Source organism: Brachybacterium sp. AOP43-C2-M15, from assembly GCF_052446295.1.
Lineage (GTDB): Bacteria > Actinomycetota > Actinomycetes > Actinomycetales > Dermabacteraceae > Brachybacterium.
On record NZ_JBQSWB010000006.1, the window covers coordinates 224037 to 271070 of the forward strand.

Here is a 47034-nt window from a genome sequence, read left to right on the forward strand (position 1 = left end):
TCGCAAGGCCGTGCGCCCCCGCACCGGGATCATGCTGCAGGAGAGCGGCTTCGCCGCCGACCTGGGCGTGCTGGAGACGCTCTCCCTCATCGGCAGTCTCACCGGCCGGGAGGACCGGCCCGAGCGGGTGCTCGACCTCGTCGGGCTCACCGCGAAGGCCGCTACCCGCGTCGCCGCCCTCTCCGGCGGCGAGAAGCGCCGGCTGGACTTCGCGACGGCCGTCTACGGCTCGCCCGAGCTGATCTTCCTCGACGAGCCCACCACCGGGCTCGACATCCAGTCGCGCGACGACCTGTGGTCCACCGTGGACCGGCTCCGGGAGGACGGGGCGACGATCGTGCTGACCACCCACTACCTCGAGGAGGCCCAGCAGAGGGCCGACCGGATCGGTCTGATGCACGAGGGCACCCTGCGCATGCAGGGCACGGTCGGCGAGCTGACGGCCACCCTCCCCGGCACGATCACGTTCGGCCTCGACGACGCCGCCCTCGCCCACCTGCCGCTCGAGAGCTCGGCGACGGGCGCCGGCACGCGGGTGATCCGCACCCAGGCCCTCCAGCAGGACCTCCGCACGCTGCTGAACTGGGCCGAGACCCACGGCACCGTGCTGCACGAGCTCGCCGCCGGGCCCACCCGGCTCGACGACGTCTTCCGCGCCGTCTCGCGCGACTGATCCCCGCTCACCCACCCGATCGACAGGACACGACCATGTTCGACATCGCTCGCAGCGAACTGAAGCAGATCCTCCGCAACCGTCTCGTGCTCTTCAGCGCGACCATCATCCCCGTGGGCCTCAGCCTGCTGTTCATCGCCCAGCGCGACACCTTCAGCCAGGCCCCCACCGGCATCGGCTTCCTCGCCGGCGTCTTCATGATCATCCTCATCAGCATGGGCCTGTACTCCACCGCGGTCTCCACCCTGGCCGCGCGGCGTCAGACCCTCTTCCTCAAGCGGCTGCGGTCCACCGCGGTGAGCGACGCCGCCGCCCTCGCCGGGATCGTCGGGCCTCCCGCCCTGATCGGGATCGTCCAGGTCTCCGCGGTGCTCACGGTGCTGGCCCTCCTCGCCGGCGCCCCGGCGCAGATCCCGCTGCTCATCGTCTCCGGGCTGGCGCTCGTGGCGATGATGGTGGGACTGGCCCTGGCCACCGCCGGATTCACCACCTCCCTCGAGCATGCCCAGGTCACCACGCTCCCGGTGGTGCTCGCCACCTCCGCGGCGGCGTTCTGGATCGGGTTCACCGGCACCGAGGAGCTCGGCATGCTCAAACGCGCGCTGCCCGGCGGCGCCGCGACCGAGCTGACCATCAACGCCTGGAACGGGGGCACGGACCTGGTCGACAACCTGCTGCTGCTCCCGCCGACCTTCGGCTGGGTCGTGGTCGGGGTCGTGCTCGCCCACCGGTTCTTCCGCTGGGAGCCGCGGCACTGAGCAGGGGCCCGCGACACATCGCCGCATCCCACCGCCCGCTCTCCCGAGGGCGCCGGGTCCTCGCCGCAGCCGCTGCGGGGCCGGCGCCCTCGGGCTGCGCGTCGGTGTCGTGACCGCAGGCGCGAGCGAGCACGCGCGGGGAAGATCCTCTCGACCACGTCACCTCCCACCTCGGCGACCGACTGCGACGCTCTGCTCCCCCGCCCTTACAGTGACTCCATGCCGCATGAGCCCCAGCCCTCGGCCGCCGTCCCCCGCGAGGAGACGGCGGCCGACGCCCCGATCGACGCCGTCATCCCCCACCGCCCCACCGAGGACGTGCTCGGGGTGCTCACCGGGACCTTCCTCGCCTCGCTCGGGCTGTACCTGCTGCAGAGCGCGGGCGCGGTCACCGGCGGCACCGCCGGCCTGGCGCTCCTGCTCACCCATGCCCTCTCCACCCCGTTCGCGGTGCTGTTCGCGGCGGTGAACCTGCCGTTCTTCGTGCTGGCGTGGTGGAAGAAGGGAGCGATGTTCACGGTCAAGACCGCCCTGTGCGTGGGGCTGATCTCCGCATTCAGCCTCCTCCACCCCCGCTACCTGCCGCTCCAGGACGTCCCCCTGCTGTACGCGGTGATCGGCGGCAACCTGCTGGTGGGTGTGGGGCTGCTGATCATCTTCCGCCACGGAGCGAGCCTGGGCGGCTTCAACATCCTCGCCCTGGTCCTGCAGGAGCGGGCGGGGCTGCGGGCCGGCTACGTGCAGATGGCCCTGGACGTCACGGTGATCCTGCTGTCGCTGCTGGTGCTGGACGTGCCCCGGGTGCTGCTCTCCGCGCTGGGCGGCGTGGTGCTGAACGTGGTGCTCGCGCTGAACCATCGGCCGGGGCGGTATCGGGCGTGAGGGTCGAACGTCCCCGGCACCTGCGATGATCAGGCGCTCATCGCCCCTGCCTGGAGAGGACCCCGTGGGACTGCTCGATCGCCGTCGCGGCCGCACGTCGGCGCCGTCCGCGGACCAGCCGCCCGCACCGTCGGGGACCCCGCGCTTCGCGGTGATCGACGTGGAGACGACGGGCCTGGACCCGCAGCGGGATCGGATCCTCGAGCTCGCGATCCTGCGGACCGACGAGCAGGGCCGTCCGCTGGACCAGTGGGTCACGCGATTCCATCCCGGCGGACCGGTGCGCGCCACGCACATCCACGGGATCACCGACGCCGACGTCGCAGGCGCGCCGCGCTTCGCGGACCTCGCGCTCCCGATCGGCACCGCACTGCAGGGCCTCGTGCTCGTGGCGCACAACGCCGAGTTCGACCTCGCCTTCCTGCAGGCGGAGTTCGCGCGGGCCTCCCTGCCGATGCCGCAGGTCACCACCTACTGCACCCTGCAGGGCAGCACGCTCTACCTCCCGCACCTGCGGCGGCGCACGCTCGAGGAGTGCTGCGGCGCGCTCGGCGTCCGGGTCGAGAACGCGCACTCCGCGCTCGGGGACGCCTGCGCGGCGGCAGGGCTGCTGCAGCGGTACCTCGCCCTGGATCGGCAGACCGGCGACGACGCCCCGCTGACCGCGACGCGGGCGCTGCGGGCAGGTGAGCGCACCGCGGCGGTGCCGAGGCCGGTTCCGGTGCCCGAGGAGCCCGCCGTCCCCGCCGGCGCGACCCCGGCCCCAGCCCCGGCTCCGGCCCCGGCCCCCGCCGGGATCACCATCACCGAGGAGTTCCGGGCCGCGCTCGACCACCTCCACGCCGGCCACCCCCTGTTCCTCACCGGCAAGGCGGGCACCGGCAAGTCCACGCTGATCCGCCACTACCTGGAGTCCACCGCGCGGCGCACGATCACGGTCGCGCCCACGGGGATCGCGGCGCTGAACGTGGACGGGTACACGATCCACCGCCTGTTCTCCTTCCCGATCGGCGTGAGCGAGGAGATGGTGCGCGGCGCGAACTACTACCCGCGGCGCTTCGCGCAGGCGCTCAGGGAGCTCGACACCCTCATCGTCGACGAGGCCTCGATGGTGCGGGCGGACCTGTTCGATGCGCTCACCGCGGCGCTCGAGCGGTTCGGTCCGCGGCCGGGCACGCCCTTCGGCGGGGTGCAGCTGGTGCTGGTGGGGGATCTGTACCAGCTGCCGCCGGTGGTCACCGATCACGAGGCGGCATGGATCGAGGAGCGCTTCGGCACCCCGTTCTTCTTCTCCGCCCGCTCCTTCGACGCGGCGACCTTCCCGGTGGTGGAGCTGTCCACCGTGTTCCGCCAGCTCGGGGACGACCACCTGGTGCACCTGCTGAACGCGGTGCGGGAGGGGACGCTGCTCGAGGACGCCCGCGCCGAGCTGAACCGTCGCACCGATGCCGGCTTCGAGCCGGACCTGGACGAGTTCTGGTTGACGCTCGCGACCACGAACCGGATCGTCGGCGCCCGCAACCGGCAGAGGCTCGAACGCCTCCCCGAGGCGCCGCAGACCTTCACCGCGCAGATCAGCGGGGACACCGACGGGTTCGAACAGCCCACCGACCCCTCGCTGTCCCTGGCCGTGGGCGCGCAGGTGATGATGCTGACCAACGACGGCGCGAACCGGTGGGTGAACGGGACCCTCGGCCGGGTCACCGCGATCGGCGCCGACGCGGACGGGCCGGTGGTCACCGTGCTCCTGCGCGAGGGACGCACGGTGCAGGTGCGCCGCCACACCTGGGACATCACCCGCCCCAGCGTGCAGGGCGGCTCGCTCGTGCACGAGGTGGTGGGCGCCTTCACGCAGCTGCCGATGAAGCTCGCCTGGGCGATCACGATCCACAAGTCCCAGGGGCAGACCCTGGACCGGGTGGTCGTGGACCTCACCGGCGGCACCTTCGCCAACGGGCAGCTGTACGTGGCGCTCTCGCGCTGCACGAGCCTCGAGGGCCTGGTGCTGAAGCGGGAGGTGCTCCCTCGGGACCTGAAGACCGATCAGCGGGTGCGCCGCTACCTGGCGAGCGGGGCCTCGGCGGCGGAGACGCTCGGCGAGGCGTACCTCTCGGTGCTCACCGTCGGCACCACCGGGGACCGGTGGCGGCCGCGTCCGGTGGAGATCGCGGTGGTGACCGACGACGGGGACGAGATCAGCACCGTCATCAACCCCACCAGCGACCTGTTCTCCGCGAGCAGCGAGTTCGGGATCACCACGCGGGACGTGCAGCTCGCGCCGCTGCTGGCCGAGGCGTGGCCGGCGCTCAGCTCCCTGCTCGCCGGACGGGTCCCGGTGGGTGTGCTCGTGGATCGGCAGCTCGCGCACGTCGACTTCGAGCTCAAGCGCAACGGGATCGTGGAACCGGTGCCGCTCGGGCTCGACGTGCCGGACAGTCTCCTGAGCGCCGAGGACCGGGCGCGGCTGCGGGCGCCGACGGCGCTCGAGCGGGCCCGGGCCGTGCGCGACGCGGTGCGTCGGGGGCGGGCGGCGGGCGCGGAGCTGCCGGGGGCCGGGATGGCGTTCCGGCAGGTCGTGGCGGGCCACGGCTATCTGCTGGCCCGTACCACCGGGACCGCAGGGACCACGGAGCCGACGGGCTTCGTGGTGGGCGGGAACCTCGGCGCCGAGGACGACTCGGCCGCGGTGCTCGCGCGCATGCTCGAGGGGACCTGGCAGCGGGTGCTCTCCCCCGACCAGGAGGTGGTGGAGCGCCTGCGCGGGGTCGAGCAGCACTATGGGGTGAGCGTGCTGCCGGACGGCTTCGAGGCCGACGGGCCGGTGGACGTCGCCTCGGTGCTGACCCCGGGGGCGCGGGTGTGCTTCTCCGGCACCGTCCACTCGCTCCGGCACGGATGGCTGGAGAAGGAGGAGCTGCACCGCATGGCCGAGGCCCGCGGGCTGGTGGCGGTGCCGACGCTCACCAAGACGCGGACCGATGTGCTCGTGGTCGCCGAGGCCGGGTCGCAGTCCAGCAAGGCGAAGAACGCGGCGCGGTGGGAGAAGCCGGTGCTCACCGCGGAGGAGTTCCTGGCGTGGGTGGGGTGACGCCGGTACAGCCGTCAGGGCCTCGCGACTGCTGCCCGGTCCGCGGGCGCAGTGCCCGCCGTGCCGGTCAGTACGACCCGGTGCCGTCGAACAGCTCCCCGATCCGGTCCCCCATCGACGGGGGCTGGGTGCGGCCCACGGCCGTGGAGGTGAAGGTCTCGACGTACTCGTCGTAGGTCATGGTGACGCTCTCGTTGCCGAACCAGGGGTTGACCACGGTGACGGTCCCCGCCTCGACGTCGACCTCGGAGACCTTGTAGGCGTGCTGGCCGGCGATCTCCGGATGGGCGGGCTCGTTCTGGCCTCCGGTGCCGGCGGTGACCGGACGATCGTTCCCGAGCAGCTGGTGGAGGTCCTCGATCGGCGGGGTGTCCTCACCGCTGTACGAGCTGGCCTCCTGCCCGGTGATCGTCTGCAGCGCGTCGACACGGTTGCCGAAGTTCAGGGGGTCGTCCTCGCCGAGCGATTCGAGGTGCATCTGGTACGCGCGCTCGTAGATGCTGTAGACGGAGTGCCCGCCGGCCTCGCCGTCCTCGTCGAGTCGCGCCCCGTTCTCGGGAGTGCTCTCGACGATGTAGTGGATCTCGTTCCCGTCCTCGTCGTACAGGGTCACCCGGTAGACGCCGTCCTCCACCTCCTCGATGTGCTCCTCGAGGAAGTCCGGATCCTGCTGGGCGATGGTCCCGACCGTCGCCAGCAGGAAGCAGTCCGCGATGCCGCCCTGCCCGGTGTTCTCCAGCTGCGTGTCCTCGCCCTCGAGCGGGATGTCCTCCTCGAGCGGCTCCGTGCCCTCCGCGTCGCCGTCGTCGACGACCTTCTTCCCGGAGCCCTCCTCCTCCGCGCCCGGTCCACCGCTGCCGGGACCGTCGCCGGAGGCCTGGTCCTGCTCCTCGGCGTGGGCGCGCAGCTCGTCCGCCCGTGCCCGGAGCGCGTCGCCGGTGCCGGTCGCCTCGTCGAAGGTGACCTGGGCGCGGTCCCGGAAGGACACGGCATCAGGGCCCTCCCAGGTGGTCCGGGCGATCGCGCCGCGCAGCGCGGAGATCAGCTCGTCGAGCCGTCCCGCGCCATCGTTCGTCCTCTCCCCCTGGTCGCGCACCTGATCGGTGTCCGCGCCCAGGAAGGTCATCGCACCTCACCGCCGGGCTCGGCCGCGGCATCGGCGTCGGCGTCGGCGTCGGCGTCGGCATCGGCATCGGCATCGGCGTCGAAGGACACCGCGACGCTCCCGCGCCCGGTCACGTCGGGATCATCGCCGTCACCGGGGTGGTGGAGGTCCAGCGCATGCAGGCTCACCGTGCCGACGCCGTCGACTCGGACGCTCTGTCCGAGCGGCACCCGGACGGTGGTCGATCCGGCGGGGCTCATCACCCGCAGACGGGCGTTCTCCGACCCGGGCTCGTCCGCCGCGGACATCACGCCGATGCGCACGCTCCCCCATCGCTCCATGGCGCCCATGCGCAGCGTCCTGGTGGTGTCCATGCCGTCCCCTGTTCGCTCGGGCCGCGCCGATGCGGCGCGCGCTCGTGGTCGACACAGTAGATTCGTTCTCGCCAACGAGGAATGGGGAGGACTCCCCACGGGGACGGGGGACGGCATGCACGGACATCGACGAGGACGGCGCACCGCCGGAGTGCGCGGGAGATCTGCCGCGGTCCTGCTCGCCGCCGCCGCGCTGACGCTGTCCGGCTGCTCGCTGCTGGACAGCGGCGATCCGGCGCCGCCTCCCACCGATCCCACCTCCGAGGAGGAGGCCACGCCGCGCGAGGGCACCCTGCTGCCGGAGGGGACGACGGAGGCGGAGGTCGGAGTCGGTGAGAGCGTGCAGGTCGCGCTGCCCGAGGGGTCCCTCGGCGTGGGCGACTACTGGGGTGTGGTCTCGGTGGAGGACCCGGGGATCGCCGAGGCGGACGTCGCCATCGGAGAGGACGTCGTGGGAGAGAGGCCCGACGGCTCCGGGGACGGCGAGGGCGGGACGCAGGCGTTCGCGATCGAGATCAGCGGGATCGAGGCGGGCGAGACGACGGTGCGGGTGCTGTACTGCACGCGGACGCGTGAGGTGAGCGAGGACTGCGACCAGTCCCACGGCACGCTCGAACCGCCCGTGGAGCCGGTGGAGATCGTGGTGCGGGTGGGGTGAGGGGCCGGGCGGTCGGACTCGCCGTCACTCGCAGACGGCCGACGGGATCTCGTTCCCGTCGCATGGCGGACCAGGCAGGCAGGGGGGCCGTGCGTCGCGGCACCCGTGCGAAGATCGACCTCATGGCTGACCGCTCCAAGTTCCGCACGCTGCTGGATGATCTGCGCCGACAGATCGAGGCCATGCCCGTGGGGACAGCGGTGCCCAGCGAGCGGGCGCTGGCGGCGGAGGCGGGCGTCTCCCGGATGACGGCCAGGCGCGCTCTGGACGAACTGACCCGAGAAGGCCGCCTGGTGCGCGAGGTGGGTCGCGGCTCCTTCGTGGCGCGGCCGGCGGTGACCCTGCCGCTGCATCTGACCGGGTTCACGGAGGACATGGCCTCTCGGGGGATCACGGCGACCTCGCGAGTGCTGCGACTGGCCGAGGAGCCGGCGGATGCCGCCTCGGCGGAGCACCTCGGCCTCGTCGAGGGCGCTGCCGTGATCCGCCTGGATCGTGTGCGCCTGGCCGATGGCCGCCCGATGGCGATCGAGCGCACCACCTTGGACGCGAGCATGGTCCCTGGTCTGGCCGACGTCGACTTCGCCGACAGGTCCCTCTATCGCGAGCTCGAGCACCGCTACGGCGTGCTGTTCGACGCCGGCGAGCAGACGATCCGGGCCGCGATCGTGCAGCCGGAGGACGTCGCCGCGCTCGGCGTGGACGAAGGCTCGGCGGTGCTCGAGTTCGTGCGCGTCTCGGGGTGCGGTGGCCGGCTGGTCGAGCGGACCGTCTCGACCTATCCGGGAGACCGTTTCGAGCTGTCCGCCCGGATCGCTCCCGTCACAGCTCCGGGATCCGGGGGGCGAAGCGCTCTACGAGCGCGGCGTTGAACTCATCGGTCCCACCGACGTTCGCGCTCTTCCAGCGGGGGACGTCCGGGGCGATCGAGTCGATCCGGCGCAGGATCGCCGCCCACAGAGAGGCCGTGATGATGGTGGACGCGGGAGCGGTGACCGGGGCTTCCGGCGGCCAGGTCACGTCCCCGGCCGGGACGGCCGTGTCCAGCACGATGTCGGAGATCTCGAACAGCCGATCCTCGGATCGCCTCGGAGCGGCGGCGCTCGCGGAGACCGAGGTCATCGAGACGACCCGCGCCCCCACCTCACGGACGTGGCGGGCGATCTCCACGGGATAGGGATTGACCCCGGAGTTGGAGAAGATGAGCACGGTGTCGCCGTCCGTGATCCCGGCGCGCTGCGCGATCTCGGTCCCGAGGCCCACCTGGCGCTCGGCGGCCGTCGAGTCGAGCGCCCCGGCCAGGGGCAGGATGCGCTGGTCCCACAGAGGGCGCACGAACGCGAGCCCACCGGCGCGGAAGAAGGTCTCCATCACGGCGGCCAGGGAGTGCCCGGCGCCCGCGGCGTAGAGCAGTCCGCCGCCGCGGGCCGAGGTGGCGATCGCCTGGGCCGCCTCCCGAAGTGCCTCGTCGTTCTCCCTGACGACGCGGGTGACCAGGGCGGTGAGGTCGTCGATCATCGCCATCCCTCCTTCTCCAGCGCGTCGATGATCCGGCCCTCGACGTGGTCGACATTGATGAAGTTCTCGATGGGGACCATGACCGGGGCGATGTCGCCCAGCTCCTCGAGGTAGGTCTGCTGAGCGATCACCATGTCAGGCTGCTCGCCGCGGGCGGATCCGGCGTCGGTATGGCGCAGGGTCGCGTCGATGCCCATGCGCTCGAACGCCTGCTCCGCCGTGGTGCGCAGGATCAGGCTGGATCCCATCCCGGCCCCGCACACGGCGAGGACGTCCCACGGGGTGGGGCGGGCGCTCGCGCTCAGCGCTGTGCCGTCGGACCCGGTCGAGGCGTCGGCGCCGCCGGCACCGTCGCCGCCGCCGATGCCGACCCCGACCGCAGCCGGGACGCGGTGCTCGGGGACGCGACCCTCGGCGGGGGAAGCCGGAGCCTCCTCGGCGGCGGGCAGACGCCGACCGACGATCACGAGCACCAGGACGGTCACGCCCAGCACGCCGGCGGCGATCACCCAGATCGCCCAGGCGCCGAGCGGCGCGAGGAGCGAGCCGAGACCGATGAGCGCCCAGCCCACGGCATACCAGTCGGCATCGGCGAGGGTGGCGAGCTCCGGGGCGGTCCCGGCGTAGAGGCTCCAGCCGATGGCCTGGCCGACGGCGAGCACGACGCCGTTGAGGACACCGCCGAAGATCGCTCCTCGCCAGCCGGCCACGGCGTTGCCGAACACGCCACCGGCGCCGCCGCCGAAGAACAGCATGATCATCGGGGGCACCAGCACGAACCAGCCGGTGGCCGCGAAGATCCCCATGAGCACGAGGAACACGAGGGTCGAGGCGAGGAAGCCGATCATGACCGAGGTCGGCGCGCGGGTGAAGACGACCGGGAGGTCCAGGGCGGGCTTCGTGCCCGGCAGGGCCTTCTCGGAGAGCCCCTTGAAGGCCGGGACGATCTCCGCGAGGAACATGCGCACGCCGAACAGCAGGATCGCGATGCCGGCGGCGAAGCGAAGGGCCTGCAGGATGGCCCAGACCCAGGGCAGCAGGGCGGCGTCGCCCATCTGCTCCTGGACCACTCCGGAGTCGGCGAAGAGGATCGCGACCAGCATGATCACGCCGATGATGGTGGCGGTGGAGACGTTGATGTCCTTGAAGAAGGAGACCGGCTTGGGCAGGCGCACCTTCTCGGAGTCGTGCGCGGCGGGGTCGCCGAGCTTGAGGGCGCGGGCGCCGTAGCCGGACGCGATGGCGATCAGGGAGTCGGTGTGGGCCAGGCCCACCTCCTCGTCGCCCATCACCTTGCGCATGAGAGGTGCGGTCCACAGCGGCTGCAGCACCCAGTAGCAGCCGATGAGGAGGGAGCCGACGCCGGCCAGCACCCAGCGGTTCACGTCGCCGAAGGCCTCGACGAGGCTCGCGGCGATCACCACGCTCATCCAGTACATGAGGTGGCCGGTGAGGTACACGAACCGGGCCGCCGGGAAGAGGCGGACGAGCGCCAGATGGACGACGAAGCCGCCCGCGATGATCAGCGGCACCACGGAGCCGGACCCAGCGCTGAACTCGGCAAGCGTCGAGGTGGACTCCGGCGGCTCGAGACCCATGGCGCTGGAGACGATGACCTGGAAGCTCGACAGGCCCCCGGTGAAGATCTCGACGCCGATGTTCAGGATGACCACACCGATGGTGGCGCGCAGCGCGCCGGCGACGACCTCGTCGAACGGCTTGCGCTGCAGGACGAGTCCGACAAGGGCGATCAGCCCGATCAGGATCGACACCTGCGCGAACAGGTTGTCGGTGATGACGCGTACGACCTCTTCGAACGTCCCCATGTGCGGCCTCCTCGACGGTACGGCCCGGCATGACCGCCGGGGCTGGACGTAATGGTATAGCCCATTTGGGGTCGGGACAATCGCGCTACGGGATGCACGCGGGTCGCGCGCCGCGACCCCGCGGCCTCTCGCCCCGACAGGGACCCGCGGCGCGTGTGCACATCTTTTACATCACCCCTTGACTGAGGCCCGCCCCTCTGTGAATCTTGTGCACCACGCCACGCTCACCCTGAACGCAACGACGCGTCGGAGGACCGCACATGCAGAGCCGTTCCACTCCCCCACCAAGACGTCACCGGCCAGCTCCCCTCGACCACCCGCTCACCCGCCGCTCCTTCGCCTCACTCGCGGGCGCCGCCGCAGCAGCCGGCCTCGCCGGCTGCGCCACGCAGAGCACCGCGAAGGATCTCGACACCCTGCAGGTCTGGGGAGGTGTCCCGCCCGAGAGCGGCCCGCAGGCTCTCGTCGACCACTTCATGGAGAAGCATCCCGAGCAGAAGGTGGTCTACACCCGGTTCGTCAACGACGATCGCGGAAACCTCAAGGTGAACACGGCCCTGCAGGGCGGCGTGGACATCGACGTGTTCTTCACCTACGACTCGTCGAACCTGGCGATGCGTTCGGAGTCGGGGATGGCCGCGGACATCAGCGAGCTGGTCCGCTCCACCCCGGAGTTCGAGCCCTTCCTCGACACGGCGGAGCCCAAGGCGCTCTTCGACGGCGAGGCGATCACTGCGCTGGCCACGACGAAGGAACCGAACTTCCTGCTGATCAACGAATCGATCCGTGAGGAGGTGGGGATCGACCTGCCGCGGGCCTGGGAGCTCGACGAGTTCCTCGAGGCGGTGCGGGCCTTCGCCACCCCGGACCGCTACGGCACCTACAAGCTGCCGGATCTCCCCCGCATCGAACTGGGCCCGGACCACTGGTACGCGGAGGGCGGCGGATCGAACTTCGAGCATCCCGCGTTCCTGCGCCACTTCGAGCTCACGGCGCAGATGATCCGCGAGGGGACGATCTTCCCGTGGTCCCAGGTGCTGGCCCGCCAGATCGAGGCCTACCAGCAGAACAACTTCATCGCGGAGGACTTCGCGATCTGGGGCACGGCACCGTTCAGCCTGCGCTTCCTCTCCGACCCGGTCGAGTACCCGCACGAGTTCCTGACCTCCTGCGCCCCCATGCCCACGATCGACGGCGCGGACTGGAACAGCGGCATGTACGGCAACTACATCCAGGTCAACGCGAAGAGCCCGAAGCAGGAGGCCGCCCGGGAGTTCGTGAAGTTCTGGCTGCTGGAAGGGGCTGCGGACATGGCGCCGGGCGGCAAGATCCCCACCCTGGACAACGTCGACTCCGAACTGCTGCTGGACGCCGTGCTCGGAGAGGACAAGGAGACCTACTTCGAGGTCGACTCCTTCCGACGCACCCTGTTCGACGACGATCCCCGGCTGTACTCGGACACCGACCTCACGGCGGTCGCGGAGATCACGCACACCTACGAGCAGCAGCGTGACGTCTGCTGGCTGCTCGAGCGCTCCCCCGAGCGGACGATCCGGACGATCCACTCCGATGCTGACGCTCTCATCGAACGCTTCGGGGAGGGCTGAGATGACGACCGCTCCCGCTTCCACCTCTGCTGCCGCCCCCACCGCCTCCGGCGCCGCGTTCCCGCGCCGACGCACAGGGCGCGCCCCGTCCGATCCGAGGCCGATCGTCGGCTGGCTCTTCATCGCTCCGAACCTCGTGGGCGTGCTCCTGTTCACCTTCGTGCCGCTGGTCTCGGTGGTGCTGCTGTCCTTCACCGAGTGGAACCTGGTCTCCGGCATCGAGGGGATCGAGTTCGTCGGGCTCGACAACTTCCTGTTCGTGCTGCAGGACCCGACGTTCTGGCGCAGCCTGCTGATCACCGTGGTCTACGCCGGAGTGGCCGTGCCGCTGACCTTGGCGGTGGGCCTGCTGCTGGCGATCGCGCTGAACCGGGATCTGCCGGGACGCGGCATGCTGCGAGCCTGCTTCTTCATCCCGTACATCGTGAACATCGTGGCGATCGGGATGACCTGGATGATGCTCCTCGACCCGTCGGCCGGGCTGCTGAACCAGTTCCTGGGGTTCTTCGGCGCGGAGTCCCTGCCGGGCTGGTTCGCGAGCTCACGGTGGGCGCTTCCCGCCCTGATCCTCGTGACGATCTGGGCGCAGGCAGGGTATGCGTGCCTGATCTACCTCTCGGCCCTGCAGGACGCCCCGGAGCAGCTCTACGAGGCGGCGCGGATCGACGGCGCAGGCCGCTGGACGATGTTCCGCTCGATCACGTGGCCCTCGCTGCTGCCGGCCTCGGTCTTCCTGCTGATCACCCTGTTCGTGGGCATCTCCCAGAGCTTCGGGATGATCGCGCTGATCACCAACGGCGGCCCGGGCGCGTCGACCACGACGCTCTCGTTCTACATGTACCAGACCAGCTTCCAGTTCTACCGCTTCGGCTATGCCTCCGCGGTGGGCCTGGTGACGTTCCTCGGGATCTTCGTGCTGATGCTCGTGATGTGGCGGGCCCAGCGAGGGAGGGCTCTCCATGACTGACACCCTGCACCCCCGCCACGCCGACCGGGCCGCGCCGGCCTCCACCCCCGCGGTGCGCGACAGCCTCCAGGCGCGTCACGCCCTGCACCAGCGACGTCGACGCCTCCGCCGCTGGGCCTGGGGCATCCCGATGTGGGTGCTGGCCCTGCTGTTCCTGCTGCCCTTCGCCTGGATGATCTCGACCTCGTTGAAGCCGGATGCGGACGCCTTCGCGGTGCCGATGACGTGGATCCCGGAGGACGTCCGCTGGGAGAACTACGTCGAGGTGCTGTTCGGGGAGGGCTCGGTCCTCCCTGCCTTCGGCAACTCGGTGTTCGTCGCGCTGCTGCGCGTGCTCGGCGAGCTCGCCACGGCGACTCTCGCCGGGTACGCCTTCGCGAAGCTGCGCTTCCGCGGCCGCAACGTCGTGTTCATCGCGTACCTCGCGACCTCGCTGATCCCCGCACAGCTGCTGCTCGTGCCCCGCTTCGTGTACTTCCAGAACCTGGGGCTCTACGACTCGCTGTGGGCGCTGATCCTGCCGGGGATGTTCACCGTCCTGGGCACGTTCCTGATGCGTCAGTTCTTCGTCAGCCAGCCCGGCGAGTTCGCCGAGGCCGCGCGCATCGACGGGGCGAACGAGCTGCAGATCTTCTCGCGGATCTATCTCCCCAATGCCATGCCGATGATCAGCGCACTGGCGATCCTCACCTTCGTGTGGTCGTGGAACGACTACGAGACACCGCTGGTGTTCCTCTCCTCGCCCGAGACGTACACGCTGCCGCTGGCCCTGACGAACTTCACCGACGAGACCGGGGCGATCGCCCCGGGGATCGCGATGGCCGCGGCGGTCATCTCGATCATCCCGATCCTCGTCGTGTTCCTGATCTTCCAGCGCCGCTTCGTCCAGGCCATGACCGAGAGCGCGTTGAAGTGAGGGCCGACGGGCCCGCCGCCCCTGCCCGGGAGCCGTCCCGTCCGAGCCCACCCCCTCCGCGCCCACACCCTCCGAACCCACACAGTCCGCGCCCACACCGTCCGAACCCACACCCTCCGAACCCACCCTGACCGACGCCACCCTGCCCGACGCCACCCCGCTCATCACCCCGACCAGGAGTCCTCCTGCGATGTCCGCCCTCTCCACCGTCTCCGGTGTCGCCCCGTCGCTCGCGCAGATCGGGGACTACGGCCCGCCGCGCACCGAGCTCGGCGTCGGCGCGCTCATGCCCTACAACGGCGCCCTCTACGTCCAGAACTACACCTCGCACCGCGCCGAGACCGGCACGGGGGTGAGCCTGCGCCGCATCGAGGGCGACTTCTCGATGGAGAAGGTCCCCGAGGCCCTCGGGGTGGACGGCACGTACACGAACCGCCTCGTGCACTTCGAGACCGGGCTGCTGGTGATCGGCCCGCACGTCATCGAGCCGGACCACACCGTGCACACGGTCGACGAGCTCGCCCGACATCGCCTGTGCGGCACCGCCCGGCACCTCACCCGCCCGGACACCCACGTCTACGTGCTGACGATGGAGGGACTGGTCTACGAGCTCGAGCTCGCCACGCGGCAGGCGAGTCTCGTCTGGGACCTCAACGAGGAGCTCACCACCGAGGGCGAGTGGAAGGTCCACTACAAGGACTGCTACAGCGCGCACGGCCGGCTCGTCGTCTGCTCGAACGAGTACGGCGAGGAGGACTGGGCCGGGACGCAGAGCAGGGGCCGGCTCGCGGAGTACGACGGCACCGCCTGGCGGATCCTGGAGCGCAGGCCCTTCACGGCGATCGGTGGCCGCGGCGACTTCACGGACACGATCTTCGCGACCGGCTGGGACCAGGCCTCGGCGATCCTCGAGGTGTACACGGCCCGCGACGACACCTGGACCCGGTACCGGCTGCCGAAGGCCTCCCACACCTTCGACCACAAGTGGCAGACCGAGTGGCCGCGGATCCGCGAGACCGAGCACGAGCGCCTGCTGGTGGACCACCACGGCCTGTTCTACGAGCTCTCCCCCTGGGCGTACGGCGGCCGGATCTGGGGCCTGCGGCCGATCTCCACCCACCTCTGGGTGCTCGGGGACTTCTGCTCCTGGAAGGGGATGCTGGTGCTCGGCGCGGACAACGCCTCCCCCAGCGGCGGGAAGAACGTGACCACCGCCGAGCCCCAGTCCGGGCTCTGGTTCGGCAAGACGGACGACCTGTGGGGCTTCGGGAAGCCGAGCGGCTGGGGAGGTCCCTGGTGGCGGGAGGAGGTGCGCGCCGGCGAGCCGTCGGACCCGTACCTGATGACGGGCTTCGAGAACAAGTGCCTGCACCTGGAGAACCACGGGGAGCACGCGGCCGGATTCGATCTCGAGGTGGACATCCACGGCGACGGCCGCTTCCGACGCAGCGAGCACTTCACCGTGGGGCCCGGGGAGCTGGTCACCGATGTGTTCCCCAGCGGATTCAGCGCGCATTGGGTCAGAGTGGTCCCCGACGCCGACACCACGGCCTCGGCACAGCTGTTCTACACCTGAGAGCGACCATGACACCGACCACTCCCACTGCCCGCCCCACGCTCCAGACCCTGCGCGAGGCGCTCCCCGACCTGAACCCGACGATGCGCCGCGTGGCCGAGGCGATCCTCGCCGATCCGCTCGCCGCGGGCTCGGCGAGCATCACGGCGCTGGCCGCTCAGGCCGACGCCGCTCCCGCGTCGATCTCCCGCCTGGCCGCGCGGCTCGGCTACGCCGGGTTCCCCGCTCTGCGCTCGGCGATCGCGTTGGAGAACGGGCGCAACGCCCAGTCCGAGTGGGAGCGGGACATCGGCAGCGCGATCACCCCGCACGACTCCCCGGCCGAGGTGCTCGACATCCTCGCCGGCACCGCCGCGCGTGCTCTGCGCGATGCGGTGGAGGGCATCGACATCGCCCGTGTCGAGCAGGCCGCCCGAGCGATCGCCGGGGCGGAGCGCGTGCACCTGTTCGGTGACTGGGGCGACTCCGTCGCGCTGCGGGAGCTGCACATGCGCCTGCAGCGGATCGGGGTGGCCGCCTGGTTCCTGGAGGGCGGGCCCACCACCCTCCACGCCCTCACCAACACGCTGACCGACCGGGACGCCGTGGCGGTGCTGAACCGCTCCGGTGAGGACGAGCTCAGCACCCGCCTGCTCGGCGACGCCCGCGCGCAGGGTGCCACCACGATCGCCGTCCATGGTGCGCCCGGCTCGCCCGTCGACGAGAGGGCGGACATCAGCATCTTCACCGGGATCCGCAACGGCGAGGTGTGGACCCACTACTACTCCGGTCGCGCCAGCGACACCCTCGTCACCAGCCTGCTGTGGGTGCTGGTGGCCCAGTTCCGTTCGGCCGACGGCGCGGAGCGCTTCATCGACGACGGCACCCTCGGGAAGCATCCCTGAGCGTGCCGGGCCGGCCCGCCCCGTCGGCCCCTCCTGATCCACCTGCTCGAAAGGACGATCCTCCGTGATCGAAGAGACCATCCGCACCGACGTCGCCGTGCTGGGCGGAGGCCTGGCCGGGATCTGCGCCGCGATCGGCGCCGCCCGCCAGGGACGGCAGGTGGTGCTCGCCCAGAACCGACCCGTGCTCGGCGGGAACTCCTCGAGCGAGGTGCGGGTCTGGGTGTGCGGGGCGACCGCGCACGGGATCCACCTGTTCGCCCGCGAGACCGGCATCATGGGCGAGCTGTTCGTGGAGAACCAGTTCCGCAACCCCGAGGGCAACCCCTACTACTGGGACCTGCTGCTGCTGGAGACGGTGCAGGCGGAGGAGAACATCACCCTGCTGCTGAACACGGACGTCACCGAGGTCGAGGCCGACGGACCGGCCGAGGCGCGCGTGATCCGCCGCGTGACCGGGTGGATGAGCGGCTCCGAACGACGGATCACGCTCGAGGCGCCGACGTTCATCGACTGCACGGGCGACGGACTGGTGGGCCATCTCGCCGGCGCCGAGCACATGACCGGCCGGGAGCCGCGTGCGCATTTCGACGAGTCCTGGGCGCCGGACGTGCCGGACCAGAACATGCTGGGCAGCACGATCCTGTTCTACTCGAAGGACGTCGGCGAACCCTCGAAGTTCGTCAAGCCCGCGTTCGCCGTCGACGTCGCCGCGACGGGCATCCCGCAGCATCGGGTGATCCGCCAGGACATGCGCGGCTGCGCCTTCTGGTGGATCGAGTGGGGCGGCGAGCTGGACGTGGTGCACGACAACGAGCGGATCCGCGACGAGCTCCAGGCCGTCTGCTACGGGATGTGGGATCACATCAAGAACTCCGGAGAGTTCGACGCGGAGACCCTCACCCTGGAGTGGGTGGGGGCGGTGCCCGGCAAACGCGAGTACCGCCGCTTCGTGGGCGAGCACGTGCTCACCCAGCAGGACTTGCTGGGGCAGACGGAGTTCGAGGACCGCATCGGCTTCGGCGGCTGGTCCATCGACCTGCACCCCTCCGGCGGTGTGTACGCGACCGAGCCCGGTTCGAAGCACTGGCATCCCGACGGCAACTACCATCTGCCGCTGCGCATGCTGTTCTCGAAGAACGTCACGAACCTGTGGATGGCCGGGCGGAACATCTCGGCCAGCCACGTCGCCTTCGGGTCCACGCGCGTGATGGCGACCTGCGCCGTGCTCGGCGAGGCGGCCGGGATCGGGGCGGCTCTCGCACAGCAGCTGGACGTGACGCCGTCCGCACTGGCGAGCGAGCACACGACGGAGCTGCGCCGCGCGATGGTGCGGGCCGACGCCTCGGTGCTGGGCGTGGAGCACGACGATCCCGCGGACCTCGCCCTGCAGGCCGCCGTGCGCGCCTCCTCCACGAAGCAGCAGCTCGCCTCCACGCGCAGCGCCGGGCTGGTGCCGCTCGTCGACGACCTGGGGCTGGTGCTGCCGGTGGATCCGCACCTGGACGGGATCGATGTGCTGGTCGACGCGGAGCGCGCGACCGAGCTGCGGGCCTCGCTGCACGGCACGTCCGCCCCGCAGAACTACCTGCCGGCCGACGAGGTCGCCGCGGTGAACGCGGCGGTGGAGCCCGGGCGCTCCTGGGTGCACCTGCCGCTGGCCTGGAAGCCGGAGACCGCCCGGAACGGCTTCGTGATCCTGCACGCGAACCCCGAGCTGGCCGTGCACCGGGGCTCACAGGTGGAGCCCGGCACCGTGACCATGATCCACCGCGAGATGCCCGAGGACGAGCGGTACACCGAGCAGTGGCGCGCCTGGAAGGAGACCCTGCACGGCCAGGGGATCTGCTTCCGCGCGAGCGCGCCGACCGACGCCTTCCGCCCCGAGCAGGTGCGCGGCGGCTACGCCCGCCCCTACGGCGGCCCGAACATGTGGGTCTCCGCGCCCACCGGCGATGACCCGCAGCCGTGGATCGAGCTGACCTGGCCGGCACCCGTCCCAATCGGCCGCGTCGAGGTGATCTTCGACGACGACGTGAACGAGGACCTCATCAATCTCCACCACCACCGCACCGAGGCCGAGGTGATGCCGACCCTGGTGCGCGACGCACGCGTGGAGGCGCTGGTCGACGGCGCCTGGCGCGAGGTGGCGCGGATCGAGGGGAACCGGGAGCGGCGGGTACCCGTCGAGATCGACGAAGCAGATCAGGTCTCGGCCTTGCGTCTGATCACCATGGATTCCCACGGGGTCGACGGTTCGAGGGTTGTCTCAGTGCGCGCGTATCGCGACTGATCCCAGACTGTCCAGCGCTGTCGATCTCGCCCGGCACCTCACGGTCGACCCCATCACTCGGCAAGGTCCGGGGCGGCCGAGAGAATCCGACGCTCGGCCACGCCTGCCTCGCAGCACGCTCAGGACCTCCGAGGCGGCGCAGCTTCGCCATGTCCCGCGAGCGTCAGACCGAGGACGTAGGCGAGCGAGTCGGCCCCTCGGGGCTCGGCATCATGGGCCCGTCGGATCAACGACTCCTCGCTCGAGCAGGCTCCGCCGGTTGCCTGGTCGATCCAGGGCCGCAGAATCGTCTCCGCCACCGGCGAGAGACCTGTCAGGAACAAGGAGGTCAGGGCGCCTGTGAGTTCTCCGGCGTGCCCCGAGCTCTGGATGTTCACGATCACGGCATCGGGACCGGCGGCGCGAGCATCTGACGCGCTGACAAGTCCGGCATCACCGCTGACCACGTGTCGCGCGATCCGCTGTGCTCGCAGCGCGAGGTCACGATCGAGCACGGCTCCCTCGAGCATCTCCGCCAAGTCCTGCTCGGGAAGCGCCGCCAGATGCTCGAGATCGTCGACCGCGTCGGGATACGAGGAGAAGAACGATTCCGCCCAGACCGGGGCCTGCAGCTGACGCAGATTCCCTTCGGGCGGGATGTCCTCCAGCAGTACGGCAGTGAGCAGGGCGGCAGCCATCCCCCGCCCGGCAGTGGAGAAGTCAGTGCTGAAGTAGTTCTCGGGAATCCGCGAGAGGACTCCGAGCGTGCGGGCGAGGTTCTCGTCACCGTGCTCGAACAGCGCGTCAGCTTCGCCTGCGGCACCGGGCCCGAGCTGAGCTGTTTCCCAGATCCGGAGGAACTCATAGCGATGAGATGCCTCCGGATGCCGGCGGGCATGGGTGCGGAGGGCAACCAGGGCCTCGTCCTCTCGTCCGTCATCAGCCAAGGCGGTCACCAGGTCGCCGATAGCGATATCCCCCCGGAAGGGGTGCTCCAGGAACTCCTCGTGGATGTGATGGATGATTCGTCCCCTGCCACTCGCCAGGCCGTGACAGGGCCACCCCGGTGCCCAGCGCAGACGACCGGCACTCCGGGCCCCTTCGAGAATCGGCATCGGCGAGCGTTGCGCCGGCAGGGCGGAGAAGCGACACGCGAACTCGCCGTACGGCGCATCGGGCCACTCGGCGAGCTCGCGGAGCAGATCTTCGATCTCCCCACGTGCCGCAGCGATCTCGGTGCGAAGCCGGCGCCGAGGAGCAGTTTTCGTACCAGTTCGAGAGCCGGACTCGCTATCGTCCAGGAGTCTCTGCATCTCACCCGCCACTGGCGCGGCGCCGGAGCTCAGACGGTCGAAGATGATCGCGATCCACGGGTAGGAAGTCTCGGGTGCAGCGAGTTCTGCTCGCAGGATCGTCTCGGCGACGTGAAGCGGGTCGGCGTGCCCAGCGGCGACGAGGCCACCGATCGTCGAGCAGGCGAGGTGGAGGGTCCACTCATACCTCATCTCCTCGGCCGTCCCGGCGGCCGTACGTCGCAATGACCCGGCGATAGCGAGAACGGCAGACGCGTTCGCCGCAGGATCAGCGCGATCGAGCGGCTGACACAGAACGTTCATGAGCTGGTCGGCATCGACGATCCCTGGGAGCGACAGTCGCGATTCTCCATCGATTCCCCGCCTGTTCACGAGGCGGAGCAGGTACTTGGACAGTTCGTCGCCCGTCGCTTTGCCGACGAGAGCCCTGGCGACCCGGATCTCGCCCTCGAGCGAATCAACTGCCCACATCAGCTCCGCTTCCTCATCGGGGTCGCCCGAACGTGCGGCGCCGAGCCAGCACTCAGCGAAGCGATCCCACACGACGTCGAGCTGATGCCGCGATGCGAGCAGCTGCTCCCACCGAGCGATCCGCGCGTTGCCGATCCCGCCACGGAGCTGAAGCTCCCGGATCCAGGCGGCGAGGGCATGGATGCAGGGATGTTCCGGGAAGGAGCTCCCGCAGGTGCACGTCGCGCGAGGTGCGTTCCGCGAGCGGATCATCGTCACGACGTGGACGGGATCCGTGCGAACCAGCGCTTCAACGGTGCGGCCGTCTCCGACCAGCACGTCGGTCACGAGGTCCAGCAGCCCCACGCCGTGGAGCAGTCGCGACGGGGAAGCACCGGGAGCGAAGCGGAAGGCTTCCCAGGACAGATCCATACGCGGAGTCTTGCCGTGGGGTGGGACATCTGAATCAACGCGGTCGGGACGAGAACATCGGTTCTCGCGTCGGAAGTCTGCCGTCGCCCCTACGATGCGCTCATGACAACGATCCCTGATTCGCTGACCACGACGTACACGCGGTGGGCAGCACTCGACCGACGCCCACAAGGCACATTCCCGTGGCGGCCGGGCTCCTGGGCCAATCGGTTCTCGAGGGACGACACACCCCAACTCAAGGGCATCAACCTGGGGGCTGCGATCAAGGACATCGTCGGCGCCACCAGGAGGGCCTTCGGAGGGGACGAGGATCGCATCGATCGGACCGTCGTGGAAGGGTTCCATTCCCCGACGATGCTCCGCGACACCGACGGCTCGCCGAGCCCACAGGCGGTGGTCACCGCGTTCATCGCCGCGATGATCTGGGGCTACGGAACCTCCGGCTACGGTCCGTACCGGACTGTGCGAGTCCTGTCGACGGACCCCGACGCCGTGGAGCATCTCGTCGAGATCGCCCGAATCGCCCAGGAACCCACCCAGGGCGGCCATGCGGCGTTCGAGGAGATCGCCGCGCAGCGAGCGACGGGCGATCCCTACCTCAAGTACCTCGGCCCTGCCTTCGGCACGAAGTTCCTGTATTTCCTCACCGCTGCATATGACGAGGTGGAGACGACTCCGGTTCTCGACGCCGTGGTGCGGCGCTGGTTCCGGGACGAGGCCCACGAGACGCTGTACACCGCGTGGTGGGACTCCGACAGCTATGCGAGGTACCTGGGCCTGCTTGACGAATGGCGGAAGGCACTTCCCGCTGCGACCGGATCGAAAGCGCTGGAACGCGCGGATGTCGAGCTGCTCATCTTCGCCTCCGCACGAGGCGACGCCGGCTCATGGCTGACAGGTGACGATCCGGTTCTCCCGGAAGAGCTCGGACTCGACGAGCTTCTGGGTGCGGTCTCGGGTGAGATCGACCAGCTCGCCACGCGGCCCCGCGACGACAGCCAAGAAGGGCCTGAGCTGCTGCGCCAACTGATCGAGTGGGTGGAGCGGGACGATGCGGTGAGCGGGAACGGGGCGCTCTGACGGAGTTCGCCCGCACACGGTGAGGACTCCCCGCTACCAGAAGCTGGCGGTCGAGAGTGGAAACCAGGCCATAGGTCAGGTCACCACGCTGTTGAACATCGCCGCGATGAGGACGTACCAGCACTTCGGTGCCCGTTTCGCGGTACGGCGGCGCGGTCACGACCTACGCGACCCTCTCCCGACTTCTCGAGGAGGGCTCGTTCGAGCGTCTGGACACGCTCGTGGTCGATCATGCGCGCAAGATCAAGAACCCCGCCTCCCGGCGTTCCCGCAGCACTCGCGAGCAGATCCGCCGCGCACGCCACGCGATCCTCATGACGGGAACACCGATCGAGAACCGCCTGGAGGAGTTCCGCACCCTCATCGGCTACCTGGACCCGGAGCTCGCCCGATCCTCGGAAGGTCTGCTGCCGCTGTCGTTCCGGCAGCACATCTCCACCACCTACCTGCGCCGCAACCAGGAGGACGTGCTCAAGGAGCTGCCCGAGCTCAACGAGATCGAGGACTGGATCGAGTACTCCGACGAGGACAGGGCCGCCTACGAGCAGCAGGTGCTGGCCGGCAGCTTCATGGGGATGCGTCGTGCCGCGATGACGAGCGGGACGGCATCGAACAAGGTGGAGCGGCTGAGCGAGATCATCGACGATGCCACCCAGAACGGCCGCAAGGTGATCGTGGACGACTTCACGCAGGCATCCGGTGGTGCCGTGCTGCTCTCACAGATCCAGGCCGGCGGGGAGGGCCTGAACATCCAGGCCGCCTCGATCGTGGTCATCTGCGAACCGCAGCTGAAACCCTCCCTCGAGACGCAGGCCATCGCCCGCGCCTACCGGATGGGGCAGCAGCGCTCCGTGCAGGTCCACCGCCTCCTCTCCGACGAGGGCACCGACCCCCGCATCGTCGAGCTCCTGGCCGAGAAGACCCAGATCTTCGACGACTACGCTCGCGAATCCGCCGCCAAGGACCTCGACGTCGAGGCGATGGAGACGCAGGAGGTCGCGATCGCCAGGCAGGTGGTCGCGGACGAGCGGGAGCGGCGGGAGAGGGGCGTCGAGGCGGGTTGAGACGACTCGGCACCCGCCCTTCGGTCCCGTCTCCAGGGCTCTCCACGGCGCCGATCAGTGCCAGCGGCACGGCGACGCCGTTCCACGTACACCCCCGCTCGTAGCCATCGTCGGCGAGCAGCGCCAGGAGCAGGCAGCCGATCACGACGCCACCCGCAGTTGTGCTGACCTGCGCCTTGTGTCGACGCTCGACTCGTCGTGACGTCGTGATGTCGGCGCCGAGGTCACCGGGCGAACGCGCCGGTCCGTGCTCCGCCCGTCGTCACAGCAGCTCGGCGTCGTCGATGAGGTAGGCCGGTACGGTGGTGCTGCCGCCGATCTGGGTGTCGTAGCTGAGGCTGCCGCCGATCGTCACCCACAGCTTCACCTCGTCGTCGGCGACGAAGGGATCGAGGACCGGGCAGTCGGACTCGCCGTCTCCGGCGAAGCCGACCGAGTTGTGCTCGTAGTCGTACCAGGCGCTCTGCGGGTAGTGGGCGATGGAGACCCGGACGAAGCACTTGCCGGTGGCCGCGTCCAGCTGCGTGATCCTGCCGTAGACGATCACCTGGCGCCCGAGGTGGTCGTCCGGCGCCTTCACGATCTGGGCGAGATCACGCTCATCCAGCTCGTCGTAGGTGCTGAGGTCCGGCGCCTCGGTCTCTTCCGGGTCAGGCTGCTCCGTGGGCTCGGGATCCGCCGTGGTGGCGGAGACGGGTTCCTCCTCCGCGGTCGGCTGTTCGTCCGTCACCGGCTCCGCCTCGGGGGAGTATTCCTCCTCGACCGCCGGGTCCGACGGCTCCGCGTCGACCTCCGCGTCTACCTCCGTGTCGACCTCTGCGCCGTTCTCCGCGTCGATCTCTGCGTCCTGATCGATCTCCTCCGTCTCCCCCGCGGCGACCGTCGGCTCCGGGACGCCACCCCCTGCCGGGATCAGCACGAGGCCGACGAGCGCGACGGACATCGCGATCGACGCCAGGACACCGACGACGGCTGCCAGTCCGCCGGCATAGGTGCGCTTCGTCGCGAGTCCGCGACGAGCCGCGAGGACGACCAGCACGATGCCCACGATCCCGAGCCCGGTGCCGAGGAGCGGTACCGGCCCGAGCGCGAACGCGGCGAGGCAGACGATGAGCGCCGCCATGGCGAGCGACGTCGCCGGCGAACGTCGCCCGGCGAGATCATGCGGGACGCCGGAGGCGACGGAACTGTCGCTCGGCCTCTCGCCGGGAGAACCGTATGGAGGTGTGGTCACGTCATCACCTGCGCCGCCGGCAGCGGCGCACCCTTTCGTCCGGGGACCCGCGCTGCTCGACGGGTCATCAGGGGAAGTCTGCGACGGGGATCCGACATTCGAACTGTCGCCGTCACTTCCGGCTCGACGGAACACGTCGGTACTGCCGCCCACCGCGCTCATGCTCCACTCCTCGGCGGTCACGAGGCCGGCGATGGGACCGATGAAGCGACGGGGAGCGACCGCATGGCTACCATCGGCTCATGGACGAACGATCCGCCTCGGCGAACGACATCGTCACGATGCTCCTCCCCTCACTGTCGCGGAGCCTGGAGGACCAGTTCAATGTGTTCCGGGTGATGCATCACGGGACCCACGAGAAGCAGATCTCCAACGTCTTCGCCTGGCTCCTCGACGCCGATGCGAACCACGAGCTCGGGGATGCGGCACAGCGCGTCCTTCTCCATCGGATCAATGCCGCGCTCCCCCACGTGAACCGACTCCCGTCCTCGGGGTATCGCGTTGCGCAGGAAGTGGTCACGCACGGCCTCGAGGACGCCATCAGCGACACCGGGGCGGACATCGCCGACATCGTCCTCTCCCGCGCCGACGCGGCGGTCGTCGTGGAGAACTTCGGGACGTCCGACGGGCACGGTCACGACTATCACCGGTATCTCGCGCACGGCACCACCGGCGGGCGGGCGGCCGTCGTCGTCCTGCTCTGCCAACGACGCGAGTCCCACCGGCAGCGCGACGGCTGGGAGTCAGCTGTCGTGGTGACGTACGCGGAGGTGCTGCGCGATCTGCAGAACGTTGTCGACGTCGACGGGTCGTGGCGCATGCGTCACCCGAACCAGCACTTCTTCATCCGGCAGATGCTTCAGCATTTCGTGGAAGGACCAGCGGCAGTGAACCTCGACGACACGATCTCGTTCCTCACGACGATGTGCGACACGGGCGAGTCCGAACGCTTCGGCCACCGTCCCCGCGACGCGGCGACCCAGCAGTTCGCCGACCTCGTCGCCGAGCATGCCCGGAGCCAGCTCGAGGTCGGTCGAGCGGCACTCGCCTCGGCGAAGAGCGGATTGCGCGCGTACTCTCGGTCGGTTCTGATGGACCAGGTGAACGCGACGATCACGGAAGGCCGGATCGAGCAGATCGTGACGCGGTTCGTCGGCCGATGGGAGTGGTGTGTGGAGCTGCAACGGGCCGATGCGCACCCGACGATCTTCCTCGAGTTCGGCCCGACCGCCGTGGTCGAACAGCAGCGAGTGCCGCTCCCGGTCGAGAATCCGGACTACTCGCGGGTCTTCATCAGCATCCAGGACGCCGACCGCTCCGGCATTGCGCGGATCGCACAGACCGACGTGCACCTCGCCGAAACCATCAGCGGATTGGCGGGGGACGACTTCCGTCTGCGCGATGCCGTGCTGAGGATGGTCGCCGCAGAGTGACTCGCGCCTCCGCGGCCACGTCGTGCTCCTCCGCGGAGCCCCACTCCCCGTCCCTCTCCTGGATCTGCATGGAGAGCGCGCCGGATCGGGCCCGACCGCTCGGACGCGCAGAACGGTGACACCTCGGAGAAGATGCGGCAAGGTGGGGAGCCTGCCCGTCACCTGATGACCACGCCCCGACCCCGCCCCGATCACCACCCCGGCCACCATCCCGACCGCCGCGCCGGCCACAGTCCCGACCGCCGCGCCGGCCACCGTCCCAGGGGCTCCGCCAGCTCACGAAGGTATCGATCGCATGGAACCGCTCGTCGGACTCTTCACCGACTCCAGCCTCGTCGAGATCGAGCTGCTGGTGGCGACCTTCGTGCTCTGCTCCCTGCTCGGGATCGAGCGCCAGGTCCGGCAGAAGGCCGCCGGCTACCGCACGCACGTGCTGGTGGGCCTCGGGTCCTGCACCTTCACCCTCGTCTCCGCCTACGGCTTCTCCGCCGTGCTGGGGGACGAGGTGATGCTCGACCCCTCGCGCATCGCCGCGCAGATCGTCTCCGGCATCGGCTTCCTCGGCGCGGGCGTGATCTTCAAGGGCCGGAACGTGGTGCGCGGGCTGACCACCGCCGCGACGATCTGGGTCGCCGCCGCCGTCGGCATGGCCTGCGGGGCGGGGATGCTGTCGCTCGCGATCGCGCTCACGGCGATCCACCTGATCACCCTGTTCGTCATGGCCCCGCTGATCCGGAAGCTGCCGGACCCCGACCGCAAACGGCTCACCCGGATCACCTACGCGGACGGCGCCGGCGTGCTGCGCGACATCCTCTCGGTGGCCACCTCCTCGGGGTTCACCAGCTCCATCGAGAGCAGCCGCCGCAAGACCAAGGACGAGCGGACCCTCGTCATCATGGACATCCGCTTCCACGGCCGCTTCCCCGTGCGGGACCTCGTGCCGGAGCTCGTCGAGCTGCGCGGCGTGGAGAGCGTCTACCTCACCGTGTCCTCGGACGATGCGGATGACGGGGTGTACGACTGAGGGTGGGAGGCTCCGCAGGGACGGATCCGTGAACGCGGGCGACGTCGGGGTCCTGACACCGTGCGCATGTCAGTTATAGACTCCATGTCAGTTATTAACTGACTTGGAGCTCGTATGTTGCACACCGCGCCCGCCCTCTCCGCGGACGACGACGCCGTCCTGCGCGCCATCGACGAGATCCGCCGCAGTCTCCGATATGCATTGGCCCGACCGCGTCGATGGAACGGCACGCTGCGCCGACAGGCGAGGGCACGCGCGGTCCGCGGTTCCAACAGCATCGAAGGGATCACGGTCACCGAGGACCAGGCACTTGCGATCGTCGGGAACGAAGAGGATCAGGTGTCGGTGGACGCGACATGGCTCGCGGTCAAGGGCTACTCGGACGCGATGACCTACCTCCAGGTCCTCGCCGAGAGAACGGAAGCGATGAGCGAGGCCGATCTCCTGGCACTGCACTTCATGGTGCAGGGCTACGACCTCGACCGCAGTCCGGGTCGATACCGTCGTGGAGAGGTGTTCGTCCACGACGACGATTCACAGCGCACCGTGTACACGGGCCCCGAGGTCGATGCCGTCCCCGGCCTCATGTCCGATTACCTGGCTTCCCTCGCAGAACTGGGAGCCAGCGATCTCCATCCGATGGTCCAGGGCGCGATGGCGCACCTGAATCTGGTGATGATCCACCCGTTCGCCGACGGCAATGGCCGCATGTCCCGCATCGTGCAGTCCTTCATGCTCTATCGCGAACAGTTCAGCGAAGCGCAGTTCGTGAGCATCGAGGAGTACCTGGGACGGAACACGACCGCGTACTACGACGTCCTCGCACGGACAGGTCGCGGACGATGGTCGCCGGAACGGTCGGCCTCGGAGTGGATCGAGTTCGCCCTCACCGCCCACTATCGACAGGCCCGAACCGTCCAGGGGCGACTGTGGAGCGCGGACCGCGTGGCGGAGCTGGTCGACGACAAGGTCGAAGCCGGACTCGTCCCGCACCGCGCCACGCCGGCGCTCGAGCTGACTTTCTCAGGCTGGTCGCTGCGCAATGCGACGTACCGCGAGCTCGCCGACGTCACCGCGACCACGGCCTCCCGTGATCTCTCCGCTCTGGTCGAAGCCGGCATCCTGCAGAGACACGGAGCGAAGAAGGGCGCCTGGTACAGCCCGGCAGACGTGTACCGCACATGGCTCACCGAGCTGCGCGAGAAGACGAAATCCTCTTTCGACGCCGGAGCCGATCCGTACCGCCTGGCGAGCCGTCGGGAGCACATCCCGGTCAGCTCCGACGTCGGGTGAGCAACGGCGCGGCAGTGAGGCCACGGCTAGGACCGGTGCCGGACGGAGCGAGTGTCCGCGGAGGCGTGTGACCAGCCGGTACTGTCCCCCACTCACAGCAGCTCGGCGTCGTCGACCAGGTAGGCCGGGACCGTGGTGCTGCCGCCGATCTGGGTGTCGTAGCTGAGGCTGCCACCGAGAGTGACCCACAGCTTCACCTCGTCGTCCGCGACGAACGGATCGAGGACCGGGCAATCCGACTCGCCGTCGCCGGCGAAGCCCATGGTGTTGTGCTCGTAGTCGTACCAGTCGTCCTGCGGGGCATGCGAGATGGAGACACGCACGACGCACTTGCCGGTCGCCGCGTCGAGCTGGGTGATCCGGCCGTAGACGATCACCTGGCGGGCGATGTGGTCGTCCGGCGCCTTCACGATCTGGGCGAGGGTGCGCTCGTCGAGTTCCTCGTAGGTGGACAGGTCCGGTGCGACGGTCGGGGCCGGGCTCGGATCGTGGGTGGGCTCCTCGGTGGGCTCCGGATCCGGCGCGGGAGCCGTCGTGGTCTCCTCCTCGCGGGTCACCGTCGGCTCGTCCGCGGAGGTCGTCTCCTCCTCGGCGGCTGGGGTGGAGGTCCCGTCGAGCTCCTCGGGCTCTCCCCCAGCGACGACGGGGTCCGGGTCGGTGCCGCTGCTCGGGATGATCACCGCGCCCACCAGCACGACCGTCATCGCGGCCGAGGCGAGCATGCCGAGCACGGCCGCGGCCGCTGCCCCATAGGTGCGCTTCGTCGCGAGCCCGCGACGCGCCACGATGACGACCAGGACGAGGCCGACGAGCCCGAGCGCGGCGCGGCGCCCTGTCGGACCTCCGCCGTACTCTCGGCGTCATGATCATGATCCTCAGCGAGGAGCCCCCGGAGCCGTATGCGGAGCCGCGCGGCACCTGCCCCGAGTGCGGATCGGCCCGGGTGACGCATCATCTGCTCGGGGGTCCGGATCCGCGCACCGAGGAGTCGGACCCGCCCTGGCTGCAGTGGCACGGGTGCCTCCCGGCCTTCGGCGACCGGTCGTGCGAGGACTGCGAGGCGATCTGGGACGTGGAGGATCGCGGGGAGAACGAGGAGCACCCCGAGCGCTCCGTCTGACGGTCCGGGCTCGCCGTACGAGCCGATGACGCAGCAGCCCGCTCGCCGCTGCGACGAGGACCTGCCCGCCGTGCAGGTCGTGGCCGGCGACGAGCAGGCCGAGGGGTCCTGCTCCGCGGATCCCGAGGGGTGACGTGCATGGCCGAACAGGTCCCGGGTCTACGACGTGACCGGGAACAGCGTGGCACCGATCGTGACGAAGCGCTGAGCCTCGTGCTCTGTGTCCTGTCGCGTCCTCGCCGTGAGGCGTCAGCGTGATCCCGTCAGGCCTCGCGACGCGTTGCGGCGGATTCCGGTCACGACGCTCCAGCGCGATTCTCCGACCGGTCCCGGCCGACGGCCGATGTCGGCTCGCCGAGGAGGGTCGGGCCTCGGAGCGGCAGAGCACGCACGGACGAGCGGGCACGCCCGGCGGCTGCGCTCGATCGCCCGGGTGACGGCTCAGCATCGTCCGAGCACGGTCAGCGGGGAACTGCCGTGGGCCATGGGACGAGTCCCCTCCAGCGAGTTGGCTGTCGAGAGACCACCCATCGTGCCGGTCAGGGACCCGTTCCTCCATCCCCGGCCAACTTCCACAACGTCATGACCCGCAACTACTAGGGCAGCTCCGCGACCTGGAAGACGATCTTGTCGCGGGCGTCGCTGCCCTCGTACAGCAGTCCAGCCCGTTCCAGGTCGAGCATCACCACATCGGAGTAGCCGGAGCGGTTCTTCGTCCTATCCGCCGCGTGCTGCCACGAGGAGCCGCCGTCCTCGGGAACGAACACGCCCAGGTTCTTCCGCAGCGTGCCGTGCTGCGGCGCGACGTAGACCAGCTCGTCCCCGGCGGCGCCCGATCCCTCCGAGGCGTTGACGATCGAGCCGTGCACCTCCGGGGTCGGAGCTGGACCACCCCACCCTGCTCGGGGACTTCCTGGCGCGGATGCGCTCCGGGGGCGTCGGGTCGACTCGCTGACCGAGAGGAAGCGCCACGCCCGGAACCCGCACCTCCCTCAGCTGATGTAGAGCTGCTTCGGGGGATCGAACATCGTCTCCCACATGACCAGCGATGCCGCTCCAGCAGCACCGACGTGCTCGCCGATGGACGTCCCCCGCACCTGGACCACATGGGAGGTTCGGCCGAGGTAGTTCCGGTTCACGAGCGAGGGGAGGACCCGCAGGAAGGCATGACGGAGCGCGGGCCACTGCGGGCCGCCGAGGACGATCGCGTCGAGGTCGAGCAAATTCGCGAGTTGCGCGCAGACGCGCCCGAAGCTCCTCGCGGTGCGCTCGATGATCTCCGCCGCCACCGAGTCGCCGCCCTCCTCCGCCTGACGGCAGAGCTCGGCGAGGGCCTTCTCCACCGCTCCCGCGTCCCCGAGATCCACGACGGGAAGCACCCCACGGGCCGTGGCTTCCCCGACGAGGACCGCGGGCAGGGCGGTCGCAGTGATGCAGCCGCGACCTCCGCACTGGCAGATCGGGCCGTTCGGGTCCCCGCTCATGTGGCCGATGTCGCCGACGTTGATCCCTGCCCCGCGCACGATGCTCCCGTCGAGGACGAGACCGGCGGAGACACCGGAGCCCAGGTAGATGAAGGCGAGGTTCTCGTCCACGGCCGGCGCCTTCCAGACCTCGCCCGCAGCCGCCGCGATGTTGTCCTTCTCGACGGAGACGGGGATCGCGAAGCGGAGCTCGAGCTCTCTCTTGAGCTCGACCACGTCCCAGCCCGGCAATATCGGCGAATCCACCACTCGCCCGTGAGCGGCATCGACCGGCCCCGGCGAGGCGACGCCGATCCCCGCGATCCGCTCCACCGACACCGAGGCGCTCTCCATCAACGAGCGGATCATCGTCTCGACGACGTCGAGCACGCTGTCCGGATCCGGAGTGCGCGGGGCCGGGCGGACCTCCTCGCGCACGACGGTCCCGCCCAGGTCCTGCATGACCGCGGTGAGTCGCGCGGGGTCGATGTGGAGCCCGATGGTGCACCGCGCGCCGGGCACCACCTCGAAGATCGCCCGTCGCGTGCCGCTGCCGCCCTGGACCCGACCGACCTCGCCGATCAACCCCTCCCCGACCAGGCGTCGAATGATGTTCGACATGGTCTGCGCGGTCAGCCCCGTCCGCCCCACCAGCTCGCCACGGCTGATCCCCTCGGAGCGTCGGATCAGGTCGAGCACGAGCATCTGGTTGTAGTCCGCCACGCGCGGCAGATTCGTCCCGCGCTTCGCCCACCGCCCGATCTGGGCGTCTTCGACCCGGGTCTGCTCTGCCATGCGTCGAAGAGTAGCGGCGAATCCGATCGTTGACATCCATCAAATGGATTGCGTAATGTGCGCCACCTCACGACGGGTCATGGCGGCGCACTGGAGCTGCCGCATGCGCGACGACATCACGTCTCGCGTCCGGTGCCCGTCCCCTCCCCCGCCCGACCAAGGAGTCGACGATGACCTCCGACCGGCACCGCTCCCTCCCCCTGCTCGCCCCCTCACGCCGCACGCTGATCGGCGCTGCCGCGCTCTCGCTCGGGGTCGCCGCGCCCGCACGCGCCGACGGCTCCGCCCCCGGCGCACCCGCCACTCCCCCGGCCGCTCCGCCGGGCAGGGCTGTGACCTGGAAGGACCAGCACGTCTTCCCCACCTTCCACGCCACGGGCGCGATCCGGGTCGCGGACATGGACGGGCTCGACGGCTTCGACCGCCTGCTCCTGGTCACCCTGCAGGGCCTGGTCAACCGTGAGCGACCGGAGATCTACCTGATCGCCGACCCGGTCGACGAGACGTGGGTGGCCGACCTGCCCGTCCGTGCCCGGCTCGAGAAGGATCCCCTGGCGCTGATCGAGCGGTACCGCGACCGGATCGGCGGGGCTGTCCTCTATGACATGGATTCCCCGCACACGATCAACCTCGCCACCTCGATCGCCGGGCTGCGCGGTGGCGTCGTGGCCACGGCCGAGCAGGCCGAGCAGCACGACCTGCCGGTCCTCGAGGACCTGCGCGGCCGCTTCGAGGACGATCCCGACGCCCTCCACGACTGGGCGATGACCCACCTGTGGCCCGAGTGCACCCGCGAGGTGCTCGTCGGCCTCCCACCCACGCACAACGTCGAGGTCGAGGACATCTCCTGGACCGAGCTGCTGCGCGAGGAGGAGCGTGTCACGGACTCCTCCAACCACGACACCTACACCATCGACCTCGAGGACCATCTCGACCAGGACGAGCTGTTCGTGCAATTCACCGACGCGTTCACCAACGACGGCTGGGGCCCCGGGGTGTACGCCGTGGAGCTCACCTGCGACGGCGAGATCGTCGCCGCCTTCACGCCGAACACCGACGACGAGGCGCCCTTCCTGTTCGACGGTGCCGCCTCGGGCACCAAGGAGGGGCTCCGGTTCTGCGACGGCGGGGGCTACTTCGTGTACCGCTTCGAGGTGCCCGCCGGCACCACGAGCATGAGCATCGCGATCGAGATGGAGAACCAGTTCGTCGTCTCGGTGACCGATCAGGCGCCCACCCGCGTGGAGCCGTTCTCCTCCTTCCGCGATTTCTCCATCGCGACGGGTGCGCTGGTGAGTTGGCTGCCCCCGTCGGGCGCCAGCGGTTCGCAGTTCGAGGAGCTGCTGACCGAGGTCGAGCCCGGCACCGTGTACGCCGGGTGGTTCTCCGACGACGTCGCCGGCGAGTGGTCCGGCGTCGAGCTCTGCAGCCGCGCCGGGGTGATCGTCGTCGCCGCGGACTTCTACATGAACGCGACGGCGCTCTCCGCGGTGCGCGCCTCCACCCGGGCCCGTCCGGCACCGCCGACGGACCGCGAGGCCGAGAACCGCACGTACCTCACTCTCACGATCGGCGAGGGCGACAACATCCAGTTCTGCCAGCGACACATGCGGGAGCTGTGGGACGACCCGGCCCGCGGCAGCGTGCCAATGAACTGGACCGTCTCCCCTCTGCTCGAGGACATCGGCCCCGCGATCCTGCACCACTTCCAGCGCACGGCCAGCGAGAACGACCTGCTGGTCTGCGGGCCCTCGGGGGCCGGGTACACCTACGGCGACTCGTGGCCGGAAGACGAGCTCGGGGTGTACACCCGCCTGACCGGCGAGTACATGGGACGCACCGGGCTCGACGTCATCTTCGCCTACAGCACCCCGGACCATGACAGCGCCCCGCCGGCACTGCCCGACCGGGTGCTCGAGGCCTACGCCGCCGACGGCGAGCTGCGCGGGATCCTCCAGACCGACGAGCTGGGCGACATCTCCCAGCCCGGTGCGGCCGTGCCGCTGATCGGGAACTTCTATCCGCCCGGCGGGGTCGACGTCTATCGCGAGGAGCTGCTGGCGAAGATCGAGCGGGAGCGCGGCGACGGCCCGCTGTTCATCTCCGGGCTGATCAACGCCTGGAGCTGGACGCCGAGCGACATCGTCGAGCTCGTCGAGAGCCTCCCCGACGACGTCGAGGTGCTGCTGGCCGATGAGTTCTTCGACCTGTTCGCCCGGACCGCGGGCTCCACGGAGGAGGGCTGAATGCGCCCCGACCCCTCCCCCGCCTCCTCGGCGGTGCTGGGCCGTCGGCGCCTGCTCCAGGGCGTGGGCGGGCTCGGCGCGGTCGCCGGCCTCGGCGCGCTGGCCGGCTGAGCCGGGGCCGACGCGCTCAGCTCCGACACCCTCTCGTTCTGGCATCCGCTGTCCGGGCCCGACGACAAGACGATGGGCGAGCTGCTGGACGGCTACATGGCCACCGAGGGCGCGACGCCCGTCCGTCAGACGGTGCTTGCCGCCGGCGCCCCGTACTACACGAAACTCGCCATGGCGGGGGCCGGCGGCCGCGCCCCGGATCTCGCCGTGATGCACGCGTCGCGGGTGGCCGACCACGTCGCAGGGGGCCTGCTGGATCCCTGGGACCTCGACTTGCTCGCCGAGCTCGGGGTGACGCAGGAGCAGTTCCCGGAACGGATCTGGGAGAAGATGGTGGTCGACGGCGATCTCGTCTCGATCGCGCTGGACTCCCACCCCTTCGTGCTCTTCTACAACACCGAGATCGCCGAGGCCGCCGGAGCGCTCGGCGAGGACGGTCAGCTGCGGCCGGTCAGCACCCCGGAGGACTTCCGGGAGATGGCGCTGGAGATGGGCGCCCACGCCCCGAGCGGCTTCGGGCTCTCATGGGGCTATCTCGGCGACGGCGTGGACCAGTGGCGCATGTTCGCCACCTACTACGACCAGCTCGGGGGCACGATCGAGCTGCCCGTCGGCGGGCGGATGCAGTACCAGGAGGAGCTCGTCATCGAGGCGGTCGAGTGGATCCTGAGCCTCATCGACGGCGAGGTCGGCAACTCCGGCCACGACGCCGGCACCGCCGTCTCCGAGTTCGCGACCGGCGGCTGCGGCGGCTACCTGGGCGGAGTGTGGGAGATCGGCAGCTTCCGCGACGCGGGCATCCCCTTCGACATGACGATGATCCCCGGGGTGCTGGGCCGGCCGAGCGCCTACGCCGATTCGCACACCTTCGTGCTGCCGCACCAGTCCCGTCCCGACCAGCAGCGGCGTCGTGCGGTGCACGCCGTGGTGGCGCACCTGCTGCAGCATTCGATCGACTGGGCGGCGGCCGGACACATTCCCGCCTACACGCCGGTAGTCGAGGACGAGGCCTATGCGCAGCTCGAGCCGCAGTCCCATTACGCCGATGCGATCGATCACCTGGTCTACGACCCGGAGGCATGGTTCACCGGGTCCGGCGCGGACTTCCACAGCCACTTCGGCGACGAGATGCAGAACGTGTGGATGCGCCACATCGACCCGCTCGAGGGGTGGAACTCCTTCGCGGCGCGGATCAACGCGCTGCTCCAGAAGCCGACGCCGATGTGAGGACCGGGCTCGCAGGCCCGCCGCTCCAGCACAGTGCTGTCGAGGAAGGGAACGGGACTGCCGCAAGGGCCGATGGCATCTCTCAGCGGCACTCCTCGACCGCCTCGCTCCAGGACCCGAAGCGGTCGATGACGGTGGACAGGGACGGGGCGACGTGCTGCGGGGCCCACTGCGCGTACTCGACGGTGGTGGCCGACGGGTGCTCGGCGAGAAAGCGGGAGACGTACTCCCCCACCTGCGCGCGGCTGCGGTTCTTCACCTTCGGGGCATTGGGCTCGCCGCCCGCCTCGGCCAGCAGCTCGGTCCAGAGCTTCCCGGTGCGGCGCTGCAGGGTCGCCATCGTGGGGCGCCCTACGGCGCGAGCCCAGGAAGCGTATCGACCGGTGGTGATCCGCGGTCCGAGGGCGTCGATCGCCGCGCGCACGTGGTCGAGAGGGTCGGGCTCGTCGGCCGGGGACTCCCAGTCGCGAGCCGCGGTGATCTCCTCGACCCAGGCAGGATCGAAATCCTCGGGCGTGTGGAGGACGGCGAGGGCGGTGGCGACTGTCTCGGTCCAGCTGCCTCCCTCGTGGCCGCACAGCCGCCGCCGAATGAGCGCGCCGGACGGCGCGGCAGGATGCCTGGCGAGCCACTCCTCGACGGACCGGAAGGTCGTGCCTCCGTCGACGGCCTGGACGGCGGAGAGCACCGCGGCCCAGAGGTCCTCGTCACGGAAGGAACTGCGCGGAGCGCCCTTCAGGTTGCTGATCCCTGCGGCCTTCAGCGCTTCGTTCCAGGTGCCGAAGCGGACCGCGGCGGTCTGGTGTCCGGGGACGTCGTGCTCGCGCGCCCAGGTGGTGAAGGCCTGGCAGCTGGTGCGACCGGTCTCGGCGTGGAAAGCGCGGAGGTCCTCGATGATCTCCGCCTCGGAGCGCCGCGTGGCGTCCCGGGGCGCGTCGAAGGCGAGCTCGTGCCGGGAGCGCCGGCGGCCCAACAGCTGTCGCATCTGCTCGACGGAGAGACCGAGTGCTGCCGGCGCCTCGTCGAGCGGAGCGGCGGGATGGGTGAGGGACCAGTGCTCCGCGGCGGACGCGTGCTCGGCACGGCGCGCCTGAGCGAGGACCTTCGCGGCGGCGCTGAGGTCCGTGCTGGACCAGGGCGTGTCCCGGGAGAGGACCTGGCGGATCCGCTCACGGGTGACACCGAAGAGGTCGCCGACCTCCTGGAGGGTCGCGCCGAAGGCGTACAGGCGCGCGCTGCGTGTGGCGCGCAGGTCCTTGCAGCCGCTGCCCGCCAGGACGGTGTCGAGGTATCCCGGCTCGCCCGGCGCGACGATGCCGAGCTCCCGGTCCCGGGGCACGCGCACAAGGCGCAGCACGTGGGCGTGCGGGACGCCGACCACGGCCTTCGCCTCCCACCACGGATCATCCACGTGGTCCTGGCGCCAGGCCCGGAGCCGACGACGCAGGGCCGCGGCGATCGCGCCGGTCCCTCCCGGCACGGCGTCCTCGATCGCGGTCTCCACCGAGTCGGGGTACACATCGAGGAGCTTCCCGATCTCGCTGGGGATGAAGCCCTGCTGTGCGAGGTCGAGCACGCGGTGGGCCTCCGCCTCGGCAAGAGGCGGATGCGGAGTGCTGCTCGCGGGGGCGAGCAGTTCGTCGAGCGTGACGGTGGACATCGGTTCCCCTTCCGTGGCACTGCGCGTGGTGATACGACGAGTGTGTCGGCGGGGTGTGACAAGCGAGAGGGTGCCAGGCCCTCGCTCAGTTCCTACCGCTGAGGAGTACGGCGATGCGCGCTCATCTCTATTGTTCCCGCCGGAGAAGGTCACCGATGACCTGGCTCTGGATCTCTCGCCAGGTGGGGTCGGCGACAGTCTGCGCTGCGATCCTCGCTCCGAGGTCCTCGAGCTCGTCGATGATCGCTCCCGCGCACCAGATCTGACGACGTGTGCGCTGGGTCAGCGGACGGAGTATCCCTGCGCCAGCCAGTCGCTCGATCGCGCTGTACACCGATGACGTCGCCCCGCCGATACGCTCCTCCATCTCCTCGGCGGTGAAGAACGGAACGGTCGGCAGGAGATCGAGGATCTTGCGAGCGGCGCTCCCTGCACGGGGAGGCCGCCCGGCGATCTCGGAGTAGCGGTCCGCCCACTGCTGCGGCATCTCCGCCAGGCGCTGCGCGGTCGTCGCCGCTTCCGGGGCCGACGTGCGTGCGGCGCGCGCGAACGCGCGAATGATCGGGCCTGCGTCGCCAGCCCGGTAGGCCGTGAGCACGTCGAAGTACGCATCCTTCCTCGCGACCAGGGCGGAAGCGAGCGGGACGACGACGGTGCTGGTGACCCCGCGACGGCGCAGGATCGTGTTGATGAGTGCGCGGCCGATGCGGCCGTTGCCGTCCGTGAAGGGGTGGATCGACTCGAACTGGGCATGCGCGATCGCGGCCTGAGCGAGCACCGGCACGTCGTCACGATTGGCGAACTCTAGGAGGTCCTCGAGGTAGGCCTCGACCGTCTCCGGCGGGGGCGGCACGTAGAGGGCGTTGCGCGGTGCGTGGTCCGAGCCTCCGATCCAGTTCTGCATGTCGCGCACGCGCCCTGCGTAGCCCGCCTCGACGAAGTCCTCGGCCATCAGGGTCCGGCGCGCGGCGAGGATGTCCTCCAGGGCGACGGGCGTGCGGTCGCCGAGGAGCTCGAGCGCACGCCGTGGGCCGCCCGTGCAGAGTCCTCCACCGACGCCTCAACGTGCTCGATCATCGAGGGCGCCACCAACTCGGCGCGCAGCAGCAGTTCCGACAGCGCCGTCAGCTGCTCTCCGTGCGAGATGTCGAGCCGCGTGATGGTTGCGAACGCCCCATCGGTCTCGGCCATCACAAGCAGCGGCAGCACAAGGCGAGATCGCCGATCCTCGGCGGGAGGCTCACCGTTACCTCGCGCAGCATCCGACCATTGCGCCTGCCTCCCCGGGCGGCCTGCTGCCATGGCACGACCTTCTCCCCGTGCGCCGCGATCGGGACCGCCAGGCGCGGATCCGGCCCAACTGCCGTCCCGTCCATGCGCGCCTGGCTCTGCAACCCGGAATCCAGTCATCGCTCACTCCGACTTAGGCAGTCCTATTCAGAACGTGCGGGTGGAGGCGGCGAGAGCTCAGCATGCGGAGGGACTGGGACGCCTCCTCGCGGCACCGCGATGCGGGACTCAGTTCAGCGTCCGCCCCGATGCCGTACGTCACGCTTGGCGGAGGCCGCTTTGAGCCGGGCGATCCTTCGCTTCGCGGCACGAAGTTCGATCTCTTCGATCCGCCAGCACAGAATCACGAACCTCGCGTTGAACCAGACGAACAGAAGCCCGCCGAGCATCTGGAGGACGGGTAGCACGATGCGCCAGCCCGCCCCGGCGTTCGCATCCGGGGCAGCGAGAGCCACGCCGAAAGCCACGATGCCCGCCGCGAAAGGCGCAACGAAGCCGACGGCAACGAGCACTCCACGAAGGCGCTGGTCCGCGAACGATGCAAGGAGAAGCCGTCTACCTGCTCGTTTGGGACGGCGAGGTCGTCGTCGCCCTCGTCTCACCTCTTGCAGCACGGCATTTACATGAGGAGACTCCTTTCTCCAGAGGACGGTTCTCATCGCCTCCCTACCCGCCCTGGCCTGCCATCTTTCGAGGTTCCTACGGAGGTCGTCGGCGTCCAAGCCCTCGACTCCGCTTCCCCGCAGGAGGAGTTCGGCTGCGCGGTTGATCGAGGCAGGGCTGCGAGCCAAGGACCTCGCATCACTCCGCATTTTGTCCATGAGGGCGAGGAGCCCGGCCAGAGAGACCACGACGCCGACGAACAAGAGGTAGACGTACGCCGTCCCCGACAAACCGAGCATGGTGACGATCGGTGCGGCGAAACCGCTGTGGACGTAGCTCGCGGCAAGACTGACGAAGAATCCCAGGAGCGCGGCGGCGATCGCGGGGAGAGCGACGTCCCGCATGCGCACCGCTCTCGATTGCATCTCAAAGAAGGTGACGCGATTTGGCACCTTCGGCCTGGAGAGCGCCACAAACCCAAGATTCATCCACAGGATGACAACATGCACTATGCACACGACCGTCAGGAGATCTACCCACAACTTCGATTCCCCACCCCTCGCTTCGACTCCCACCCACCCTGCAGAGGGATCTCCGATTCACCGTACAGACCAGCGCCGCGCTGCACCTTGCGCTCGATGCAGAATCGCACGACAGCTCGCTCCGAGACGAGGGTATGTCGTCAGCTGTCGGCCCCGTGAGTAACCTCGAAATCAGGAACATCAGCTCACCGGCAGACGCGAACGGGGCCTGCTGCTCGCGTCGCACAGCAGGGGGAACGATGCATTCAGCGCGGATAGACCACGGAGAGTCGATCGAAGCGGGTGCCTTCGCGGCGCTCCCCGACGAGCAACGAGCCGCCTACAAGGGGCGGCTGAACTGCCCGAATCCCGCATGCGGCGCGTCGGCGCACTTCCGGCGCAGGAGCAAGGACGGGAGGCCGGCTCACTTCTTCTCACGGGATCACGTTCGTGGCTGCGCCCACAGTTCGTCGAGAGACGCACCGACGATGCTGGACGGCGATCCGCAGGACGTTGCCTCAGTGTGGAACGATGCGACCGAACTCGTGCTGAGGCTCGACGACGACGTCGAGCATCGAGCATCACACGAGATCGACGACGTGCCCGGCGCTCCCGTGCGCGGACGCAGGCACTCCACGGCACAGGGCGAACGACGCACGTCGACCTCGAGCACGAAGCTTCGCCCGCTTCTCCGACGCCTGCATGATGAACCGCGCTTCCGCGACTCGGAGCGGGCGATCACCATCGGCAAGGGCGCCCGCGGAACGATCTCCTCGCTGTGCGTCCGGGCCGTCGAACTGGATGCGCAGCCCGGGCAACGTCTCGTGATCTGGGGGCCGGTACTCTTCGCGCGCGACGTGTGGTTGGACTGCGCCCCGCGGGACGAGCTCGGCTTCGGCGTGCGGATTCCCCGCACGGCGCACGACGAGGTGATCAAGGACTTCGGACTGTCTGAGCTGTCCGAGCTGGCAGCTCCGGAGGCACATTTCAGCTTCATCGTGGTGGGTGTGCTTGAGGAGAACCGGCGGGGCGCTCTCTACGTGAATGCCAAGAACGCGAACCACGTCGCAGTTCTGCGGCTCTAGCGCCTGACGTCGCTGCTGCGGATCTCCCTGCACCTCCTGGCCAGGTGCCCGATACTGGTCCCATGACCGTCACGCCCTCCCCCATGAAGCTGTTGGATCGCATGTACAACTCGGCGACGTCGACTGCGGATCAGGGGACGCAGTTCGAGCGGTTCACACAGTCGTTCCTGCAGACGGACCCGCTGTGGGCCGAGCAGTTCTCGACGGTGTGGATGTGGGACCAGTGGCCGGAGAAGTGGGGGCATGACTCCGGGATTGACCTTGTCGCGCAGCGGCGGGACGGCGGTCTGACAGCGATCCAGTGCAAGTTCTACGCGCCGACGCACCGTGTCTCGAAGGGTGATCTGGACAAGTTCCTGGCCGCTTCCGGCAGGGGCGGGTTCACGGAGCGGCTGGTGGTTTCGACGACCACGCAGTGGGGCGCGACGGCGGAGGAGACGATCCGCGAGCAGTCCGTGCCAGTGAGGCGCCTTGGCCTGGCGGACTTCGAGCAGTCTCGGATCGACTGGGCGACCTTCGATCCTGAGACGCCGACGGCGCTGTCGCTCTCGGGTGCCTCGGATCTGCGCCCGTACCAGCGCACCGCAATCGAGGACGTGATCGCCGGGTTCGAGACAGCGGACCGGGGCCGGTTGATCATGGCGTGCGGGACAGGGAAGACGTTCACCTCGCTGCGGCTCACGGAGGAGTTCGTCGGCGCGGGCGGGAGCGTGCTGTTCCTGGTGCCCTCGATCGCGCTGCTGTCGCAGGCGCTGCGTGAGTGGTCCAACAACACGTCTGTCGGGATCACCCCGCTGGCGGTGTGCTCGGATGCGAAGGCATCTCGGGGCCGAAAGGCATCGGAGGACACTTCGGAGATCTCGGTGGTGGATCTGGCGCTGCCTGCGACAACGGATCCGGAACGCCTGGCACGCTACATGAGGGAGGCCCGTACCGACGGCTCTGGGATGCGCGTGGTGTTCGCGACCTATCAGTCGATCGACGTGGTCGCGAAGGCGCAGAAGCTCGCAGGGCTCGAGCCTTTCGATCTGGTGGTGTGCGACGAGGCCCACCGCACCACTGGGGCCACCCTTGCCGGGTCCGAGGAGTCCGCGTTCGTGCGCGTCCACGACAACGACTACCTGAAGGCCTCCAAGCGGCTGTACATGACCGCGACGCCGCGGATCTACGACGACGCTTCTAAGGCCAGGGCCGGCAAGGCCCAGGCCGTGCTCGCCTCGATGGACGACGAGGACACATACGGGCCGGAGTTCTACCGCCTCGGATTCGGTGAAGCGGTCGGGCTGGGGATGCTCACGGACTACAAGGTCCTCATCCTCACCGTGAACCAGGACGCAGTGAACGAGTCGATGCAGGAAGCGTTCGCCCGCGACGGCGAGCTGTCCCTGGACGACGCGACGCGTCTGGTGGGCTGCTGGAACGGGCTCGCCAAGCGCGGCGACTCCGAGCACTCCTTCGGCCTGGACCCGCAGCCGATGCGCCGCGCGGTCGCGTTCGCGAAGGACATCAAGTCCTCTAAGCGTGTCGCTTCACAGTTCGAAGAGGTCGTCTCTGCCTACGTCGAGAACCACGAAGGCGAAGACCCCGGCGACGTGCTCTCGGTCGAGGCGAAGCACGTGGACGGGTCGATGAATTCTATGGAGCGCACCGCCCTGCTGGACTGGCTCAAGGAAGACACCGACGAGGACACCTGCCGGGTACTGTCCAACGCCCGCTGCCTCTCCGAGGGCGTGGACGTCCCCTCGCTGGACGCAGTGATGTTCCTGAACCCGCGCCGCTCCGTCGTGGACGTCGTGCAGTCCGTGGGCCGTGTGATGCGGCTCGCCCAGGGGAAGAAGTACGGCTACATCATTCTGCCTGTCGTCGTCCCCGCCGGCGTCGAGCCGGAGAAGGCTCTCGATGACAGCAAGAACTTCCAGGTCGTCTGGGACGTGCTGCAGGCGCTGCGCGCGCACGACGAGCGGTTCGACGCAATGGTCAACAAGGTCGAGCTGAACAAGGCTCGCGACCGCAAGATCGACGTGATCGGCATCGGACACCCCGACCCGCACGACGACGAAGGCCGCGGCGACGACGGCGCCGCCGCCGACAGGAAGGGCTCGGCGCAGGTCTCCCTGGACCTGAAGCTCTCGCAGATGGACGAGCTGCGCAACGCGATCTACGCCCGAATGGTGAAGAAGGTCGGCTCGCGCACCTACTGGGACCAGTGGGCGAAGGACATCGCCCAGATCGCCAGTGCGCACATCACCCGGATCACCGCGCTGGTCGACGACCCGGCAACCGCGGCGGCCGGGCAGTTCGAGGTGTTCCATGACGCGCTTCGCCGGAACCTGAATGAGTCGATCTCCCGGGACGGGGCAATCGAGATGCTCGCCCAGCACATGATCACGAAGCCCGTTTTCGACGCGCTGTTCGAGGGCTACGCCTTCACCGACCACAACCCGGTCTCCCAGGTGATGAACCGGATGGTCAACGCTCTGACCGCGATGCACGTCGACGCCGAGGCGGAGTCGCTGGAGAAGTTCTACGAGTCGGTGCGACTGCGCGCAGTAGGTATCGACAACGCCGAGGGCAAGCAGAAGATCATCACCGAGCTCTACGAGAGCTTCTTCAAGAACGCCTTCCCCCGCGCGGCCGACGCGATGGGCGTGGTCTACACGCCGATCGAGATCGTCGACTTCATCCTCCGCTCCGTCAACGACGTGCTGAAGAAGGAGTTCGGCCGCTCCATCAGCGACGAGGGCGTGCACGTACTGGACCCCTTCACTGGAACCGGCACGTTCATCGTCCGCCTGCTCCAGTCCGGCCTGATCCGCCCCGAGGACCTCGCCCGGAAGTACGCCTCGGAGCTGCACGCGAACGAGATCTTGCTGCTGGCCTACTACATCGCCGCGATCAACATCGAGACCACCTTCCACGACCTCCAGGCCGCGGCCGACGGGGTGGGGCTCAATGAGGAGACGTACGACCCCTTCGACGGGATCGTCCTGACCGACACGTTCCAGCAGACCGAAGACGGTGACATCACCGACGAGACCGTCTTCCCCACCAACAACACGCGCGCCGAGGCCCAGAAGGCCCTCGACATCCAAGTGATCGTCGGCAATCCTCCGTATTCCGTAGGGCAGACCTCCGGTAACGACGACAACGCCAACGTCAGCTACCCGACCCTCGACGCCCGCGTGCGGGACACGTTCGCAGCGCGCACCGATGCCAAGAACAAGCGGAGCCTCTACGACTCCTACATGCGCGCGATTCGTTGGGGCAGCGACCGCATCGGCGACGAAGGTGTCATCGGCTTCGTCACCAACGGCGGCTGGATCGAAGGCAACACCGCCGCTGGCGTCCGCAAGACACTCACCGACGAGTTCGACTCAATCTACGTATTCAATCTTCGCGGCAACATGCGGAACGCGAACTGGAAAGCTGAAGGTGGTCAGATCTTTGGTGGAGGTAGCCAGACCACCGTCGCAGTCTTCCTCCTCGTCCGCACAAGGGGACACGACGGTCCCGCGACGATCCACTACCGCGACATCGGCGACTACCTCACCACCAAGGACAAGCTCGCCATCGTCGACGACGCCACCCTGGACAGCGTTCCCTGGCGCCAGATCACCCCAAACAAGCACGGTGACTGGATCAACCAGCGCGACGAGGACTACCTGACCTATCCCCTCCTCGGCGGGGACCCGAAGGACGGCGTGCGGGTCTTCGCGAGCTACAGCGCGGGACTCCAGACGAACCGCGATGCCTGGGTCTACAACTCCTCCAGCACCGCCCTCGACGCGAACCTCGACCGATTCCTGTCCACCTACGAGACCGAGCGCATCAGGTTCCGCAGCTACGCCGAGCAGCACCACATCACGCGTCCGAAGGGCGCCGACACCGTCGGGGTCGTCACCACCGACGACACGCTCATCAAGTGGACCAGTGGACTCCGAGACCGCCTAGCGAAGAACAAGCCGCTCACACGGCAGCCGGGACGCGCCTCGGCGAGCCTCTACCGGCCGTTCAGCACCCAGTGCATCGACCTGACCGACGGACTCATTCACCGACCGGCTATCGCACGCCGCTACTTCCCCACACCTCGCCACGAGAACTTCGGGTTCTACGTGACCGGAGTTGGCTCAGATAAGGAGTTCTCGCTCCTCGGAGGCAAGGTGGTCCCTGATCTTGCACTCTGGGGATCGTCTAGTGGTCAGTTCTTCCCTCGCTACCGCTGGGAGCCCCTCCCTGATGGAGAGCTCGACCTTGGCCTCGACGGCGACGTGGTCGACGGGTACCGCCGCGTTGACAACATCACCGACGAGTTCCACCGGCTCATGCGCGAGCGCTACGGTAACGAGCGCACGAAGGACGACACTTTCTTCTTCCTCTACGCCCTGCTCCACTCCCCCGTTTACCGGGAGAGCTACGCCGGGGAGCTGAAGCAGATGCTCCCCCGCGTCCCTAATATCCCCGCGGAGTCATTCGCGGCGTTCACGTCGGCCGGGCGCGAGCTGTTCGCCCTCCACGCCGATTACGAGGATGCCGGGCTCTACCCACTGACGGTCAAGGGCGGCGAGCAGCCGCCGATGGGCGGCGAGGAGGAGTACTACCGCATCGAAAAGATCCGCTTCCCCTCCGGGAAGAAGGCCGCCGATGCCCCGGACGCTCTCATCCTGAACCCGAACCTCACGGTGACCGGGATCCCCGAGGAGGCCTACCGCTACCAGCTCGGCTCCCGCAGCGCGATCGAGTGGATCATGCGGCAGTACCAGGTCACCACCGACAGGGCGTCAGGCATCGTGAACGATCCAAACCAGTGGGGCCTCGAGCACGACAACCCCCGGTACATCCTTGACTTGCTCCAGAAGGTCATCACCGTGTCTGTGCGGACCGTCGAGATCACAGACACCCTGCCCGCACTTGGCAGTGAAGGGGCTGAGTAATGACCGACTGGCTGATCGCTTCGGATGCCGCGAAGTTTGACGTCGACGGCGCGTTCTCGCAGCGGATGATCGTGGACTGGAGCGAGGTCGCTACCGCACATCTCCACGTCGGGGATCGTGTGTTCCTATATCAGGTGAAGCCCGTCCAGGCGATCACCCATGTCTGTGAGGTGGTCCAGACCTGTATCGGGAGCGCAGAGATGATCGACGACCGCGAGTACTGGGTCGACTCTGCGGCCTTCGAGGAGCGCCTCAAGCGCACATGGATGCGACTCTCGCTCCAGCACGCCGTGCCACAGCACGATCAGAGGCTTCTCGCACTTGACCGTCTTCTCGAGGCAGGACTCAAGAGCGCTCCGCAAGGACGGATGCGAGCACCTGAGCCGGTGACCGAGCTCGTCAACGCAGTGCTCGACATGAACCAGCTCGACCCGTCGGAACTGATCCGTCGTGAGAAGGACCTGATCGCGGATCTCGGCATCGAACGGCCGACCTGGAGGTTCCGGCGGGGCGGACGTGGCGGTACTCGAACGCTCGCGTCGTTCACCTACGCCCTGTCGATGCCAGACGCCTCCAATGCCCTCGCGATGCTGCGGGCGTACATCACCGCCGTCGGTCTCGATCAGTCCGACGACGGGAGTGTCTCGGCGATGCCTAGCTGGGCCGGTGCGACCGACCACCAGCGGTTCGCCACTATCAGCGGAGGGGGCATCGAGCTCTTCTACGTGTGGTTCGAGTCCTCCAGTGGCCTCGTGACCGAGTGGGGAGCTCGCTTCCCCTCCGACCTCGCACCCCAGTCGCCAGACCCGGAACGAGTGTGGCTGAGCACGGCGGACAACGGCGATACCGGAGTGCACGGTGAGACCCTCGACGACCTCCTCGCTGTCCTGGGCGATGCAGAGTTCCTCGATGCTCTAACCGCCACGCGAGAGGCGAGGGCGACCTCCCGGCGAGCCGACTGGCACAACCCCTATCTGGGTTCCCTCCTCGGCGCCGGCGATGCTCCTGATATGGAGAGCTCCGAACCCGTCGCGGACGAGGACGTCGAGTTCGAACGTCGCTACATCCAACGCGTCACGAGGCAGCGACTGCACCAAGCGCCCCTCCGCGCAGCCGCGCTGCGCCGCTACGGCGCCCGGTGCATGTACTGCGGGCTGGACATCGAGGAGGTCCTCGAGGCGGCTCACATCATCCCGGACAGCAGGGGAGGTGCGGCGAGGACCGACAACATCCGCATCCTCTGCGCAAACCACCACACCGCGCTCGACGCCGGGCTGCTCACGGTGACTGCAGAAGGGGACTTGGTATCTGCTCCAGGAGTCCCGGCTGTGCCACCTCAACCGGATCATGGTGGACCCGGATGAACGCGCCCACGTGGATCGACCTCGCCGTGCTTGCTGCCTTAGCCTTCACTACGTTCTCCATCCTGTTCGCAGTGACCCAGATCGTCGCTCTGACACGCCGGGACTAGAGCCGCCCACTCACCAACCCTCCTCAAATCGCCAATTGGCCACACGAACCCCCCGAAGGCACACCATGGAAATGCTCCTTTTCG

Annotated in this window: 36 protein-coding genes (1 of these 36 cut by a window edge); 23 read left to right on the top strand and 13 right to left on the bottom strand. The window is 69.1% G+C overall.

Translation table 11 applies throughout. The features are described from left to right. From ACT3SP_RS08765 to ACT3SP_RS08780, 4 genes are all read left to right on the top strand, one after another. On the top strand, positions 1-673 hold the 3' portion of the coding sequence (locus ACT3SP_RS08765; protein ID WP_444586890.1) for an ABC transporter ATP-binding protein. 215 nt of this gene lie to the left of the window's left edge; the window shows 673 of its 888 coding nt (coding positions 216-888); its start codon lies off the left edge, out of view; it ends in the stop codon at positions 671-673. A 35-nt stretch (positions 674-708) separates the two neighbouring features. Continuing rightward, positions 709-1431, top strand: coding sequence for an ABC transporter permease (locus ACT3SP_RS08770; protein WP_444586891.1), 723 nt, complete (start codon positions 709-711; stop codon positions 1429-1431). Between the two features lie 219 nt (positions 1432-1650). After that, entirely contained in the window at positions 1651-2313 is a 663-nt protein-coding gene (locus ACT3SP_RS08775; RefSeq protein ID WP_444586892.1) for a YitT family protein, read from the top strand. Between the two features lie 64 nt (positions 2314-2377). Continuing rightward, positions 2378-5401, top strand: a complete 3024-nt coding sequence (locus ACT3SP_RS08780) for an exonuclease domain-containing protein (protein ID WP_444586893.1) — start codon at positions 2378-2380, stop codon at positions 5399-5401. 67 nt (positions 5402-5468) lie between these two features. Here the strand turns inward: ACT3SP_RS08780 and ACT3SP_RS08785 are convergent, their stop codons facing one another. After that, complete coding sequence (locus tag ACT3SP_RS08785; RefSeq protein ID WP_444586894.1) at positions 5469-6527, bottom strand: WXG100 family type VII secretion target; 1059 nt, start codon at positions 6525-6527, stop codon at positions 5469-5471. Further along, positions 6524-6880, bottom strand: a complete 357-nt coding sequence (locus ACT3SP_RS08790; RefSeq protein WP_444586895.1) for a hypothetical protein — start codon at positions 6878-6880, stop codon at positions 6524-6526. Before ACT3SP_RS08790 ends, ACT3SP_RS08785 begins: the two co-directional genes overlap by 4 nt. 115 nt (positions 6881-6995) lie before the next feature. Between ACT3SP_RS08790 and ACT3SP_RS08795 the strand changes: the two genes are divergently transcribed. Further along, positions 6996-7538, top strand: coding sequence for a hypothetical protein (locus ACT3SP_RS08795; protein ID WP_444586896.1), 543 nt, complete (start codon positions 6996-6998; stop codon positions 7536-7538). A gap of 122 nt (positions 7539-7660) precedes the next feature. Then, a complete protein-coding gene (locus ACT3SP_RS08800) occupies positions 7661-8410 on the top strand; it encodes a GntR family transcriptional regulator (protein WP_444586897.1) in 750 nt (249 codons plus the stop codon). Here the strand turns inward: ACT3SP_RS08800 and ACT3SP_RS08805 are convergent. Both ACT3SP_RS08805 and ACT3SP_RS08810 read right to left on the bottom strand, forming a co-directional pair. Continuing rightward, positions 8361-9062, bottom strand: coding sequence for a sugar isomerase domain-containing protein (locus tag ACT3SP_RS08805; RefSeq protein ID WP_444586898.1), 702 nt, complete (start codon positions 9060-9062; stop codon positions 8361-8363). The genes ACT3SP_RS08800 and ACT3SP_RS08805 overlap by 50 nt on opposite strands. Beyond that, positions 9053-10882: a PTS transporter subunit IIC gene (locus ACT3SP_RS08810; protein WP_444586899.1), complete on the bottom strand. Its 1830-nt coding sequence runs from the start codon at positions 10880-10882 to the stop codon at positions 9053-9055. Before ACT3SP_RS08810 ends, ACT3SP_RS08805 begins: the two co-directional genes overlap by 10 nt. Positions 10883-11142: 260 nt before the next feature. On the opposite strand from ACT3SP_RS08810, the gene ACT3SP_RS08815 reads away from it, so the two are divergent. From ACT3SP_RS08815 to ACT3SP_RS08840, 6 genes are all read left to right on the top strand, one after another. Continuing rightward, positions 11143-12489 (top strand): ABC transporter substrate-binding protein, encoded by a 1347-nt coding sequence (locus ACT3SP_RS08815; RefSeq protein ID WP_444586900.1) that lies wholly within the window; start codon positions 11143-11145, stop codon positions 12487-12489. 1 nt (position 12490) lies between these two features. Next, positions 12491-13456 carry a carbohydrate ABC transporter permease gene (locus ACT3SP_RS08820; protein WP_444586901.1) on the top strand — a complete coding sequence of 322 codons (966 nt, stop codon included), beginning with the start codon at positions 12491-12493 and terminating at the stop codon, positions 13454-13456. Continuing rightward, entirely contained in the window at positions 13449-14372 is a 924-nt protein-coding gene (locus tag ACT3SP_RS08825; protein ID WP_444586902.1) for a carbohydrate ABC transporter permease, read from the top strand. The genes ACT3SP_RS08820 and ACT3SP_RS08825 overlap by 8 nt, the downstream gene beginning before the upstream one ends. A gap of 190 nt (positions 14373-14562) precedes the next feature. Beyond that, positions 14563-15948: a hypothetical protein gene (locus ACT3SP_RS08830; protein WP_444586903.1), complete on the top strand. Its 1386-nt coding sequence runs from the start codon at positions 14563-14565 to the stop codon at positions 15946-15948. A gap of 8 nt (positions 15949-15956) precedes the next feature. Further along, entirely contained in the window at positions 15957-16832 is an 876-nt protein-coding gene (locus ACT3SP_RS08835; protein ID WP_444586904.1) for a MurR/RpiR family transcriptional regulator, read from the top strand. A 64-nt stretch (positions 16833-16896) separates the two neighbouring features. After that, positions 16897-19125, top strand: a complete 2229-nt coding sequence (locus ACT3SP_RS08840) for an FAD-dependent oxidoreductase (RefSeq protein WP_444586905.1) — start codon at positions 16897-16899, stop codon at positions 19123-19125. Positions 19126-19244: 119 nt separating this feature from the next. Here the strand turns inward: ACT3SP_RS08840 and ACT3SP_RS08845 are convergent, their stop codons facing one another. Next, positions 19245-21299: a hypothetical protein gene (locus tag ACT3SP_RS08845; RefSeq protein ID WP_444586906.1), complete on the bottom strand. Its 2055-nt coding sequence runs from the start codon at positions 21297-21299 to the stop codon at positions 19245-19247. A 102-nt stretch (positions 21300-21401) separates the two neighbouring features. Here ACT3SP_RS08845 and ACT3SP_RS08850 point away from each other — a divergent pair, with 102 nt between their 5' ends. After that, a complete protein-coding gene (locus ACT3SP_RS08850) occupies positions 21402-22379 on the top strand; it encodes an 8-oxoguanine DNA glycosylase OGG fold protein (protein ID WP_444586907.1) in 978 nt (325 codons plus the stop codon). A gap of 128 nt (positions 22380-22507) precedes the next feature. Beyond that, positions 22508-23443 (top strand): SNF2-related protein, encoded by a 936-nt coding sequence (locus ACT3SP_RS08855; protein ID WP_444586908.1) that lies wholly within the window; start codon positions 22508-22510, stop codon positions 23441-23443. 262 nt (positions 23444-23705) lie between these two features. Here the strand turns inward: ACT3SP_RS08855 and ACT3SP_RS08860 are convergent, their stop codons facing one another. Further along, entirely contained in the window at positions 23706-24677 is a 972-nt protein-coding gene (locus ACT3SP_RS08860; RefSeq protein ID WP_444586909.1) for a hypothetical protein, read from the bottom strand. Positions 24678-24958: 281 nt separating this feature from the next. On the opposite strand from ACT3SP_RS08860, the gene ACT3SP_RS08865 reads away from it, so the two are divergent. From ACT3SP_RS08865 to ACT3SP_RS08875, 3 genes are all read left to right on the top strand, one after another. After that, positions 24959-26110, top strand: coding sequence for a PD-(D/E)XK nuclease family protein (locus ACT3SP_RS08865; protein WP_444586910.1), 1152 nt, complete (start codon positions 24959-24961; stop codon positions 26108-26110). Between the two features lie 295 nt (positions 26111-26405). Next, positions 26406-27134 (top strand): MgtC/SapB family protein, encoded by a 729-nt coding sequence (locus ACT3SP_RS08870; protein ID WP_444586911.1) that lies wholly within the window; start codon positions 26406-26408, stop codon positions 27132-27134. A gap of 114 nt (positions 27135-27248) precedes the next feature. After that, on the top strand, positions 27249-28427 hold the full coding sequence (locus tag ACT3SP_RS08875; protein ID WP_444586912.1) for a Fic family protein: 1179 nt from the start codon (positions 27249-27251) through the stop codon (positions 28425-28427). A gap of 92 nt (positions 28428-28519) precedes the next feature. On the opposite strand, the gene ACT3SP_RS08880 is transcribed toward ACT3SP_RS08875, so the two are convergent. After that, complete coding sequence (locus ACT3SP_RS08880) at positions 28520-29212, bottom strand: hypothetical protein (RefSeq protein WP_444586913.1); 693 nt, start codon at positions 29210-29212, stop codon at positions 28520-28522. 77 nt (positions 29213-29289) lie between these two features. Here ACT3SP_RS08880 and ACT3SP_RS08885 point away from each other — a divergent pair, with 77 nt between their 5' ends. Further along, positions 29290-29547: a hypothetical protein gene (locus tag ACT3SP_RS08885; protein WP_444586914.1), complete on the top strand. Its 258-nt coding sequence runs from the start codon at positions 29290-29292 to the stop codon at positions 29545-29547. 596 nt (positions 29548-30143) lie between these two features. Here ACT3SP_RS08885 and ACT3SP_RS08890 read toward each other — a convergent pair. Next, positions 30144-30416 (bottom strand): hypothetical protein, encoded by a 273-nt coding sequence (locus ACT3SP_RS08890; RefSeq protein ID WP_444586915.1) that lies wholly within the window; start codon positions 30414-30416, stop codon positions 30144-30146. A 123-nt stretch (positions 30417-30539) separates the two neighbouring features. Then, positions 30540-31805 (bottom strand): ROK family transcriptional regulator, encoded by a 1266-nt coding sequence (locus ACT3SP_RS08895; protein WP_444586916.1) that lies wholly within the window; start codon positions 31803-31805, stop codon positions 30540-30542. A gap of 170 nt (positions 31806-31975) precedes the next feature. Between ACT3SP_RS08895 and ACT3SP_RS08900 the strand changes: the two genes are divergently transcribed. Beyond that, positions 31976-34051: a GxGYxYP domain-containing protein gene (locus tag ACT3SP_RS08900; protein ID WP_444586917.1), complete on the top strand. Its 2076-nt coding sequence runs from the start codon at positions 31976-31978 to the stop codon at positions 34049-34051. A gap of 183 nt (positions 34052-34234) precedes the next feature. Beyond that, positions 34235-35389, top strand: a complete 1155-nt coding sequence (locus ACT3SP_RS08905) for an extracellular solute-binding protein (RefSeq protein ID WP_444586918.1) — start codon at positions 34235-34237, stop codon at positions 35387-35389. 82 nt (positions 35390-35471) lie between these two features. Here the strand turns inward: ACT3SP_RS08905 and ACT3SP_RS08910 are convergent, their stop codons facing one another. The 4 genes from ACT3SP_RS08910 to ACT3SP_RS08925 form a co-directional block, all read right to left on the bottom strand. Next, positions 35472-37049, bottom strand: a complete 1578-nt coding sequence (locus ACT3SP_RS08910) for a homing endonuclease associated repeat-containing protein (protein WP_444586919.1) — start codon at positions 37047-37049, stop codon at positions 35472-35474. 127 nt (positions 37050-37176) lie between these two features. Next, complete coding sequence (locus ACT3SP_RS08915; protein ID WP_444586920.1) at positions 37177-38001, bottom strand: Fic family protein; 825 nt, start codon at positions 37999-38001, stop codon at positions 37177-37179. Beyond that, positions 38001-38240, bottom strand: a complete 240-nt coding sequence (locus ACT3SP_RS08920; RefSeq protein ID WP_444586921.1) for a hypothetical protein — start codon at positions 38238-38240, stop codon at positions 38001-38003. The genes ACT3SP_RS08915 and ACT3SP_RS08920 overlap by 1 nt, the downstream gene beginning before the upstream one ends. Before the next feature lie 332 nt (positions 38241-38572). Next, entirely contained in the window at positions 38573-39517 is a 945-nt protein-coding gene (locus tag ACT3SP_RS08925; protein WP_444586922.1) for a hypothetical protein, read from the bottom strand. A 434-nt stretch (positions 39518-39951) separates the two neighbouring features. On the opposite strand from ACT3SP_RS08925, the gene ACT3SP_RS08930 reads away from it, so the two are divergent. The 3 genes from ACT3SP_RS08930 to ACT3SP_RS08940 all read left to right on the top strand — a co-directional run bounded on the left by ACT3SP_RS08930 (position 39952) and on the right by ACT3SP_RS08940 (position 46843). Beyond that, positions 39952-40548 (top strand): hypothetical protein, encoded by a 597-nt coding sequence (locus ACT3SP_RS08930; protein WP_444586923.1) that lies wholly within the window; start codon positions 39952-39954, stop codon positions 40546-40548. A gap of 62 nt (positions 40549-40610) precedes the next feature. After that, entirely contained in the window at positions 40611-45479 is a 4869-nt protein-coding gene (locus tag ACT3SP_RS08935; RefSeq protein ID WP_444586924.1) for a DEAD/DEAH box helicase, read from the top strand. Further along, positions 45479-46843, top strand: coding sequence for an HNH endonuclease (locus tag ACT3SP_RS08940; RefSeq protein ID WP_444586925.1), 1365 nt, complete (start codon positions 45479-45481; stop codon positions 46841-46843). The genes ACT3SP_RS08935 and ACT3SP_RS08940 overlap by 1 nt, the downstream gene beginning before the upstream one ends. Positions 46844-47034 lie beyond the last annotated feature (191 nt).

Coding starts and splice junctions, on each gene's coding strand:
- ACT3SP_RS08795 (WP_444586896.1), top strand. CDS start 6,996: ATGCACGGACATCGACGAGGACGGCGCACCGCCGGAGTGCGCGGGAGA.
- ACT3SP_RS08775 (WP_444586892.1), top strand. CDS start 1,651: ATGCCGCATGAGCCCCAGCCCTCGGCCGCCGTCCCCCGCGAGGAGACG.
- ACT3SP_RS08885 (WP_444586914.1), top strand. CDS start 29,290: ATGATCATGATCCTCAGCGAGGAGCCCCCGGAGCCGTATGCGGAGCCG.
- ACT3SP_RS08830 (WP_444586903.1), top strand. CDS start 14,563: ATGTCCGCCCTCTCCACCGTCTCCGGTGTCGCCCCGTCGCTCGCGCAG.
- ACT3SP_RS08815 (WP_444586900.1), top strand. CDS start 11,143: ATGCAGAGCCGTTCCACTCCCCCACCAAGACGTCACCGGCCAGCTCCC.
- ACT3SP_RS08875 (WP_444586912.1), top strand. CDS start 27,249: ATGTTGCACACCGCGCCCGCCCTCTCCGCGGACGACGACGCCGTCCTG.
- ACT3SP_RS08810 (WP_444586899.1), bottom strand. CDS start 10,882: ATGGGGACGTTCGAAGAGGTCGTACGCGTCATCACCGACAACCTGTTC.
- ACT3SP_RS08930 (WP_444586923.1), top strand. CDS start 39,952: ATGCTGGACGGCGATCCGCAGGACGTTGCCTCAGTGTGGAACGATGCG.
- ACT3SP_RS08820 (WP_444586901.1), top strand. CDS start 12,491: ATGACGACCGCTCCCGCTTCCACCTCTGCTGCCGCCCCCACCGCCTCC.
- ACT3SP_RS08805 (WP_444586898.1), bottom strand. CDS start 9,062: ATGGCGATGATCGACGACCTCACCGCCCTGGTCACCCGCGTCGTCAGG.
- ACT3SP_RS08800 (WP_444586897.1), top strand. CDS start 7,661: ATGGCTGACCGCTCCAAGTTCCGCACGCTGCTGGATGATCTGCGCCGA.
- ACT3SP_RS08910 (WP_444586919.1), bottom strand. CDS start 37,049: ATGTCCACCGTCACGCTCGACGAACTGCTCGCCCCCGCGAGCAGCACT.
- ACT3SP_RS08870 (WP_444586911.1), top strand. CDS start 26,406: ATGGAACCGCTCGTCGGACTCTTCACCGACTCCAGCCTCGTCGAGATC.
- ACT3SP_RS08940 (WP_444586925.1), top strand. CDS start 45,479: ATGACCGACTGGCTGATCGCTTCGGATGCCGCGAAGTTTGACGTCGAC.
- ACT3SP_RS08920 (WP_444586921.1), bottom strand. CDS start 38,240: ATGGCCGAGACCGATGGGGCGTTCGCAACCATCACGCGGCTCGACATC.
- ACT3SP_RS08790 (WP_444586895.1), bottom strand. CDS start 6,880: ATGGACACCACCAGGACGCTGCGCATGGGCGCCATGGAGCGATGGGGG.
- ACT3SP_RS08785 (WP_444586894.1), bottom strand. CDS start 6,527: ATGACCTTCCTGGGCGCGGACACCGATCAGGTGCGCGACCAGGGGGAG.
- ACT3SP_RS08935 (WP_444586924.1), top strand. CDS start 40,611: ATGACCGTCACGCCCTCCCCCATGAAGCTGTTGGATCGCATGTACAAC.
- ACT3SP_RS08915 (WP_444586920.1), bottom strand. CDS start 38,001: ATGGCCGAGGACTTCGTCGAGGCGGGCTACGCAGGGCGCGTGCGCGAC.
- ACT3SP_RS08770 (WP_444586891.1), top strand. CDS start 709: ATGTTCGACATCGCTCGCAGCGAACTGAAGCAGATCCTCCGCAACCGT.
- ACT3SP_RS08865 (WP_444586910.1), top strand. CDS start 24,959: ATGCTCCTCCCCTCACTGTCGCGGAGCCTGGAGGACCAGTTCAATGTG.
- ACT3SP_RS08905 (WP_444586918.1), top strand. CDS start 34,235: ATGGGCGAGCTGCTGGACGGCTACATGGCCACCGAGGGCGCGACGCCC.
- ACT3SP_RS08900 (WP_444586917.1), top strand. CDS start 31,976: ATGACCTCCGACCGGCACCGCTCCCTCCCCCTGCTCGCCCCCTCACGC.
- ACT3SP_RS08825 (WP_444586902.1), top strand. CDS start 13,449: ATGACTGACACCCTGCACCCCCGCCACGCCGACCGGGCCGCGCCGGCC.
- ACT3SP_RS08850 (WP_444586907.1), top strand. CDS start 21,402: ATGACAACGATCCCTGATTCGCTGACCACGACGTACACGCGGTGGGCA.
- ACT3SP_RS08895 (WP_444586916.1), bottom strand. CDS start 31,805: ATGGCAGAGCAGACCCGGGTCGAAGACGCCCAGATCGGGCGGTGGGCG.
- ACT3SP_RS08835 (WP_444586904.1), top strand. CDS start 15,957: ATGACACCGACCACTCCCACTGCCCGCCCCACGCTCCAGACCCTGCGC.
- ACT3SP_RS08845 (WP_444586906.1), bottom strand. CDS start 21,299: ATGGATCTGTCCTGGGAAGCCTTCCGCTTCGCTCCCGGTGCTTCCCCG.